At 73.9% G+C, this 53961-nt stretch carries 55 protein-coding genes and 3 pseudogenes (1 of these 58 only partly in view); 26 read left to right on the top strand and 32 right to left on the bottom strand.

The features are described from left to right. The 3 genes in view from ABZ807_RS13320 to ABZ807_RS13310 are tightly spaced (at most 22 nt apart) and all read right to left on the bottom strand, a layout consistent with a single transcriptional unit that may run on beyond the window. Positions 1-684: the 5' portion of a hypothetical protein gene (locus tag ABZ807_RS13320; RefSeq protein WP_357156286.1), read on the bottom strand. Its footprint begins 234 nt before the window's first position; the window shows 684 of its 918 coding nt (coding positions 1-684); it begins with the start codon at positions 682-684; its stop codon lies beyond the left edge, outside the window. Between the two features lie 22 nt (positions 685-706). After that, complete coding sequence (locus ABZ807_RS13315) at positions 707-1771, bottom strand: hypothetical protein (protein ID WP_357156285.1); 1065 nt, start codon at positions 1769-1771, stop codon at positions 707-709. Next, a complete protein-coding gene (locus ABZ807_RS13310) occupies positions 1768-2100 on the bottom strand; it encodes a hypothetical protein (protein ID WP_357156283.1) in 333 nt (110 codons plus the stop codon). The genes ABZ807_RS13315 and ABZ807_RS13310 overlap by 4 nt, the downstream gene beginning before the upstream one ends. Positions 2101-2199: 99 nt before the next feature. Here ABZ807_RS13310 and ABZ807_RS13305 point away from each other — a divergent pair, with 99 nt between their 5' ends. From ABZ807_RS13305 to ABZ807_RS13280, 6 genes are all read left to right on the top strand, one after another. Continuing rightward, the gene (locus ABZ807_RS13305) at positions 2200-2619 is read left to right on the top strand and encodes a YbaB/EbfC family nucleoid-associated protein (protein ID WP_357156281.1); all 420 of its coding nucleotides are present in this window, start codon (positions 2200-2202) and stop codon (positions 2617-2619) included. Continuing rightward, on the top strand, positions 2616-3797 hold the full coding sequence (locus ABZ807_RS13300; RefSeq protein ID WP_357156279.1) for an SseB family protein: 1182 nt from the start codon (positions 2616-2618) through the stop codon (positions 3795-3797). The genes ABZ807_RS13305 and ABZ807_RS13300 overlap by 4 nt, the downstream gene beginning before the upstream one ends. An 841-nt stretch (positions 3798-4638) precedes the next feature. Continuing rightward, positions 4639-5742 carry a ThiF family adenylyltransferase gene (locus ABZ807_RS13295; protein ID WP_357156277.1) on the top strand — a complete coding sequence of 368 codons (1104 nt, stop codon included), beginning with the start codon at positions 4639-4641 and terminating at the stop codon, positions 5740-5742. Next, on the top strand, positions 5739-6953 hold the full coding sequence (locus ABZ807_RS13290) for a PqqD family protein (RefSeq protein WP_357156275.1): 1215 nt from the start codon (positions 5739-5741) through the stop codon (positions 6951-6953). Before ABZ807_RS13295 ends, ABZ807_RS13290 begins: the two co-directional genes overlap by 4 nt. After that, complete coding sequence (locus ABZ807_RS13285; RefSeq protein ID WP_357156273.1) at positions 6950-7519, top strand: DUF3105 domain-containing protein; 570 nt, start codon at positions 6950-6952, stop codon at positions 7517-7519. The genes ABZ807_RS13290 and ABZ807_RS13285 overlap by 4 nt, the downstream gene beginning before the upstream one ends. A gap of 144 nt (positions 7520-7663) precedes the next feature. Continuing rightward, the gene (locus tag ABZ807_RS13280) at positions 7664-7855 is read left to right on the top strand and encodes a DUF5703 family protein (protein WP_053655860.1); all 192 of its coding nucleotides are present in this window, start codon (positions 7664-7666) and stop codon (positions 7853-7855) included. A gap of 88 nt (positions 7856-7943) precedes the next feature. Here ABZ807_RS13280 and ABZ807_RS13275 read toward each other — a convergent pair whose 3' ends face one another. Both ABZ807_RS13275 and ABZ807_RS13270 read right to left on the bottom strand, forming a co-directional pair. Then, positions 7944-8615: a hypothetical protein gene (locus tag ABZ807_RS13275; protein ID WP_357156271.1), complete on the bottom strand. Its 672-nt coding sequence runs from the start codon at positions 8613-8615 to the stop codon at positions 7944-7946. Positions 8616-8664: 49 nt separating this feature from the next. Continuing rightward, on the bottom strand, positions 8665-9993 hold the full coding sequence (locus tag ABZ807_RS13270) for a M20/M25/M40 family metallo-hydrolase (RefSeq protein ID WP_357156269.1): 1329 nt from the start codon (positions 9991-9993) through the stop codon (positions 8665-8667). 163 nt (positions 9994-10156) lie between these two features. On the opposite strand from ABZ807_RS13270, the gene ABZ807_RS13265 reads away from it, so the two are divergent. From ABZ807_RS13265 to ABZ807_RS13255, 3 genes and pseudogenes are all read left to right on the top strand, one after another. Next, on the top strand, positions 10157-10774 hold the full coding sequence (locus ABZ807_RS13265; RefSeq protein WP_357156267.1) for a hemerythrin domain-containing protein: 618 nt from the start codon (positions 10157-10159) through the stop codon (positions 10772-10774). A gap of 34 nt (positions 10775-10808) precedes the next feature. Next, positions 10809-11063, top strand: a pseudogene (locus tag ABZ807_RS13260) (LysR family transcriptional regulator); the annotation flags it as partial. Positions 11064-11082: 19 nt separating this feature from the next. Beyond that, positions 11083-11319 (top strand): hypothetical protein, encoded by a 237-nt coding sequence (locus ABZ807_RS13255; protein WP_357156265.1) that lies wholly within the window; start codon positions 11083-11085, stop codon positions 11317-11319. 55 nt (positions 11320-11374) lie between these two features. Here ABZ807_RS13255 and ABZ807_RS13250 read toward each other — a convergent pair whose 3' ends face one another. The 3 genes from ABZ807_RS13250 to ABZ807_RS13240 are packed head-to-tail and all read right to left on the bottom strand — an operon-like array spanning position 11375 to position 14456. Then, the gene (locus ABZ807_RS13250) at positions 11375-11725 is read right to left on the bottom strand and encodes a DUF3140 domain-containing protein (protein ID WP_357156263.1); all 351 of its coding nucleotides are present in this window, start codon (positions 11723-11725) and stop codon (positions 11375-11377) included. Then, positions 11725-11889, bottom strand: a complete 165-nt coding sequence (locus ABZ807_RS13245) for a hypothetical protein (RefSeq protein ID WP_357156261.1) — start codon at positions 11887-11889, stop codon at positions 11725-11727. The genes ABZ807_RS13250 and ABZ807_RS13245 overlap by 1 nt, the downstream gene beginning before the upstream one ends. 14 nt (positions 11890-11903) lie before the next feature. Next, positions 11904-14456 carry an ATP-dependent Clp protease ATP-binding subunit gene (locus ABZ807_RS13240; protein ID WP_357156258.1) on the bottom strand — a complete coding sequence of 851 codons (2553 nt, stop codon included), beginning with the start codon at positions 14454-14456 and terminating at the stop codon, positions 11904-11906. A 119-nt stretch (positions 14457-14575) separates the two neighbouring features. Here ABZ807_RS13240 and ABZ807_RS13235 point away from each other — a divergent pair, with 119 nt between their 5' ends. The 5 genes from ABZ807_RS13235 (at position 14576) to ABZ807_RS13215 (ending at position 19756) form a co-directional block, all read left to right on the top strand. Further along, complete coding sequence (locus ABZ807_RS13235) at positions 14576-14971, top strand: hypothetical protein (RefSeq protein WP_357156254.1); 396 nt, start codon at positions 14576-14578, stop codon at positions 14969-14971. Positions 14972-15231: 260 nt separating this feature from the next. Beyond that, positions 15232-15492, top strand: coding sequence for a hypothetical protein (locus ABZ807_RS13230; protein WP_357156251.1), 261 nt, complete (start codon positions 15232-15234; stop codon positions 15490-15492). Positions 15493-15502: 10 nt separating this feature from the next. Beyond that, positions 15503-16417 carry a hypothetical protein gene (locus ABZ807_RS13225; protein WP_357156248.1) on the top strand — a complete coding sequence of 305 codons (915 nt, stop codon included), beginning with the start codon at positions 15503-15505 and terminating at the stop codon, positions 16415-16417. Next, positions 16410-19094 carry an FtsK/SpoIIIE domain-containing protein gene (locus tag ABZ807_RS13220; RefSeq protein WP_357156245.1) on the top strand — a complete coding sequence of 895 codons (2685 nt, stop codon included), beginning with the start codon at positions 16410-16412 and terminating at the stop codon, positions 19092-19094. Before ABZ807_RS13225 ends, ABZ807_RS13220 begins: the two co-directional genes overlap by 8 nt. Then, positions 19091-19756 (top strand): hypothetical protein, encoded by a 666-nt coding sequence (locus ABZ807_RS13215; RefSeq protein WP_357156241.1) that lies wholly within the window; start codon positions 19091-19093, stop codon positions 19754-19756. The genes ABZ807_RS13220 and ABZ807_RS13215 overlap by 4 nt, the downstream gene beginning before the upstream one ends. A 73-nt stretch (positions 19757-19829) precedes the next feature. Here ABZ807_RS13215 and ABZ807_RS13210 read toward each other — a convergent pair whose 3' ends face one another. The 7 genes and pseudogenes from ABZ807_RS13210 to ABZ807_RS13180 form a co-directional block, all read right to left on the bottom strand. After that, entirely contained in the window at positions 19830-21098 is a 1269-nt protein-coding gene (locus ABZ807_RS13210; RefSeq protein ID WP_357156238.1) for a cupin domain-containing protein, read from the bottom strand. Positions 21099-21106: 8 nt separating this feature from the next. Further along, positions 21107-21433, bottom strand: a complete 327-nt coding sequence (locus ABZ807_RS13205; protein WP_357156236.1) for a hypothetical protein — start codon at positions 21431-21433, stop codon at positions 21107-21109. Between the two features lie 362 nt (positions 21434-21795). Beyond that, a complete protein-coding gene (locus tag ABZ807_RS13200) occupies positions 21796-22224 on the bottom strand; it encodes a DUF2267 domain-containing protein (protein ID WP_357156232.1) in 429 nt (142 codons plus the stop codon). 344 nt (positions 22225-22568) lie between these two features. Next, positions 22569-22766, bottom strand: a pseudogene (locus ABZ807_RS13195) (DUF72 domain-containing protein); the annotation flags it as partial. Between the two features lie 52 nt (positions 22767-22818). Then, complete coding sequence (locus ABZ807_RS13190) at positions 22819-23217, bottom strand: TraR/DksA C4-type zinc finger protein (protein WP_357156230.1); 399 nt, start codon at positions 23215-23217, stop codon at positions 22819-22821. A gap of 139 nt (positions 23218-23356) precedes the next feature. Continuing rightward, on the bottom strand, positions 23357-24031 hold the full coding sequence (locus ABZ807_RS13185; protein ID WP_357156227.1) for a uridine kinase: 675 nt from the start codon (positions 24029-24031) through the stop codon (positions 23357-23359). 22 nt (positions 24032-24053) lie between these two features. Then, positions 24054-24662: a winged helix-turn-helix domain-containing protein gene (locus ABZ807_RS13180; protein ID WP_357156223.1), complete on the bottom strand. Its 609-nt coding sequence runs from the start codon at positions 24660-24662 to the stop codon at positions 24054-24056. A gap of 400 nt (positions 24663-25062) precedes the next feature. Between ABZ807_RS13180 and ABZ807_RS13175 the strand changes: the two genes are divergently transcribed. After that, entirely contained in the window at positions 25063-25455 is a 393-nt protein-coding gene (locus tag ABZ807_RS13175) for an ankyrin repeat domain-containing protein (protein ID WP_357156219.1), read from the top strand. A gap of 9 nt (positions 25456-25464) precedes the next feature. Further along, positions 25465-26409, top strand: coding sequence for a DUF3500 domain-containing protein (locus ABZ807_RS13170; RefSeq protein WP_357156216.1), 945 nt, complete (start codon positions 25465-25467; stop codon positions 26407-26409). Between the two features lie 6 nt (positions 26410-26415). Here the strand turns inward: ABZ807_RS13170 and ABZ807_RS13165 are convergent, their stop codons facing one another. The 6 genes from ABZ807_RS13165 to ABZ807_RS13140 all read right to left on the bottom strand — a co-directional run bounded on the left by ABZ807_RS13165 (position 26416) and on the right by ABZ807_RS13140 (position 33312). Continuing rightward, positions 26416-27174 carry a class I SAM-dependent methyltransferase gene (locus tag ABZ807_RS13165; protein ID WP_357156213.1) on the bottom strand — a complete coding sequence of 253 codons (759 nt, stop codon included), beginning with the start codon at positions 27172-27174 and terminating at the stop codon, positions 26416-26418. Between the two features lie 155 nt (positions 27175-27329). Next, positions 27330-27668 carry a hypothetical protein gene (locus ABZ807_RS13160; protein ID WP_357156210.1) on the bottom strand — a complete coding sequence of 113 codons (339 nt, stop codon included), beginning with the start codon at positions 27666-27668 and terminating at the stop codon, positions 27330-27332. Positions 27669-27735: 67 nt separating this feature from the next. Then, positions 27736-28476, bottom strand: coding sequence for a GAF and ANTAR domain-containing protein (locus ABZ807_RS13155; protein ID WP_357156207.1), 741 nt, complete (start codon positions 28474-28476; stop codon positions 27736-27738). Between the two features lie 179 nt (positions 28477-28655). Next, positions 28656-30947: an accessory Sec system translocase SecA2 gene (gene secA2, locus ABZ807_RS13150; RefSeq protein ID WP_357156204.1), complete on the bottom strand. Its 2292-nt coding sequence runs from the start codon at positions 30945-30947 to the stop codon at positions 28656-28658. A gap of 270 nt (positions 30948-31217) precedes the next feature. Next, complete coding sequence (locus ABZ807_RS13145; protein WP_357156200.1) at positions 31218-32306, bottom strand: zinc-binding dehydrogenase; 1089 nt, start codon at positions 32304-32306, stop codon at positions 31218-31220. Beyond that, positions 32299-33312 carry a Gfo/Idh/MocA family oxidoreductase gene (locus ABZ807_RS13140; protein WP_357156197.1) on the bottom strand — a complete coding sequence of 338 codons (1014 nt, stop codon included), beginning with the start codon at positions 33310-33312 and terminating at the stop codon, positions 32299-32301. Before ABZ807_RS13140 ends, ABZ807_RS13145 begins: the two co-directional genes overlap by 8 nt. A 249-nt stretch (positions 33313-33561) precedes the next feature. Between ABZ807_RS13140 and ABZ807_RS13135 the strand changes: the two genes are divergently transcribed. From ABZ807_RS13135 to ctaD, 4 genes are all read left to right on the top strand, one after another. Continuing rightward, positions 33562-34542 carry a glucosyl-3-phosphoglycerate synthase gene (locus tag ABZ807_RS13135; protein ID WP_357156511.1) on the top strand — a complete coding sequence of 327 codons (981 nt, stop codon included), beginning with the start codon at positions 33562-33564 and terminating at the stop codon, positions 34540-34542. Between the two features lie 187 nt (positions 34543-34729). Next, positions 34730-35887, top strand: coding sequence for a glycosyltransferase (locus ABZ807_RS13130; RefSeq protein WP_357156194.1), 1158 nt, complete (start codon positions 34730-34732; stop codon positions 35885-35887). A gap of 108 nt (positions 35888-35995) precedes the next feature. After that, positions 35996-36448 (top strand): DUF4383 domain-containing protein, encoded by a 453-nt coding sequence (locus ABZ807_RS13125; protein WP_357156509.1) that lies wholly within the window; start codon positions 35996-35998, stop codon positions 36446-36448. A 177-nt stretch (positions 36449-36625) separates the two neighbouring features. Continuing rightward, entirely contained in the window at positions 36626-38620 is a 1995-nt protein-coding gene (ctaD, locus tag ABZ807_RS13120; protein ID WP_357156191.1) for a cytochrome c oxidase subunit I, read from the top strand. Between the two features lie 236 nt (positions 38621-38856). On the opposite strand, the gene ABZ807_RS13115 is transcribed toward ctaD, so the two are convergent. The 4 genes from ABZ807_RS13115 to ABZ807_RS13100 form a co-directional block, all read right to left on the bottom strand. Beyond that, positions 38857-39996, bottom strand: a complete 1140-nt coding sequence (locus tag ABZ807_RS13115) for a SigB/SigF/SigG family RNA polymerase sigma factor (RefSeq protein ID WP_357156189.1) — start codon at positions 39994-39996, stop codon at positions 38857-38859. Between the two features lie 280 nt (positions 39997-40276). After that, on the bottom strand, positions 40277-41680 hold the full coding sequence (locus tag ABZ807_RS13110) for a hypothetical protein (protein WP_357156507.1): 1404 nt from the start codon (positions 41678-41680) through the stop codon (positions 40277-40279). 331 nt (positions 41681-42011) lie between these two features. Continuing rightward, positions 42012-43772 (bottom strand): thiamine pyrophosphate-binding protein, encoded by a 1761-nt coding sequence (locus ABZ807_RS13105; RefSeq protein WP_357156186.1) that lies wholly within the window; start codon positions 43770-43772, stop codon positions 42012-42014. Continuing rightward, positions 43765-44883 carry a Vms1/Ankzf1 family peptidyl-tRNA hydrolase gene (locus ABZ807_RS13100; protein ID WP_357156182.1) on the bottom strand — a complete coding sequence of 373 codons (1119 nt, stop codon included), beginning with the start codon at positions 44881-44883 and terminating at the stop codon, positions 43765-43767. The genes ABZ807_RS13105 and ABZ807_RS13100 overlap by 8 nt, the downstream gene beginning before the upstream one ends. A gap of 144 nt (positions 44884-45027) precedes the next feature. On the opposite strand from ABZ807_RS13100, the gene ABZ807_RS13095 reads away from it, so the two are divergent. Further along, positions 45028-45582, top strand: a complete 555-nt coding sequence (locus tag ABZ807_RS13095) for a hypothetical protein (protein ID WP_357156179.1) — start codon at positions 45028-45030, stop codon at positions 45580-45582. 119 nt (positions 45583-45701) lie between these two features. On the opposite strand, the gene ABZ807_RS13090 is transcribed toward ABZ807_RS13095, so the two are convergent. Next, entirely contained in the window at positions 45702-46040 is a 339-nt protein-coding gene (locus ABZ807_RS13090; RefSeq protein ID WP_357104703.1) for a DUF3817 domain-containing protein, read from the bottom strand. A gap of 162 nt (positions 46041-46202) precedes the next feature. On the opposite strand from ABZ807_RS13090, the gene ABZ807_RS13085 reads away from it, so the two are divergent. After that, positions 46203-47681 carry a glutamate--cysteine ligase gene (locus ABZ807_RS13085; protein ID WP_357156176.1) on the top strand — a complete coding sequence of 493 codons (1479 nt, stop codon included), beginning with the start codon at positions 46203-46205 and terminating at the stop codon, positions 47679-47681. A gap of 29 nt (positions 47682-47710) precedes the next feature. On the opposite strand, the gene ABZ807_RS13080 is transcribed toward ABZ807_RS13085, so the two are convergent. Genes ABZ807_RS13080 through ABZ807_RS13060 form a run of 5 tightly spaced genes read right to left on the bottom strand, consistent with a single transcriptional unit; the run spans position 47711 to position 50545 of the window. Continuing rightward, a complete protein-coding gene (locus ABZ807_RS13080; RefSeq protein ID WP_357156173.1) occupies positions 47711-48304 on the bottom strand; it encodes a hypothetical protein in 594 nt (197 codons plus the stop codon). Positions 48305-48309: 5 nt separating this feature from the next. Continuing rightward, positions 48310-49062 carry an EndoU domain-containing protein gene (locus ABZ807_RS13075; RefSeq protein ID WP_357156170.1) on the bottom strand — a complete coding sequence of 251 codons (753 nt, stop codon included), beginning with the start codon at positions 49060-49062 and terminating at the stop codon, positions 48310-48312. 7 nt (positions 49063-49069) lie between these two features. After that, a complete protein-coding gene (locus ABZ807_RS13070) occupies positions 49070-49771 on the bottom strand; it encodes a hypothetical protein (RefSeq protein WP_357156167.1) in 702 nt (233 codons plus the stop codon). A gap of 10 nt (positions 49772-49781) precedes the next feature. Then, positions 49782-50102, bottom strand: coding sequence for a hypothetical protein (locus ABZ807_RS13065; protein ID WP_357156164.1), 321 nt, complete (start codon positions 50100-50102; stop codon positions 49782-49784). Between the two features lie 5 nt (positions 50103-50107). Continuing rightward, positions 50108-50545 carry a YbaB/EbfC family nucleoid-associated protein gene (locus tag ABZ807_RS13060; RefSeq protein ID WP_357156161.1) on the bottom strand — a complete coding sequence of 146 codons (438 nt, stop codon included), beginning with the start codon at positions 50543-50545 and terminating at the stop codon, positions 50108-50110. Positions 50546-50769: 224 nt separating this feature from the next. On the opposite strand from ABZ807_RS13060, the pseudogene ABZ807_RS13055 reads away from it, so the two are divergent. The 4 genes and pseudogenes from ABZ807_RS13055 to ABZ807_RS13040 form a co-directional block, all read left to right on the top strand. After that, positions 50770-50892, top strand: a pseudogene (locus ABZ807_RS13055) (DUF2975 domain-containing protein); the annotation flags it as partial. Then, positions 50892-51098 (top strand): helix-turn-helix transcriptional regulator, encoded by a 207-nt coding sequence (locus ABZ807_RS13050; protein WP_357156157.1) that lies wholly within the window; start codon positions 50892-50894, stop codon positions 51096-51098. The pseudogene ABZ807_RS13055 and the gene ABZ807_RS13050, both read left to right, overlap by 1 nt. Further along, entirely contained in the window at positions 51095-51754 is a 660-nt protein-coding gene (locus ABZ807_RS13045; RefSeq protein WP_357156154.1) for a hypothetical protein, read from the top strand. Before ABZ807_RS13050 ends, ABZ807_RS13045 begins: the two co-directional genes overlap by 4 nt. After that, positions 51715-52473, top strand: coding sequence for an alpha/beta hydrolase (locus ABZ807_RS13040; protein WP_357156152.1), 759 nt, complete (start codon positions 51715-51717; stop codon positions 52471-52473). Before ABZ807_RS13045 ends, ABZ807_RS13040 begins: the two co-directional genes overlap by 40 nt. Positions 52474-52754: 281 nt before the next feature. Here ABZ807_RS13040 and ABZ807_RS13035 read toward each other — a convergent pair whose 3' ends face one another. Further along, a complete protein-coding gene (locus ABZ807_RS13035; RefSeq protein WP_357156149.1) occupies positions 52755-53657 on the bottom strand; it encodes a hypothetical protein in 903 nt (300 codons plus the stop codon). Between the last annotated feature and the right edge of the window lie 304 nt (positions 53658-53961).

The raw sequence follows: 53961 nt of genomic DNA, 5'->3' as shown, positions 1-53961 counted from the left end.
CGGGCGGCGCCCCATCCGCAGCAGGTGCAGATGGGTGTCGGTGACCGCGAGCGGGGTGCCGGTGTAGCGCTCCAGGAACAGCAGCAGGCTGCCGGCGAGGGTGGCCAGGTCACCGCTGAAGACGTACCGCCGGCGGTAGGCGATCTCGGCGAGCTGGTCGGCGAGCGGGCGGTGGCGGCTGAGCCGGAACAGCGCCCGGAACGCCTCCTGCTCGGGGGTGAGCGGCAGCACCGGCCGGGGTGGCGGGGCCGCCCGGTCGGGCTCGACGTCCACCTCCCGCCCGGCCGCCTCGGGCAGGCCCGCCGCGAGCGCGGCCGCCCTGCCGGGCAGCAGCAGCACCCCGGCCACGATCCGGACCGGCGTCATCACGGCCTCGACCCAGACCACCGGGTTGACGATGTTCAGCAGCCCGAAGAGCGCCCGGGGGTCGAGCGCCTCGGCCACCTCCGCGCCGACGTGGTCGACGAACTGGCTGCCGGCACGGTGCGTCTCGTGCGCCCGCACCGGCGCCAGGCCGACGTAACGCAGCTCCTGCCCGGTCACCAGGGGGGCGACCAGGCCCCGCTCCGGCTCGTCGGAGGTGCGGAACTCGTCCCGCAGGGCGCGGGCCCGGTCGCGGGCCACCCGCGCGCCGTCGCGCACCGCGTCGCCGAGCCGCCCGAGCCGTCCCCACGCACCCGTCACGCCGTACCTCCTCAGTCGCCGATCAGCGGCCCGCCGGCTGCTGCTCGGCGGGCGGCTGCCCGAAGACATTCTGGTCGATCCAGTCGGCACCGCTCTGCACCGCGTCGCCGATCTCGTCCTGCACCAGGTCGGACCCGGGCACCGAGAGGCCGCTGACCAGGGCGGTGCCGCCCCACACCGCGCCGTGCACGACGGAGTTCGGCACATTCCAGGGCAGGTTGGTGGCCCAGTCCCGGGCGATCATCCGGCCGCCGTCGGCCAGGCCGTGCGCGCGCAGGGCGCCGGCCCGCTCCACCATCCCCATGTCGAACGGCGACCCGGACTTGCCGAGCTTGAAGGTGCCCTTCGCCGGGTCGGTGATCTTGTGGAACCACTTGTCGGCCTTGCCCGCGGCGCGCCGCTTGTCGATCGCCTTCTGCCCCATCCGCAGCGCCTTCTGCTTGTCCACCAGCTTGTCCAGGTGGTTGCGCAGCTTGCGCAGGTAGAGCATGACCCGCTGGAGCAGCCGGATGACCTTCTGCAGGTGGGTGGCGAGCGGGCGGATGATCTTCAGCGACCGGGTGAGCACGATCATGCCACGGGTCGCGGTGACCGCCATGCCGGCTGCCCAGGAGGCCCCGGCCGTGAACGGCGCCATGAGCAGGGCGGTCACCAGGGTGACCAGCATCCAGTTGACGAACTCGACGCAGAGGTCGACCAGCACCTCGTGGACGATCTGCAGGCCCTCGGCGACCCCGCGCAGGTACTCGGCCGTGGCGGTGAACTGCCCCGCCACGTCCAGCAGCTGCTGCTCGACCTCGGCGAGTCGCTTGCCGTACGCCTCCCCCGCCGGCGACCGCCAACCGGGCTGCTCGGCCTCGCGCACGCCGCGGTGGCTCAGCGCCAGCTCGCGCACCTGGGCGGCGAGGGCGTCCCAGTCGCCGGCCCGGGCGCGCAGCGCCTCCGGCTCGCCGTCGACCATGTCGACCAGCTGGATGAGCGGCCAGGCCAGGGTGCGGCACACGCTGTCGACCACGTCCTCCACACCGGACAGGGCGTTGTCGATGCCGTTCCAGAGCTGGACGGCGCTGCCGGCTGGCCCGCTCACCGGCCCATCCCCTCGCGCATCGCCCGGAAGCCGGAGTCGATGTCCTGCTCGTTGCGCTCGTACGCCTCGGCGGTGGACCCCAGCGCCGCGCCGACCCGGGTGAACGCGTCCTGACCGGCCCGGAACAGCGTCGTGCCGTCGGCGACCTGCTCGGCGTACTTGGCGCGCAGCATGTCGCTGGCGAACGGCAGGTGGCCGAAGGCGCCGTCGGGCAGGTCACCCGCGGCCACCACGCGGCTCTCCAGCCCTCCCAGCGCGTTGGCCACCCCGGTGGCGGCCGCCTCAAGCCGTTTCACGGCCGTCACGTCCACCTCGATGTCACCTGCCATCGTCGTTCCTCCCCCGCATCCGACGCGGGTCGAAGATACGATTCCCCGGCCTTCGGGCGCCACCCCGGCCCGAGGAGGAACGAAAGGGAGGAAGCCCGCATGACTGATCCGCTGTCCGGTCTGGACGCGCTCGCCGGCCGGCTCGCCGACATCGAACGCCGCTTCGCCGGGCTGCACGCAGACCTCGACGAACTGGGCGGCACGGCCACCGACGAGACCGGCCTGGTGTCGGCCACCGTGGATGCTGCCGGAGGGCTCACCGACCTGACGATCGAGCCGGCGGCGCTGCGGTCCGGCACCGCCGACCTCGCGGCCATGGTGCTGGCGGCGTACCGGCGGGCCCGGACGGCGGCGACCGCCCAGCTCGACGAGCGCGCCGACGGTCTCGACGCGACGCTCGGGGCGGGCCTGACCGAGCTGTTCGGGAAGCCCGGCGACTTCGCGGCGTTGGGCCGCCTGGAGGAGGCCGTCGCCCGACTCGGCGCCCTGGACGCCCGGCTGCCGAGGCCGCCGGCGTGACCGCCCCCGGCTGGCCGGAAATCGTGGCCCGACTGCACCGGACGCTGGTCGCCTGCGACCGGGACACCGACCTGGAGCTCGCCGCCGGGCCGCGCCGGCTCCGGCTGTCCGTGCGCCGCGACACCGTCGAGGGCCACTGCCCCGGCTACGACGGGCAGCAGTTGGCCGACCTGGGCTGGCGGCCCGACGGCGACGGCGGCTGGTGGCACGCCACGCCGCGTACCGCCGAGGGCCTGCACTGGTGGAGCGCCTTCGCCGCGCGCACCGCCGCCGCCGTGCTGACCGCCGACCCGACCGCGCTCGCCTGCCGGGTGCTCCCACCCGTCAGCGCGGCGGAGGCGCCGGGCGCGCCGGCCGTCGAGGTGACCGTTCCCATGGGGGCCGGCGTCGCGATGGGGGCCGACGCGGAGGCCACGCACGCGCCCGGCGCCGGGGCCACGGCCGCCGGTCTGCCCGGCGGGGACGTCACCGCACCGGTCGGGAACCCGCTGCCCCCACCGACCACTGGTCCCGGCGGGACGGGGCTGCCCGACTCCGGGCCGGCTGCCGCAGCGACCCCGACCGGCGTCGGGGACCCGGCCCGGGACCCCGGGACGGACACCGCCGGCACGGGAGGGACCGGCCCGACCAGCACCCCCGCTTCCCCGGGCGGGGCGGACCCGCACGAGCCGGAGCGGGTGTCGGGCCGGCACCGGGCGCAGGAGCGGGCCGAGCCGGCCCGGCCGCCCTCGCCCGAGCAGGAGCCGGAGCCCGCGGAGCTGCTCGCGCGGGCCGCGGCCCGGCATGACCTCCCCCACTACCTGGGGGTGCTGGCCGCCGGCCCGGTCTGCGTACCGCTGGCCGGCGAGCCGTCGCCCGACCGGGACTTCCCGTGGACGGTCGTCCTCGGGGCCGACCGGACGCTGCTGCTGCCGGTCTTCAGCTCGGCGAACGCGCTGACCGCCTTCGCCGGCGACGGGGTGCCGTTCGTGGCGCTGTCCGCCGCCGAACTGCTGGCGGACTGGCCGGACCCGGGCTGGGGTCTCGCCGTTGACCCGGGCGCCGCCCACGGCCTGACGCTGACCGCCCCGGCGCTGGCCGCGCTGCTGGCCGCGAACGACCTGACCGGCCCGGACGCACCGGCCGCCGGGCCCGCCGGCCCGGCGGCCGTCGAGGAACCCGACACCGCCGCGCACTAGCAAGGTCGTTCGCCGTCGTCGGCCCCGCCGGCCGGCGGCGGTCACGCCCTCGGACCCGCCGGCCGGCGGCGGTCACGGCCTCGGCCCCCTGCTGGCGGGGCCGTGTTGTCGGTTCGCCGGCCGGGTGGTCACGGTGGCCCGGCCCGATGATCCCGGTCGGATCCGACAACGCCACCGCCCGGTGGCCAGGCCGCGCTCGGGCCGCGACGACCACGACGGCGCGGCCCGACGCGCCACCGCGGGGCCCGGACGCGGGCCGACCGCGAGAGGCGGTCGCCACAGCGCGGCCCGACGCGCTGCGGCGCTACGGCGGGCCGCCATCGCCGCCAGCCCCCGACCTTCCCGCCGGACCGCCTCAAACAACCCCGCAGTGCGTTATTCCCGCCGATCATCCTTTACCAACTGTCGCGCACCCATAAATCGATCAAACCGGCGTGCATGATCTGTCCGGAAGCGCAGTTTTCTGCCCGACACCTGCAGTGCCGCGGCCTTTATCTGCCCATTTCCTGACCCCGTCCGACGGTCGGAATAGGGACACCGGAGCCGTCCACGTTTCGACAGAGCTAAATATTGTGAGAAGTATTTCCGGGTGCTCTAATGATGGCGACGCGAGCAAGCTCGCCGCGTCCGCCCCGCTCAGTTCGGAGGAAGCCATGGAGCGTAAGACCGAAATCAAGCGTAAGCCGGCCAAGGTCGTCGTGCGGAAGCTCGAGAAGCTCGAGACCACCGCAATCATCATCGACCCGGGCTGCCGCAACGACATCTGCGGCTGATCACGTTCCCGACCGGGGCGCGGCTCGCCGCGCCCCGGTCACCCATCGCGGAGGAGCTCGGAGCGGAGATGCGGCGACCACGGATCAAGGGCATTCACAAGCCGGTGCGGCTGAGCCCGACACTGATCAACATCGGCGGCCGGCAGCTGGGCATCGGCGCGGAGATCGACGACGAGGACGGCACCCTGTGGGCGTTGTTGGGCCTGATGGACGGCACCCGCAGCCGCGCCGAGATCGTCGCGGCCCTACGCGCCGACCGGCCCGGGATGGACGCGGACGAGGCGACCGACGCGATGCAGACGATCATCGACGCCGGCTACGTCGAGGACGCGGCCGCACCGCCCCCGCCCAGCCTGAGCCCCGCCGAGATCGACCGCTACGACCGGGCGTTCACCTACCACGCGTGGGTCGACCTCACCCCCCGCTCGTCCCGCTTCGAGGTGCAGGCCCGACTCAAGGGCAGCAGCGTCGCGGTGCTAGGGCTGGGCGGCACCGGCTCGGCGGTGGCCTCCTCCCTCGTCGCCGCCGGGGTGGGGGCCGTGCACTGCGTCGACTTCGACGTGATCGAGCCGGGAAACCTGACCCGGCAGCTGCTCTACACCGAGGACGACATCGGCGCGCCGAAGCTGCCCGTCGCGGTCGACCGGCTCCGCCGGATGAACTCCCACGTGACGGTCACCGGCGAGGAGACCCGGGTCGACTCCACCGGGTCGGTCGCCGCGCTGATGCGCGGCCGGGACCTCCTCGTGCTCTGCGCCGATCAGCCCCGGCACACCATCCGCGAGTGGACGAACCGGGCCGCGCTGGAGACCGGCACGCCGTGGATGATCGCCCAGTACGCCGGCCCGATGGCCGTCGTCGGCCTGTTCGTGCCGGGGCGTACCTGCTGCCAGGCCTGCCTGCCCAGCGTGGGCGACCGGCTCCGCGAGCACTACGGTGCCGAGCCGGAGGAGCTGTTCACCTTCACCGGGCACGCGGTGATCGCCCCGACCGCCAACCTCACCGGCCACCTCGCCGCCCTCGACGCGGTCTACCACCTGGGCGGCATCCCCACCACCACGCTCGGCCGGATGTTCCACCTGAGCCTGACCGACCTGACCTACCACTACGTGGTGACCCCGCGGGCCGAGCACAAGTGCGAGACCTGCGGCTGGGTCCAGGAGGAGACGTGAGCCGCCTCGGGCTCGACAGCCGGCCCGGCGTGGCCAACCTCGTCGTCCGCCGGGAGACCGAGGACGAGTTCGTCGTCGGCGACCCGGCCAGCGGGAACTTCGTCGTCGTACCCGAGGTCGGGGCCCGGCTGGTCCAACTCTTCGCCGCCGGCCGTACCGTCGCCGAGGCCGCCGACGAGATGGAACGCGAGACCAGCGAGCCGATCGACGCCCTCGACTTCGTCGAGGTGCTCGTCGACGCTGGCATCATCGACGGGCACGCCACCGAGGGGACGCCACCGGCCACCGCCCGACACTGGTCGGTGTCGCGGATCCCGGCCCGGCTGGTCCGGCCGCTGTTCGGCCGCACGGCCTGGACCTGCTACGTCGGTGCCCTCGTCGCGTCGGTGGCGATGTTCGTCGCCGAGCCGTCGCTCCTGCCCACCTACGAGGACACCTTCATCCTCCCCGACGTCGTGCTCAGCCTGCTGATCACCAACGTCGTCGTGGTGGTGCTGACGGTCGTGCACGAGGTGTGGCACGCCTTCGCCGGAGCGGCCGTGGGGGTGCCCTCCCGGCTGCGCGTCGAACGGCGGGGCATCTTCCCGGTGCTGGAGACCGACCTGTCCGGGCTGTGGGCGCTGCCGCCGGAACGCCGCTACGGCCCGTTCCTGGCCGGCATGGCCATCGACGGTGTGCTGCTGTTCGCCGCGGTGGCGCCCCGCTTCGCCTGGTCCCGCGGTTGGGTCGACCTGCCGCCGGACCTGATCCGGGTCCTCGCCATGGTCGTGTTCAGCCAGGCGGTGAAGCTGGCCTTCCAGACGTTGGCCTATCTGCGTACGGACATGTACCTGGTGATGGCCACGGCCACCGGCTGCCAGAACCTGCACCAGGTGACCCGGCTCTCCCTCAAACGGCTGTTCCGCCTGCTCAGTCCCGAGGAGGCCACGATCCTGCGTCACGCGCACGCCCGGGACCTGCGGGTGTCGCGGTGGTACCGCCTGCTCTACGTCGCCGGTCTGATCTGGCTGGCCTGGTTCGTTCTGCACTTTCTGTGGCCGAGCGCGAAAGTCACCTTCGGCTGGGCCGGTGGAGTGCTGATCGGCGCGCCATTGCTGAGCGCCTACTGGTGGGAGGGCATAGCGCTACTCGCATTCGCGTCACTCAACGTTCTGCTCCCCCTCGGGGTCATTGTGCGAAATCGTCACCGGGCCAGAAAGGCCGTCGCATGAGCCGCAACTGGTGGGGCGTGCTGGTGAGCGCCGTCGTCACCACGCTCAGTGTGGTGACCATGTCGAGCCTGGGGATCGGGGTGCTGGTCGGCCTGGCCGACGACAACGCCGCGCTCCCCTGCGACCAAATGCCCGGCACCGCCGAGCCGTTCGAGGGTGAGCGGCACATCCCGTACGAGGGCGCCCCGCACGAGCCGTACCGCACCATGCCGCCCACCTCGGGCCCGCACTCGCCCCGCGTCGTCGTGCCGGGCGTCTACCGCGACCCGGTGCCGGAGGAGTTGCAGGTGCACGTGCTGGAGCACGGGCACGTGCTGGTCCAGTACGCCCCCGACGTGTCCGCGGCCGACGTCGAGGCGTTGGAGCGGATCGGCCGGCGGCACCCGCGGGACGTGGTGGTGGCGCCCTACCCGGCGCTGGGCCACGGCATCGGGCTCAGCGGCTGGCAGCGGCAGCGCCGGCTCGACACGCTCGACGAGCGGGCCGTCGGGGACTTCGTCACCAGGGTGGCCGGCCGCTACGACCACGGCTGGCGGCACGGCGCGACGGACTGCGTGTCGGCCTGACGGCGGCGGGTGCGGTCGGCGGCCCGCGCCGTCCACGCCGACCGGCCCGGGGTGGCACGCCATCGCGGCCGGGGTGCCGGCCAGCGGGCGCGGGTCACGCGGGAGGGGGTGGCGGACGGCCTGCGGGCTGGGCAGCATAGGGCCATGGACTACGAATACGCGCCGCTGCGGCTGCCGCCGAACGTCGACCGGTTGACCGCCGCAGCGCAGCTGGCGATCCAGGCGGAGTTCTCCGGATGGGAGTTGGCCCGGGTGCGGCTGTTCCGGGACGGCACGCGGCAGGTCGTGCTGCGCCGTCGGCGGGTCAACCAGCCGCAGCCGGGCCTGTCCTACTGACGCCGGGTACGCCGCACGGCGTACCCGGCGCCGGAAGCCCACGCGCCCGGGGCCCGGACCGCACGGTCGGGCCCCGGGGTGTCGCGGCCTAGAGCGGGTGCCCGGCGTGGTCGTGCTCGTGGTCGTGCTCGTCCTCGTCGAGGAACGGGTGCTCGTCGAGGCGCCCGACGAGCCGGTCGTCGGGGGCCGGTTGGAACGGGCCCACCGGGTCGTCGTCGTCGAAGGACTCCAGGTCCACCGGGGTGCCGACCTCGCTGACCATCACCACGCCGTCGAGCGGTTCGAGCTCCGGCACGTCCAGTGCGCTCAGCGAGCCGTCGCCGCTCTGCAGCAGCTCCAGCACCGCCTCGCCGACACCCTCGACCGGCGCCGGCTCATCCTCCTCCGGCGTGCCCTCGCGGCGGGCCGCCTCGGCGACCCGGATCAGCGCGGAGACACTCGGCACCCGGTAGTCGCGGCGCTGCCGCACGGAGATGACCGCCGAGTACGGGTCGGTGGGCTCGGGGCCCTCCAGGCCGGCGAACCGCTCGTCGGCCTCGTCGGGGTCGATCGACTCGACGTCCCACGGAGTGACCTCGCCGTACGCGTCGAGCAACTGCTCGTCGTAGGCGTACGAGGCGTTGTTCAAAGCCACGTACGCCTGCCAGACGCCGTCGTCGTCGATCCGGCCCTGGGCGGCACGCACGGCCGTCAGGTGGGCGCGGGCGGCGTCGATCACGCGCTCCAGAGCAGCGTCCAGCTCACCGTGCTGGTCGATCATGAGGGAGTCCCTTCGCGATGGGGAGGATGCGGTCCGGTGCCGGACCCGGTCAGCAGGTACGGAGGAATCGGTCGAGGACCCGCACGCCGAACTGTAGTCCGTCCACCGGTACCCGCTCGTCGATGCCGTGGAACAGGGCGGAGAAGTTGAGATCGGCTGGCAGTCGCAACGGCGCGAAGCCGAAGCAACGGATGCCGAGCTGGGAGAACGCCTTGGCGTCGGTGCCGCCGGAGAGCATGTACGGCACCGGGCGGGCGCCCGGGTCCTCCGCGCGCAGCGCCGCCGACATCGCCTCGACCAGGTCGCCGTCGAAGGTGGTCTCCAGGGCCGGCTGGCGCTGGATGTACTCGATGTCGATGTCCGGGCCGACCAGTTCGCGCAGCTGGCGCTCCAGCATCTCCGACTGGCCGGGCAGGCTGCGACAGTCGATGGTGGCGGTGGCCCGGCCGGGAATGACGTTGTCCTTGTAGCCGGCGGCCAGCCGGGTGGGGTTGGCGGTGCTGCGGATGGTCGCCCCGATGATGTTGGCGATCGGGCCGAGCTTGGCGATCGCCGCCTCCGGGTCGTCCGGGTCCACCTCGATGCCGAGCACGTCGGAGACCTCCTCCAGGAAGGCCCGCACGGTCGGGGTGACGGTGACCGGGAAACGGTGCCGCCCGATCCGGGCGACCGCCTCGGCGAGCGCGGTGACCGCGTTGTCGTCGTGGATGAACGAACCGTGCCCGGGACGGCCCTTGGCGTGCAGCCGTAGCCAGTCCAGGCCCTTCTCCGCCGTCTCGATCAGGTAGAGCCGAGACGCGTCGTCGATGGAGTAGGAGAAGCCGCCGACCTCGCCGACCGCCTCGGTGCAGCCGTCGAAGAGGTCCCGGTGCCGCTGCACCAGGAAGTGCGCGCCGTAGTCGCCGCCCGCCTCCTCGTCGGCGGTGTAGGCGAGCACGATGTCGCGTGGCGGGCGGACGCCGGTGCGCTGCCAGTGCCGCACCACGGCCAGCACCATCGCGTCGAAGTCCTTCATGTCGATCGCGCCCCGGCCCCACAGGTAGCCGTCGCGGATCTCGCCGGAGAAGGGGTGCACCGACCACTCGTCGGCGTCGGCCGGCACCACGTCCAGGTGGCCGTGCACCAGCAGGGCGTCGCGGCCCGGGTCGGTGCCGGGAATCCGGGCGACCAGGTTGGCCCGGCCCGGGGCGGACTCGTGGATCTCGGACTCGACGCCGACCTCGGCCAGCTTCTCCGCGACGTACTCGGCCGCGAGGCGCTCCCCCGCGCTGGTGACGTTGTCACCGGTGTTGGTGGTGTCGATGCGCAGCAGGTCGCGGCAGAGTTCCACGACCTCGTCGGTGGGGTCGGGTCGGGCGGAGGCGGGGTCGCTCGTCATCGCCTCTTTCTACCAGTCGGGCCGCACCGGGCGGCGGCCCGGCCGGCCGTCGCGCGCGGCACCCCGTTTCACGATCTTGCGGTACGGGTACCGCGCTGGCGTCCCCGCACCGCCCGTCGCGCCGGCCGTCCCCACGCTCCGGCCGCCCGTCGAGGAGGGTCTCATGACCGTCCCGCTCCCGCCCCTGCCGCCCACCGCCGACGACGCCTACCGGCCCGGCGGGCGCAGCATGGCCGACATCGCCGACACCGAGCACCGGCAGCTGCTCGGCCTGGCCGATCAGGTCACCGACCCGCGGCTGACCCCCGAGCGGCGCCGGGAGGTGGCCGAGGTGCTGACCGCGGCGATCTCCCGGCACCTCTCCGCGGAGCAGCAGTACCTGCTGCCCGCCGCGCGGGCCGCGCTGCCCGAGGCGGCCGACCGGATCGACCGGGAGCTCGCCGCGGACGCGGCGCTGCTGGCCGCGCTCAAGGCGCTCAGCGGGCCGGACGACCTGGCGTTGGCGGACGTCGCCGCACGGGTCCGCCGGCATGTCGAGGCGGTGTCGGCGCTGATCACCCCGCTGCGCGAGGTGGCCACCGACGCGGAGCTGATCCGGCTGGGCAACCGGTGGGAGATCGCCGAGGAGGCGGCCCCGACCCGCCCGCACCCGGGCACGCCGGCCACCCCGCCGTGGAACCGGGTCGTCGAACCAGCGCTGGGCGTGGTGGACAAGGTCCGCGACGCGGTCACCGGGCGGCGGACGTACCTGGCCGACCTGAAGCGGGACGCGCGGGGCTGATCCACCGCCCGACGCCGATCCGCTCCGGCCCTTCCAGGCCACCTTCCGTCCGGTCGCCGGCCTGGTGACCCGGCGGCTGGCCGGCACGCCGCTGCGCTGGCGCCTGCTGCTGGGCTGGCACCCCGAGTCGCCCGCCACCCGGGTCGCCGAGCCGGTGCTGGAGGCGGCCGTCGCGGCGTACCCGGACTCCCTGGCGCCGCACCCCGACCACCTGGCCTGGCTGCTGCGGCATCCGGAGTTCGGGGCCCGACCGGCGCCGGTGCGTCCCGCCGGGGTGCGAACGGCCTGACGACGGGTATCTGGCCGGCATGACCGATCTCTACCCGGCAGCCGACGAGCGGGAACTGCTGCGCCAGGCCGCCGCCACGCACACCGCCGCCTCCCACGACCTGGAGAGCTTCCTGCGCCGCCTGCCCGAGGTGCCCGACCCCGCCGACATCACCGAGTACGCCACCCTGCTCAGCCAGGAGGAGCGCGCCCGCGTCGACCGCCAGGCCGCCGCCGACGCGGCCGGGCTGCAACTGCCCAGCATGGAGTCCGAGTAAGCCGGCGTGCCCGCGTGCGCAGGTCGCACGCGGGCACGGAACGGCACGGCAGGTGTCAGCGTTCGACCAGCACGTCGTGGCCCAGGTCGAGCAGGGAGTGCCGCCACTCGGCGTCGGCGTTGCCGCCGCGGGGCTTCTCGTCCATCAACGAACGGATGCGGTCGATCGCGTCCCGCATCACCTCGATGTCCTCCGGGGTGAGGTCCACCTTGCGTTTGGTGAGCACCCGCAGGATGTGGCGGCCCGGCTGGGGCAGGTCCAGGTCCGGGTTCGCGCCGAACGACTCCTCCCCCGAGCCCCGGGTCAACAGCCACTGCCGCAGCTGTTCGGAGGGGACGTTCACCTCGGCGTGGAAGTCATCCCAGATCACCTCGACCTCGGGGTCGAGTCGCTGCTCGCGTACCATCACGCCTCCTCTTCCGGTGACCCGGGCGGCGCCGGGTCCCCGTGGTCGGTCCGCTGCTTGAGGCCCTCCGGCGGCACCTGCACCCGGGCCGGGTTCGCCGTCGGCGGCGCGAGGATCGGTTCCGTGCGGTCGGTCTCCTCGTCGCTCTCCTCCGGTTCCGTCATGTCCGCCCTCCGGGTCATCGAGGGTGGGACGTCGAGGCCGCGGTGTAGCCGCGCTCCCCGGCGCCCACCTCGAAGGCCAACTGACCGTCGCGCGCGTCGACGGTGACCTTCTGCCCCGGCGCGAGCTGGTTCTCCAGCAACATCCGGGAGAGCCGGTTGTCCACCTCCCGCTGGATCACCCGGCGCAGCGGGCGGGCCCCGAACTCCGGCTGGTAGCCGTGCTCGGCGAGCCAGTCGACACCGGCGGTGGTGAAGTCCGCCTGGACGTCCTGGGCGTGCAGCCGGCGACGGGTCTCCTCCAGCAGCAGCTCGGTGATCTGCCGCAGCTGCTGGGCCTCCAGCCGCCGGAAGATGATGGTCTCGTCGATTCGGTTGAGGAACTCCGGGCGGAAATTCTCCTGGAGCCGGCGCATCAGTCGCTCGCGCAGCTCGTCGCTCTCCTGGGTGCTGCCCGGCTCGCCAGCGCCGAAGCCCACCGCGCGCTGGGTGCCGGTGATCAGCTCCGAGCCCAGGTTGCTCGTCATGATCAGTACGGTGTTCTTGAAGTTCACCGTCCGGCCCTGGCTGTCGGTGAGCCGGCCGTCGTCGAGCACCTGGAGCAGGATGTTGAACACGTCCGGGTGCGCCTTCTCGATCTCGTCGAGCAGCACCACCGCGTACGGGCGGCGGCGCACGGCCTCGGTGAGCTGGCCGGCCTCCTCGTAACCGACGTAGCCGGGGGGCGCCCCGACCAGCCGGGCGACGGTGTGCCGCTCCTGGAACTCGCTCATGTCGACCCGCACCATCCGGTCGGCCTCGCCGAAGAGCGCCTCGGCGAGGGCCCGGGCCAGCTCCGTCTTGCCGACGCCGGTCGGGCCGAGGAAGAGGAAGCTGCCCATCGGCCGGTTCGGATCGGCCAGCCCGGTACGCGAGCGGCGCACCGCCTCGGCCACCGCGCTGACCGCGTCGTCCTGGCCGACGACCTTCTCGTGCAGCTGGCCCTCCAGCCGCAGCAGCCGGTCCCGCTCCTCCTCGGTGAGCTGGCTGACCGGGATGCCGGTGGCCCGGGAGACCACCTCGGCGATCTCCTGCGGGCCGACCGAGGGGACCTGGCTGGTGCCGTCGTCGCCCTGGGCGCGGCGGACCTGCTCCTCGAGCTCGGCGAGCCGGTCGCGCAGCGTGGAGGCCCGCTCGTACTGCTCGTCGGCGACCGCCTGCTCCTTGTCCCGGCGCACCTCGTCGAGCTGCTGCTCCAGCTCCCGCACGTCGGCGGCGGGGGTACGGGTGCGCAGCCGGACCCGCGCGCCGGCCTGGTCGATCAGGTCGATCGCCTTGTCAGGCAGGAAGCGGTCGGTGACATACCGGTCGGAGAGTTCGGCGGCGGCGACCAGCGCCTCGTCGGTGAAGCGGACCTGGTGGTGCGCCTCGTACCGGTCGCGCAGGCCGCGCAGGATGGCGACGGTGTCCTCGACGCTGGGCTCGGGCACCAGGACCGGCTGGAACCGGCGGGCCAGCGCGGCATCCTTCTCGATGCTCTTGCGGTACTCGTCCAGCGTGGTCGCGCCGATCACCCGCAGCTCGCCGCGGGCGAGGGCCGGCTTGAGCATGTTGGACGCATCCATGCCGCCCTCGCTGCCGGCGCCGCCCGCGCCGACCAGGGTGTGGATCTCGTCCAGGAAGATGATCAGCTCGTCCCGGTGGGCCCGGATCTCGTCGATGACCTTCTTCAGCCGTTCCTCGAAGTCGCCCCGGTAGCGGGTGCCGGCGACCAGGCCGGCGAGGTCGAGCTGCACCACCCGCTTGCCGAGCAGGGTCTGCGGCACGTCGCCGTCGCAGATCCGCTCGGCCAGCCCCTCCACGATCGCGGTCTTGCCGACGCCGGCCTCGCCGATCAGCACCGGGTTGTTCTTGGTACGCCGGGACAGGATCTCCACCGCCTGCTCGATCTCGTCGGCCCGCCCGATCACCGGGTCGATCTGGTCGTTGCGGGCCAGGTCGGTGAGGTCCTGGCCGTACTGGTCGAGGGTGGGAGTGCCCCGGTCGGGCTTCGGCCCGCCCATCGGTCCGCGTTCCGCGCTGGCCGCCTGCAACGACTCCGGCTGGATCCGGCCGGCGGCGAGCATCCGGCCGGCCGGAGACTCCGGGTTGAGCGGGAGCGCCATCAGGATGTGCTCGGGCCCGATGTAGTTCGCCCCCATCGCCCGGGACAGCTGGTGGGCGTCGAGCAGCGCCCGCTTCGCGGCGGGGGTGAGCGACAGGTTCGGCGGCACCTCGCCCCGGGGCGCGCCGTCGCCGCGCCCGCCGAGGGCGTTGACCAGGGCGTCCGGGTCGGCGCCGGCCCGGCGTACCAGGTCCCGCAGCGGCTCGCGTTGCAGTGCCGCCCAGAGCAGGTGGTCGGTGTCCAGGTCGTTGCTGTGTCGCTGGGCGGCCCGCCGGGCCGCGTCGGCCAGCATCTCCCGCGCGTCGGCGGTCATCAGCCGGGTGATGTCGACCCGGTGGGCCGGTCGGCGTCCGCCCTCACCCCGGCCGAAGTACCGGGCCAGGAACTCGTCCCAGGGGTCGGAGCCGAAGTCGCCGGGTCCCATCATCTCTGTCCTCCGCAGTCGGGGCGCGGCACGGTCGCCGGGGCGACACCGCGGGCGGCACGGTCGCCGGTGGCTACCCGGCGACCGTCGCGACAAACGCCACCTGATGGCAGGCTGGGGGCATGGACTCCCGACCGCTGCTGATCGTCGACGGCGCCAACGTGGTCGGTGCCCGGCCGGACGGCTGGTGGCGGGACCGGGCCGGCGCCGCGGCCCGGTTGCGCGACGCCCTCTCGCCGCTGGCCGACCGGGGGCTGCCGCCCGAGCTGCCACCACCGGTGGAGGTGGTGCTGGTGGTGGAGGGCGCGGCCCGGGAGGTGCCCGGGGTGGCCGGGGTGCACATGGTGCCGGCACCCGGTTCGGGTGACGACGCCATCGTGGCGCTGGTGCGCGACGCGCCGGGCCGGCGCCGGCTGGTGGTGACCTCCGACCGGGAGCTGCGCGACCGGGTGGCGGCCCTCGGCGCCGAGTTGCACGGCCCCCGCTGGCTGCGCGGGCACACCCACCCCGCCACCTGACCCGCCGCCGGCTCGCCCCGTGACCACCGGGTCCCCGTCCCCGGAAACCCGCCCGTGCGCAGGTGAGGCGGGGCTGGCGGACGGTCCCGTGAGTGGGACCTGGGGATCCCCTGGTGGGACCGGATGGTCCGGTGGCGGACGCTTTCCCGCACGTCACGGGGGTAAACCGGACACCAGGGCCGGAACACCGCCTGGGCGGATGTTCTCTACCCGACGGGTATGCGTTGTAATGGACGTCTCCCCGCCCCCAGGAGGTCACCGTGGCGAGCGTCGCCGAGCTGAAGGCAGCCATCGAGGTCGCCCTCCAACAGATCGGTGACGGGCAGAGCGCCGTGCAGGCCGCCGGCGAGAAGCTCTCCGAGGCGCAGCAGACCCTGGCCGGGGCGCTGGAGGGCAGCGGGCACGAGACGGTGGAGGGCGCACAGGCCTCGCTGACCCAGGCCGGCCAGGAGCTGGAGGAGTGTCTCGCCGCGACCCTCGTCGCGGTGGAGCAGGCGCAGCTCTACGTCTCGACGCTCTGAGCCGGCGGCCGTGTCCATCATCGAGGACGTCGGGGCGCAGGTGCGCGCCGCCGCCGAGGAGCTGCCGCTGGCGCCGCTGGCCCAGGCGCTGGAGAAGTTCGGCCAGGCCACCGAGCGGCTGCGCTGGGTCCGGCAGGAGTCAGCGAACCCGATGGGGGTGCCGGAGCTCTCCGCGGCCACCGAGCACGCGGAGGCCGCCGGGCACGCGTTGCGGGTGGCGCAGGAGCAGCTGTCCGCGTACCTGGCCGCGATCGGGCTGGCCCCCGACGGCGCGCCGCCGGCGGCACCGGTCCGCCGCGGGTCCCGGCACGACGCGCCCCGCGCCGACACCGTACCGCCGGCCGGTCCGCCACCGCCGCCGCAGGCCGACCCGACGGTCAAGCGCTGGTGGTCGGTGCGGGTGGCGGAGCTGACCGGGGACCGGGCGGGTCCGCCGGACGAGCCGGACGAGCGGATCGCCGACTCCCGGGAGCTGCTGCGCCGGGTGGTCACCGGGGTCCGCTCCGGCGACCGGGACCGACTGCACCGGGAGCTGCGCACGGCGCACGCCGACGTCGGCCTGGGGCTGGCGGCGGTGGCGCCGCCGCTGCTGCGCGACCTGGCCGGGGAGCTGCTCGGGCACCCGCCCCGCGCCGACGACCTGAGCCGGCTGCGGCGCGAGCTGGACGGCCGGGTCCGCGACCTGCTCCCCGGGTTGCCGCCGCCGGTGCTGGACACCCTGCTCACCCGGGTCTGCCGGATGCCCCCGCCACGCTCCGGCGAGCAGCCGCACGCCGCCGACCCGGCGGTCACCGCCGGCGTGCTGACCGGGGTGCTGCTGGCCCGGCTCGGTCGGGACCTGCCCCGCGACGAGCCCGACCCCCGTCGGGCGCCGGCCGCCGCGCCGGTCTCCGGCCGCCGGCCCGCCGGTGAACACCGTGGCTGACCTGCGCAACCAACTGGTGACGCGGGTGCGGGGGATGCTCTCCGAGGCCCTCGGCGCGACGCGTACCCGGGTGGCCGGCGCCGAGACGGAGCTGACCGCTGCCCGGGAGCGGCTGGCCCGGGTGCGGCGGGCCGCCGCGGCGGTGCCGCAGCGGGTCGGCGCGGAACGCGACCGCCGGCTGGCCGAGATCGACGACCGGCACGCGGCGCGGATCGCCGAGCTGGCCCGGCGGGCCGCCGCCGCCGCGCTGCGGGAGGCGCCGGGCGCCGCGTCCGCGCCGTGGGCGGCCTGGCGGGCGGCGCCGGCCGGACGCGGCGAGCCGGTCGGTCCGGTACGCGTCGGCACGCTGCGCATCGCCGGCGCGGAACCGGTCCCGGCGCTGGTGCCGCTGCTGGACGCCGGTCACGTGCACCTGTCCGGCGGCGACCGGGACGGCGCCGACGCGGTGGTGAGCGCGCTGCTGCTGCGCGGCGTCGGCCAGGCCGACCCGGGCGCGGTGCGGCTGCACGGCTACGACCCGGAGCACCTGGGTGGCGGGCTGGCCGGCTTCGCCCCGCTGGGCACCGCCGGGCTGCTCACCTTCGTCGGCCCCGGCGGGCTGGGCCGGCTGCTGGACGACCTGGTGGAGCAGATCCGCCGGATCAACGAGACGGTGCTGGCCGGCGAGTACGCCTCGCTGCGCGAGCTGGCCGCGGCGACCGGCCGCCGGCCGGAGCCGTGGCGGGTGGTGGTGCTGCTCGGCGGGGACGAGCCGTCCCGGCACGAACGCGGCCAACTGGACCGGGTGGTCCGCACCGGCGCGGCCTGCGGGGTGCACATGGTGGTGCGGGGCATCCCGCTGCCGGACGACGCGACGGTCACCCGGATCGTCGCCGAGCCGGGCGATGCCCGCGTCGGCGTCCCGTCCGGCCTGCCGGTACGCCTCGACCCGCCGCCGCCCGCCGCGCTGGTCACCGAGACCTGCCGGGAGATCGCCTCCCGGGTCAACGCCGGCCCGCCGCCGACGCCCTTCACCGACCTGCTCCCCCCGCCGGAGCAGATGTGGAAGGAGGACTCGGCGCACGGGCTGACCGCCCCGATCGGCGAGGGCCCGCACGGCCGGCCGGTGCTGCTCACCCTGGGCGACTATCCGCCGCACGCGTTGATCGGCGGCCCCTCCGGCACCGGCAAGACCAACCTGATCTTCGCCTGGATCGGCGCGCTCGCCGCCCGGTACTCCCCCGCCGAGCTGGAGTTCTACCTGCTCGACTTCAAGGAGGGGGTGTCCTTCGCCCGGTTCGCCCAGGGCCGGCGCGACCCGAGCTGGCTGCCGCACATGCGGCTGGTCGGGATCAACGTCAACACCGACCGCGAGTTCGGGCTGGCGCTGCTACGGTTCCTCGCCGAGGAGCTGCGCCGCCGGGCCGACGCCGCCAAGAAGCACGAGGTCACCAAGCTCGCCGAGCTGCGGGCGGTGGACCCGACCGGGCACTGGCCGCGGATCGTGGCGGTGGTCGACGAGTTCCAGGCGCTGCTGGCCGGCCGGGACGTGCTGGCCCGGGAGGCCGCCGACCTGCTGGAGGACCTGGCCCGGCGGGGCCGGTCGCAGGGCATCCACCTGGTGCTCGCCTCGCAGGACGTGCGGGGCATCGAGGCGCTGTGGGGGCGCCCGGCGCTGGTCGCCCAGTTCACCCTGCGGATCGCCCTGCCCAAGGCGCTGCGCATCCTGGCCGAGCGCAACGACGCCGCGCAGGCGCTGCCCCGCCACCACGCGGTGGTCAACGCCGAGTCCGGGATGACCGAGGGCAACCAGGTGGCCCGGATCCCGTCGGCCAGCGACTGGGAGACCTGGAGCGAGTTGCAGCACCGGCTGTGGCGGATGCGGCCGCAGGACGCCGCCCCGGCGCGGCTCTTCGACGGCGACGCGGTCCCCCGGCTCGCCGACGCGCCGGACCATCGGGCGCTGGCCCCGCAGGGCGACACCCCGCCGACCCGGGGCCCGGTCGCCCTGCTCGGGGAGATCATCGACGTGCAGGCCCGCTCGGCGGCGCTGCGGCTGCCCCGGGCCCCCGGGCGCAACCTGGCGGTGCTGGGCACCCGGGTGGACGAGGCCTGCGCGGTGCTCGACGCCGCCGCGCGGTCGCTGGCCCGCCAGCACCGGCCGGGCACCGCCCGGTTCTCCATCGCCTGCCTCGACCCGGACGCCGACCCGGCCGCCCGCGCCCTCTACGAGGACCTGGCCGACGACGCGGCCTGGTACGACGAGGAGACGGTGCCGGAGCTGATGGCCGAGACGGCCGAGGCACTGGGCCGGCCGGGTACCCCGAGCACCCCGCACTACCTGCTGTTGTTCGCCGTGGACGCGGCGGCCGGACGGCTGGCGGCACCGGCCGGCGGGCGCAGCGGGCTGGAGCAGCTGCGCCGGATCCTGCACGACGGGCCGGAACGGCGTACCCACGTGCTGGCCTGGTGGCGCGGGGTGGCCCGGATGCGGGTGGACCTCGGCGGGCCGGCCGCCCGCACCGACCAGATCGGGGCCTGGGTGGCCCTCGACGTGCAGGGCACGGAGCTGGGCTCCTCGCTCTATCCGGGCACCGGCGGCCCGGACTGGTACCCCCGCCCGTGGCGCGGGCTCTTCTTCGACCGGGCGGTGCACCGCACCGGACAGGTGATCATCCCTTATGGTCCGTCCCGATGAACGAACCGGTCGCCACTGACACCTACGCCGCCCACGTCCGCCGGCTGGCCGAGCTGGCCGGCCGGGTACGGGCGCAGCGCGCCGAGGCGCAGGCCTGGCACGACCAGCAGTGTGCCGCCGCCGAACGGGCGGTGGCCGAGGCGGCCGCGCAGCTGCGCGGGGCCGAGGCGGAGGTGGCGGAGGCCCGGTCCATGGTGGAGCGGGTCGACACCGAGGTGGGGCACCTCTGGGCGGAGCTGCGGGGCCAACTCGGGCTGGGCGGGCGGCGGCTCGGCTCAGCGCCGGGGCCGGCCCGGGACGCCGCCGGTGACCCGGTGTCGTCGCTGCGCGGGGTGCGGGAGCTGCTGGACCGGGCGGGGCAGCCGGGTGAGCTGCCCGCGTCGGTGAACCCGCTGCTGGGGCTCTGCGGGGTGGCGGGCGCGCTGGTGGCGTACGCGCTCGGGGCCGGCGCCCGCGCGCTCGGCCACCGCTACGGCGGTGACCTCGCGGTGGGGTTGCCGGTGCTGGCCCTGGTGGTGACGCTGCTCGGCCCGCTGGCCGGCCTGGCGCCGGCGAAGCGGCTGGCGGACCGGCGGCACGCCCTGCTCGGGCCCCGTCCGGCGGCGATCGTGCTGATCGCCGGGGTGACGACCACGGTGGCGCTGCTGGTGCTGACCCGCTGAGCGCGGCGGCCCCGCTCGCCAGGCGGGCGGGATCGCGCCGTGGCGGTGCGCCGGGCGGGGGCCACCGATCGGCTCAGGCGGGGACGGCGACGGCCTCGCGCAGCAGCCGGCGGGCGAGGACCAGCCGGTCGGTGTCGTCGTCGAGGCCGGGCAGGTCGCCCACCCGGGTGACGGTGCCGGTGAGCAGGGTGCGCAGCGCGGGCTCGCAGGTGCCGGGCAGGGTGATCGTGCGGTCGGACAGCCGCAGCGCCACCCGGTGGTCATCGGTGGCGGCGAGCTGCCAGCGCAGCCCGGCGCGGGGGGCGATCCGGCTGTCGGCGGCGAGCGCGGCGAGCGCGGCGGCCTGGGCGAGGGGCCTGATCGGGGCCGGCCGAGCTGCGGGCCAGGCCCGATGGCGTAGCCGGGCGGCGATCGTCGCCGGCTCGGCGCGCAGCAGCCAGTCCCGCAGCGCCTCGATGGTCTCGGTCAGCTCGGGCTCGATGGCCTCGGGGTCGGCGACATCGGTGCCGAAGGGCAGCCCGGCCCGCAGCCGGGGATCCTCGGCGGCCAGGGCGAGCAGCTCCTCGACCATGGCATACCGGGTCAGCGCGCGGATGCCGACGGTCAGGTGCAGTGAGCTGGACTCCTGTGCCTGCGCGCTGTGCAGCCAGCCGCGCGGCAGGTAGAGCGCGTCGCCGGAGGCGAGCACCACGTCCAGGGCGGCGGGACCGTCGGCAATGGCGGCGACCTCGTCGGCCCGCCCGCCCCAGGGCTGCTTCTCCAGCGGGTCGGGCAGCACCGGCGGGTGGATGCGCCAGTGCTTGCGGCCGTCGACCTGGAGCACGAAGACGTCATGGGTGTCGTAGTGGGTGGCGAAGCCCTGACTGCCGGCCGGGGTCAGGTAGGCGTTGATCTGCAACGGCTGGGCGAGGGCGGTGCCGAGGTCGCGGGCGAAGTCGACCAGGGCGGGCCAGGTGCGGTGCAGCCCCTGCAGCACCAGGGTGGCACCGGAGGCGTACAGCTCCAGCACCTTCTCGTCGAGGACCTGATCGGCGATCTCGGCGCCGGCGCCGCCGCCGCCGGTGTAGCGCGCCGCTGGGACGAGCTCGCCGTCCCTGGCCACCCGCAGGAACGGGGTACGCAACCCACGCCGGCTGAGCAGTTCGTCGGCGTCGGCGGGGCTGAGCAGGTCGGTGAAGCCGTCGGCGTTGGGCAGCTCGTCGGCGCGGGAGAGCAGCGGGGCCCGCCCCCAGTGGGCGGCGGCGAACTTCGCCGGCTCGACGCTGGCGCAGCGCGCGAGGGCGTCGGCGGCGGACGAGACCGCCGGGCGGCGGTGACCGCCCGGCGGGTCGATGGTCGTCACGACGGTCGTCAGCGGGCGCCGCCGTCGGCGCCGCCGTCCTGCTGGCCCGGGGTCGCGCCACCGTCGGCCGGACCCTCGGCACCACCGTCGGCGCCGCCGTCCTGCTTGCCCGGGGTCGCGCCACCGTCGGCCGGGCCCTCGGCACCACGGTCGGCGCCACGGTCCGCGCCACGGTCCGCGCCACGGTCCGCACCACGGTCAGCGCCCTGGTCCGCACCACGGTCCGCACCGCCGTCGGCACCACCGTCCTGCTGGCCCGGGGTCGCACCACCGTCGGCCGGGCCCTCGGCGCCGCCGCCGCTGGTGGTCTGCATGTCGTCGTCGTTGAGTGCCATGGCTGCTCCCTCGTGTGCCGCCCCCGCCGTAGGTCGGGGCCTGTCGTGCAGCGGGTGGTACCCCACGCGCGATCTTCTCTAACCACACCGTAGACGGCGGGACCCGGCGACAGGGACGGTTCGCCGGGCCCCGCCGGAGCTCACCCGTTACGGGAGGTCGCGCCGTTGAGGGTGACGGCGGTGGGCGACAGGTTGGCGTCGTCGTGGGTGCCCTGGAAGCGCGCTGGACACCACCCTGCGGCGCTTCCCGGCCGAGACGCGCGTCGCCGTGGCGCCCCGGCACGCGTCAGCCGGACGGCGGTGACCCCGCCGCACGCGGCGCCCGCCCCGCCGCTGGGGCGGGACGGGCCGGGGATCACCCGTCAGGGGATCATCCGCTGCAGGTCGCGCGGCATGTTGGACTTGACGTCCTGCCATGTGCCCTGGGTGACGTGCTGGCGCAGGGTGTCGAGCACCACCTGCACCACCCGCTCCGTACCGCCCTCCACGTCGTACGGGAAGCCCTGGCGGACCTCGTAGAGGAAGTCGTCGCGGTTGAGCTTGATCGGCACGTTCTCGGGCTGCCACCCGTCGAAGTAGATCCCGCGCAGCAGCACCGGCAGCTGGGCGGCGAACTCCGCGCTCTCCGGCACGGACATCCGGTCCCGCAGCAGGTGCAGGACGGTTCGCAACGCCGCGTAGGACTGGTTGCGCTGCGCCTTCGGCCACCCGTACGCCTGCTCGATGTCCTTGAGGATCAGGTTCGTCTTGTCCAGCGAGGACTCGAACGCGGAAATCAACTGCTCAGCCATCTGCCCACCCCCGTGCGTCGCTCTCCCACCGTCGGTCGTCGTCGCGGCGTGGCGGCCCGCTCGGCCCCCGCCTCAGCCGGGTCGGCCTCCACCGACCGGGCCGCTCGCGGGCGCTGCCGTCGGCCGTCCCGACCACGTGCAGCACCCCGCCGCGTCGCCTGTCCGTCACGACCCGAACCGCCATGGGCCACCTCCGTCGCTGTCGGCCTCGCGGTCGGCGTCGGTCGACGGACCGCAGACACCGACCATGCTGCGCGGCGATCAGGTGAGCTCGCGTCACCCCGACCGGGTGAACCGGGCGGCCGGCTCAGCCGGCGTCGAGCAGCCCGGCCAGGATGCTCGCCCGGGGTGCGCTCGGCCCACAGCCGCGCGGTCCGTTCCACCGGCGGCGAGTAGTAGGTGGCGTCCACCTCGACCAGTGGGAAGCGCCGGGCGTAGTACGCCAGGCGCTTCTCCGGGGTGTCCGCGGTCTGCGGGTACCACCCCGAGTCCAGCAGGGTCCGGTCGGTCCAGGACGCGGTGCCCACCTTGATCTCACCCATGGGAAGAGTCCACCGCGCCCGGACCTGACCGGCAACCGCGACGCCCGCCCGCTCAGGCGGCCCGCCGCTCCCGCGTCTGCTTGCAGGCCACGCAGGAGGTGGCCGACGGGAAGATCTCTAGGCGCTCGACCGGGATCGGCGCGGAGCAGCCCTCGCAGAAGCCGTAGGTGCCCTGGTCGAGGCGGGTGAGGGCGTGTTCGAACTGGGCCCGGCGGTCGAGGATCGTCCGCAGCAGGGACTGCGCGGTGTCCCGCTCGGCGGTCTTGGTGCCGCTGTCGGCCTGGTCGTCGCCGGCCGTGTCGCCGACCTCCACCAGCCGCAGCACCTGGCTCTGCGCGACCGCCTGCTCGTACTCCGCGGACAGCTCGTCGTGGCGGGCCTGCAGGGAGAGTCGGATCTGGTCGATCTCCGCCTGGGATCGGCCCGTACCGACCGTGTCGTGGACGAGCATCGCTGCCTGCCTTTCGTCGGGCCCCGACCCGGTCGGGCCGGTCACCCGGATACGGTCCGCACGGGTGAGCTCACCCGTGCTCGGTGAGCCGGGCGAATACCCGTCCGTGGAGTGGATCAAACCGATGAATTTTGCGGCCTCAGTCGACCGGTTCGTCCGGCTCCACGAGGGCCGGGTGCCGGGGGTCGTCGGCGCGGACCACCACGTCGGCGAAGGAGGCCGGGGCGACCTCGTCGGCGTACCGGGCGAAGGCCGGCAGGGTCCACCGCAGCTCCGGGTCGGTACGCCGGGCCAGGGCGGCCGGCGAGAGCGCCAGGTGCACCGCGACGTCGAAGGGCAGCCCACCGCCGAGCAGCAGCGCCCCGCTGATCAGCAGTACCCCGCCGGGCGGCAGTGCGACGTACGCCGCCCGGCTGGCCCGGTCGGTCCCGGCGTCCCAGAGCGAGGGCAGCACCCGCCCCGAGCCGCCCGGGCCGGCGGGGTCCAGCGCCTCCCGGCGCAGCCCGGCCTCGTCGGTCCAGCTCTCGTAGTACGCGTCCGGGTTGGTCCGGCCCTGTTCGAAGCGGATCGAGGCGGGCCGCAGGAAGTCCTCGGCGCGCACGTGCAGTACTGGGCGGCCGAGTGCGCGCAGCGGGTCGACCAGGGACTCGGCGAGGCGCTGCGGCGCGGCGGCCGGCGGGCCGTCCACGGCGACCCGCAGCCGGCCGGGCTGGTCGGCCGGGGCGACGGCGGGGCTCGGCTCGGTCGCGGCGGAGAGGAGCCGCTCGGTCAGCTCGGCGACGAGCCGCTCGGGCGAGATGGGTCGGACACGCATCCGACCATGGTGCCCCGGCCGGTCAGCCGGTGTGGTCGATGGTGACCCGGGCGTCGTCGGCGAGCCGGTAGCCCACCCCGTAGACGGTGGTGACAAGAGGGACGTCCACGCCGACCTTGCCGCGCAGCCGGCGTACGTGCACGTCGACGGTGCGGACCCCGGCGTGCTCGTAGCCCCAGACCGCGTTGAGCAGTTGCAACCGGGTGAAGACCCGGCGCGGGTGGGCCACCAGGTGCAGCAGCAGGTCGAACTCCAGCCGGGTCAACGGCAGCGACTCGCCGTCGCGCAGCACCGAGCGGGAGGAGGCCAGGATGTGCAGGGCCGTGATGGTCGGCGCGAGCGACCGGGCCGGGGACCGGCCGCCGGGCAGCGGCTCGACCCGCCGTTCGGCGGGGACGCCGTTGGTGGTGATGGTGCCCTCGCCGCGCTCCAGCATCTCCCGGGCGGCCTCCAGCAGCCGGCGGGCCGGCGGGGTCAACGACTCCTCACACGCCAACGGGATGGACAGGGTCACGGTGAGCACGGGTGTGGCCGTGTTCGCCGGGCGGCGCTGGCCGCCGGGGGGACGACCGGGAACCGCGGGTTGGGACGTATGCCATCCGGCGCGCGACGAGGCGGGGCTGACCGACATGGTCCTCCTTGGCTGGTCCGGGTGTAATCCCACGGCCCGGGACGCCGCTTCATCGATGCTTCCCGGCCCCTGAGCGAGGGTCAAGGGGCGGCCACGTTGCATGAATGTGACAATTGACGAACACATCGCAGCCGAACGCTCGCTCTGCGTACGAGCCAGATGATTACAGCAGAGTCGCCGGGGCGGCCGGCTACGGGGGTACCCGCGCCGGTTCACTTTGGTCGGTCATCCCGGCCGACCCACCAGGGCGGAGGGCCCCCCGGCACGCCGCACCCTCCTCAGCGGGACCGGTCGACCCGGACCCTGGCCTCGTCGGCGAGGCGGTAGCCGACGTGACCCTCCCGTGGTGGGCAGGCAAGCTACCAGTCCGCCGGGCGCGTCCGCCGACTAGCCTGGACGGGTGACCGACGACCTGGACGCCGAGACGCTGGCCTTCGCCCACCGGATGTTCGACCTGGCGCGCGACGGCCGGGCCGAGGAGCTGAGCGGCTACGTCGACGCCGGCCTGCCGGTGAACATGACCAACGACAAGGGCGACACGCTGCTCATCCTGGCCGCGTACCACGCCCACCCGGACACGGTGACGGCTCTGCTCGCCCGGGGGGCCGACCACTCCCGCACCAACGACCGGGGGCAGACCGCGCTGGCGGCGGCCGTGTTCCGCAAGAACGCCGAGGCGGTCCGGGCGCTGCTCGACGCCGGCGCGGATCCGGCGCACGGCGGCCCGTCGGCGGTGGAGACCGCCCGCTTCTTCGACCTGCCGGAAATGCTCACCCTGCTCACCTCCCGCTGAGACGACACCATGGACGATCCCGTACCGGAGCGGATGCGCACAGCGGCCACCGCGCTGCTGGCCGCGCTCGACGAGCCGGCCCGCGCCGCCGCCGGCCACACCTTTGACGACGAAGGCCGGCGTCGGCTGGAGTACCGGCCCCGGCCGCGACCCGGGGTCTGCCTGGCCGACCTGGACCGCGCCGGGCGCAAGGCCGCGCACCGGCTGCTGGCCACCGCGCTGAGCCCACCTGCGTACGCCCAGGCGATGGCGGTGGTGGCGCTGGAGGAGGTGCTGGACCGGGCCGAGGAGTGGCAGCGTGGCCGGCACAGCGGCGACTACTGGGTGGCCCTGTACGGCGACCCGGCCCGCGACGACCGCTGGGCCTGGCGATTCGAGGGGCACCACCTGTCGGTGAGCATGACGGTGGTCGACGACGAGGTCTCCCCCGCCCCGGTGTTCCTCGGCGCCAACCCCGCCACCGTCCGGCACGCCGGACGGCCCGTCTCCCGCCCGCTGGGCGTCGAGGAGGACCTCGCCTGCGAGCTGCTGGAGGCGATCGGGCCGGCCGGGCGGGCCGCCGCGATCGTCGCCGACGAGGCGCCGGCGGACATCGTCAGCGCCACCCGCCCGTCAGTCGACGCGCCGATCACCCCGCTGGGCGTGCCCGGCGACCGGCTCGGCGTCACCGGCCGGGCGCTGCTCGACCAGCTCGTGGCGCTCTATCTGGACCGGCTCCCCGCCGAGCTGGCCGTCCGCGAGGCGGACCGGCTCGCCGGGGGCGAGCTGCACTTCGCCTGGGCCGGGTCGACCCGGCCGGGCGCACGGCACTACTACCGGGTGCAGGGCGACGACCTGCTGATCGAGTACGACAACACCACCGACGACGGCAACCACGCGCACACCGTGCTGCGCCGCCCGGCCAGCGACTTCGGCGCCGACGTGCTCGCCGCCCACCACGCCCGCGCCCACTGACGCCGGTCAGGCCGGCCGGACCGCCTCGATCAGGAAGCGGCGGGCGTGCGCGACGAGGGTCCCCTCCGTGCGGATCCGCCGGTCCAGCGCGGCGAGCTGCGGCCGGTGCCGGTCCACGTCGAAGTCCGGCACCGTCCAGACCACCTTGCGCAGGAACCAGACCACCGCGCCGACGTCGTGGAAGACCGCCCGCAGGGTGGCCTGTTCGAGGCGGGCCACGGTCAGGCCGGCGGCCTCGGCGGCGGCGACGGCCTGCTCGGGGTGGCGGGTGTCGGGCGGCGGCAGCGGGCCGAGGACCGCCTCGCTCAGCTCGCGCATCGTGCCCGGACCGATCTGCTGGGACAGGTACGCCCCACCCGGCCGCAGCACCCGGGCAATCTCGGCCCACCCGGTGGCGACCGGGTGCCGGCTGGTGACCAGGTCGAAGGAGCCGTCGCGGAACGGCAGCCCCGACGCCGGGCCCACCTGGACGACGCTGGCGCCAACCCGGCGCAGCGTACGCCGGGCGACCGCGACGTTGGGCGGCCAGGCCTCCGTGGCGACCAGCAGCGGCGGCGGGGCCGGCACCCCGGCGAGCACCTCTCCCCCGCCGGTGTCGACGTCCAGCGCGGTGCGGGCCGCCGCCATCCGGGCCGCCACCAGCCGGGTGTAGCCCCAGGGCGGGCGCTCCTCGGTGGCCCGGCCGTCCAGCCAGGAGAAGTCCCAACCGTCGACGGGCGCGGCGGCCGCCTCGGCGACCAGCTCGGCGAAGGTGCGCTCTGCCATCCGGCCACCCTGCCCCGCCCGATGGGCGGCCGGCAACCGGATTTGACCGGCGTCGATCGACTCCAGATCGGGGACGGGGCGGCATCCGCGCCAAGCGCAACCCGCCAGTTGACCGAGATGGCGCGCGGCGCGGGTACCGCGCGCCCGGCGCAGGATCAGGCGCGCGGGCGGATGATCTCCACGGTGGAGCCGGCGGCGGGCACGCCGTCCAACGCCTCGAAGCCGCTGGGCTCGCGGCGGGCGGTGTCGAACTCACGCATCAGGCGCGCGCCGAGCCGGACCCCGACCGCGCCGACCGCCAGGGCGACCAGCTCGGTGACGACCAGGACCCCGGTGGCGCCGCGCTGCGGGGCGTCGGCCCGGATCAGGCAGGCCAGCAGGAACAGCGCGGCCATGCCCGCGTTGAAGACGGCGGCGCTGACGAAGAGCCCGAACGGGAACGTCACCAGCATCGGTTGGATCGGATGTCCCTGCACCCGCAGCCGGCTCTCCATCGGTTCCTCCCGGGATCGGATCAGCTCACGAATCCAGGGTGCTACGCCAGTGCGGCGAACAACGCGCTCAACCCTCCCGGGGACGGGACACCGTGGCGACCAGCCGCTCGGCGACCTCGCGCAGCGGGATGTCCAGCGAGGAGGCGGCGTTGCGCAGCACGTCGAGTGCCTCCGGCGCCGGGCACCCGCGCTGGATCATGATCACCCCGATCGCCTGGCCGACGACGCCCTCGGCGAGCAGCGACTCGTCCAGCTCACCGGCCCGCTCGGCCTGCTTGGCCCGGTCGCGGACCGCCGCCAGCAGCAGGCCGGCGTGCTCGGCGAGCAGCATCGCGGTGAGCTGGTGCCGGGCGCTGAAGGTGCCGCCGGAGTCGGTGTAGAGGTTGATCACTCCGATGGCCTGCTCGTCGACGTCGACCGGCGCGGAGATCACCCCACGCACCCCGAGGCCACGCGCCCGGGCCGTCCAGCCCGGCCAGCGCTCCTCGGCGGCGAGGTCCTGGGCGACGGTCATCTCACGGCGCCGGACGGCGCTCATCGCCGGCGACTCCGGGCCGTGCCGCAGGTCGTCCAGCTCCGCCAGGCGCGGGTCGGAGGCCGCCACCCCGGCCGGCTCCCCGGCGCGCAGCGCGGTGAAACCGCACCAGGTCACCTCCGGTACGGCGTCCCGGGCGATGCGCACCAGCCGGGCCAGCGCCTCGTCGAAGTCGTCGGCCGCGATAAGACCGGCGGTCAACTCGCGCAGCAGGGCGGCGGTCTCCAGCACGCCGAGGGTGTCTATCGTCGGCTCCCGCGTGTCCAGGTTCACCGGCGCACGGCCCCCGCGCACCGACCCGCCCCGACGACCGGCCCCATTGCCTGTCTCATCGTGTGATCTCCCCTGACTCATGAGCCCCGGGCTACTACCCTCGCAAACCCGGGTCGAAACCGCGTAAAGGGGTCCCTTCCGGCGTGTTGCCGCGCCGGAAGGGACCCCTCGGTTCGCGCTCAGCGCGCGGCGGAGAGCCGCCGGCCGACCGAGGCGATCAGCCGGTCCAGCTCCGAGCCGAACGGGTTGTCGTGGACCAGGTACGTCCAGGTGGCACTCGGCCGGACCAGCTTGGCGGCATCCGGCTCCCAGTCCTCGGCGAACTCGGTCTCCTCGAAGGTCGCGATGGTCCGCGTCTCGATCTCGGGGACGAGGTTGTTGAACGCCGGCACCGCCGACCGGTGGAACTCGTCCAGCGGGTCGAGGCGGCCCAGCGCCCGCAGGTGCACGCCCTCGCGGACCTCCGACAGCTCGGCCAGGTGCTCGGCCCAGAGCCGGTCGAGGTGATAGAGGGCGATCGACCGGGCGACCCGGGCGAGCAGGTCCTCGTCCATCTCGCCGGCCTTCTCCGGCACCCGGTCCAGCAGCATCAGCGCGGCCACGTCGCTGGTGAGCAGCCGCTCCCGGCGCTCGGCGAGGGCCTTGCGCTGCTGCTCGATCACCACGCTGTACCGCCAGGTGTTGCGGTGGATCTCGTGGTTGACGCCCTCGGCCACCCGCTGGGCGTGCTCCACGGCGTAGTCGACCTGCTCGTCGGTGACCAGGCCGTCGGCGTTCATCCGCGGCGAGGCCGGGACGGTGTCGCCGGCGTGCCGGACCACCAGGTCGTCCTCCAGGCTGACGAGGAAGACCGACCCGCCCGGGTCGCCCTGCCGGCCGGCCCGGCCACGGAGCTGGTCGTCGACCCGGCGGCTGTCGTGCCGGCCGCTGCCGATCACGTACAGGCCGCCCAGCTCGGCCACCCGCTCCCCGTCGGACTGGTCGCTGCCGCCGAGCCGGATGTCCACGCCCCGGCCGGCCATCTGGGTGGAGACGGTCACCGCGCCGTACGCGCCGGCCTCGGCGATGATCGCCGCCTCCTCGTCGTCGTTCTTGGCGTTGAGCACCACGCAGGGCACCCCGGCGGCGTGCAGGCCGGCGGCCAGCCCCTCGGACTCCTTGACGTCCAGGGTGCCGACCAGCACCGGCCGGCCTGCGGAGTGGCAGCGCTTGATCTCGTCGATCAGCGCCTCCTCCTTCTCCGCCCGGGTCGCGTAGATCCGGTCCGGCTCGTCCTGGCGGACGCAGGGGGTGTTCGGCGGGATCACCGCCACCTCGAGGCCGAAGAACTCGCGCAGCTGGTCGCCGACCAGCACCGCCGTGGCGGTCATCCCGCAGACCGTCGGGTAGAGCGCGATGTACGCCTGCACGGCGATGGTGCCCAGCACCTCGCCCTCGGCGGTGGCGTCGAGGCCCTCCTTCGCCTCGACCGCAGCCTGCAGGCCGTCCGGCCAGCGGCGACGCTGGGCCACCCGGCCGCGCATCTCGTCGATCAGCTCGACCGAGCCGTCCCGGACGATGTAGTCGACGTCGCGGTGCAGCAGGGAGTGCGCGTGCAGCGCCACGTTGACGGCGGAGAGCTGCCCGACGTGCTCGGTGTCGTACAGGTCGATGCCGCCCAGCTTCGCCTCGACGGTGGCCAGGCCAGCGGCGGTGAACGCGACGCTGCGGCCGTCCTCGGCGACGGTGTAGTGCTTGCCCTTGCGCAGGCCGCGCACCAGCGCCGCGGCGGCGTGCGCCGGGTCCTGCTCGCCGGCGACCGCGCCGGCGAGCACCATCGGCACCCGGGCCTCGTCGATCAGGATCGAGTCGGCCTCGTCGACGATCGCGGTCTTCAGCGGCGGCTGGACCCGGTCGGCGAGGTCGGTGACGAGCTGATCGCGCAGGAAGTCGAAGCCGGCCTCGCTGACCGAGACGTAGGTGACGTCGCAGGCGTAGGCGGCGCGCCGCTCCCCGGGGGTGGAGGCCTCGTTGACCCAGCCGACGGTGAGCCCGAGCAGCCCGTAGACCGGCGCCATCCACTCGGCGTCGCGGCGGGCCAGGTAGTCGTTGACGGTGAGCACGTGCACGGGCCCGTTGCCCAGCCGGACGTGCCCGTACGCGGCGACGGTGGCGGTGAGCGTCTTGCCCTCACCGGTGGCCATCTCGGCGACCTTGCCCGAGAGCAGCGCCATCGCGCCGAGCAGCTGCACGTCGTACGGCCGCTGGTCCAGCCCGCGGCGGGCGGCCTCCCGGCCGATCGCGCAGATCTCCACGTACTCCGTGGCGGCACCGGCGGCCTCGGTGAGCGCGGCGTCGTCGAGGGCGGACAGCTCCTCCTCGCGCGCGGCGATCTGCGGCAGCAACTTCTCCAGCGGGGCCAGGTCGACCGTCGTCCCCGGGCGCTGGAGGAACCGCCGGAACCTGCTCTTCAACCGTTGCGACACACCCATGAGCGGCAACGGTACGCGAACCGGCCGGGTCGTCGCTGCCCGGCTCGTCCGGGGCGTCCCGGGCGTCCCCGTCTGCGCCCGTCCGGGCAGGTCAGAGACGGCGGACCGGGTCAGCTCGCCAGCAACTGGTGGGCGGCCGGCTCGCGGCAGAGCGGACCGGTGACGGTCAATTCGTCGTGGGTGCCGACCGCGACCGCCCGGCCGCCCGTCGAGCACCACGATCTGGTCGGCGTCGACGACCGTGGCCAGCCGGGGCACCGGTGCCCGGGGTCAGCAGGTCAGCACCACCTGGAGTTCCTGCCGGCGCCGCTCGGCCAGGTCGGTCAGCAGGGCGGGCGCTTCCTCGAGCGGCACCACCGCCGAGACGAGGTGCTTGCGGATCACGTCGCCGTACTGCCGCAGCAGCTCGATGGTCTCGGCGGAGAACCGTTCCCGGTCCCAGGTCGGCGCGAGCCCGCGCGGCACCCGCCCGATCTGGGCGCAGCGCAGCGAGAGCCCGTTGTGGTGGAACTCCTCGCCGAACCGGACGGCGTCCGCGCCGTCCTGGTAGAAGGCCAGGTCGATCACCGTGCCCTGCGGGCGCAGCAGGCGCAGCGCCAGCTGCAGCGCCCACGCCTGGCCACGGCACTGGAACACCACGTCGGCGCCCCGGTCCCCGGCGGCGTGGCTCCAGCGGGTCTTGAGCACCACGGCCGGGTCGTGGGCCTCCGGGTCGAGGGTCTCCAGGCCGAGCGCCTCGGCGACCTGCCGCCGCTGCGGCGTCCGGTCCAGCACCACCACCGACGCGGCGCCGTGACGCCGGGCGAACAGGGCGGTGAGCAGGGCGACGACGCCGCTGCCGACCACCGCGACCCGCCGGCCGCGCACCCCGTCGCCGAGCGAGCGCACGTCGGTGCCGCAGAGGTCGGCGGCGGCGTGCAGCAGGCCGTTGGCGCAGATCGGGCCCATGTGAGCGACGTAGACGCCGAGCAGCGGGTCGAGGTCGTCGGGGAGCGGGACGAACCGCTCGGCGACCGGGTCGGCCACGTGGCCGCTGCGGTGGCCGTAGGTCATCGCCCCGACCGTGCCGACCGCGACGGCCGGGGTACGGCTCTCCACCACCCGACCGACCTGCATGTAACCGAGCCGGGTGACCGGGTACGGGGTGCTCGCCCCGCCGGGCTGGAACAGGCCCAGGTCCGGGTTCCAGGTGACGTTGAGATAGGGGTTGGTGCCCTTGACGAAGCTCAGCTCGGTACCGGCGGAGACGCCGCTGTAGAGCGTCTCCACCCGGAAGGTGCCCTCGCGCAGCTCGGCGGCGTCCTGCTCGACCAGCTCGACCGCGCCGGGTCCGCTGACCACCACGACCTTGTCACGCATCGACGCTCACCGCCACGCCGGCCAGCGGCGCGGCCGCCGGGCCGGTCGGCAGGGTCACGGCCCGGCCGGTGCGGGCCGACTCGGCGAGCGCCAGGGCCAGCCGCTGGGTACGCAGTGCCTCCGCGTACGGCACCCGGACGTCGTCGCCGACGCCGGTCACCGCGTCGACGAAGGCCCGGTCGACGGCGATCCGGGCGCCGTCCGGGTCGGAGGAGATCCGGCGCTCACCGTCGGCGTCGCGGATCACCAGGCCGCCCTCGGCGAGCGACAGCGCCAGCCCGTCGGCGAGGATCTCCAGCCCCGCCCGGTGCTTCCAGGTCAGCACGCAGCCGGCGGCGAGGGTGCCCACCGCCCCGTTGGCGAAGCGCAGGGTGGCCGCGGTCACCGAGTCGATGTCGGCGCCCTCGACGGGCGGCGGGGTGCCGTTGCCGTACGCGGTCACCTCGACCGCCTCGCCGACCAGCGCCCGGACCAGGTCCAGCACGTGCGCGGCCTGCTCGACGACGGGACCGCCGGAGCGGTCCCGCACCGCCCACCAGGCCACCGGCGGGACCTTGTCCAGCCAGGCGCCGTTGACCATCCGCACCGGCCGGTCGGCCAGCAGCTGGCGGGCCTGCTCCACCACGTGCAGGTACCGCCAGTGGTGGCCGACGGCGGTGAGCAGCCGCTTCCGCTCGACCAGCGCGGCGATCCGCTCGGCGGTGTCCAGGTCGACCGCGACGGGCTTCTCCACGAACATCGGGACGCCGGCCGCGATGACCGCCTCCTCCACCGGCCCGTGCGCGAACGGCGGCACGCAGACGTACACCGCGTCCGGCCCGGCGGCGAGCAGCTCGTCCACGTCGGCGAAGGCCCGACCGCCGTGCGCGCCGGCCAACTCCGCCGCCGCGTCCCGGGCCACGTCGGTCACCCCGAGCAGTTCCACGCCCTCGAAACCGCCCAACACGCGGGCGTGGCGTTGCGCCACCCCGCCGGCCCCTACCAGTCCCACCCGGCACCTGCGCATCCCACCGACCCTCTCGACGCGTTTCACGACCAGCCGGAACAGCTCTCCCCGCCGCACCGGAACGCGAAACCCGACGGGTCCGGCAATGAACCGTTCAGCTGGCGAAAACCGGGCGGTGCACGGTCCGTGATCAAGCTGGTAGGCATGATCCGGTTAGCGCGCGAGCGGAGATGGGAAAACACCTCCGCGTTTCCGCCACAATCTGGGGGTGTGCCAGTGCGGGATACAGATTCGATCGTCTCACCTGTGGTGGAGGCATGGGCCACGTACCGAACGACCTCGGCCGACGACTGGCCGGCCCGCCGGCTGATCTGCGCCAAGGGTGACAGCCGGGTCAGTGTGGTGCTGCCGGCGCGAAACGAGGAGGCCACCGTCGGCGCGATCGTGTCGACGATCCGCGAACACCTGATCGACCGGATCCCCCTGGTCGACGAGCTGATCGTGGTGGACTCCCGGTCGACCGACCGGACCGCCCAGGTGGCCCGCGCCGCGGGCGCGGAGGTGGTCAGCCAGGACGCGATGACCCGGGGGCTGCCCCGGCTGACCGGCAAGGGCGACGCGCTCTGGGCCGGCCTGGCCGCCGCCGAGGGCGACGTGGTCGCCTTCCTCGACGCAGACCTGCGCGAGTTCCGTCCGCACTTCGTGACCGGCCTGATCGGACCGCTGCTGACCGACCCGTCGGTGGACTTCGTAAAGGGCTTCTACCACCGGCCCCTGGTCGGCGCCGCCAGCGTGGAGGCCGACGGCGGCGGGCGGGTGACCGAACTGATGGCCCGCCCGCTGCTCAACCTCTTCTGGCCGGAGCTGGCCGGCTTCGTGCAGCCCCTCGCCGGCGAGTACGCCGGCCGCCGGGAGGTGCTGGAGCAGGTGCCGTTCGTCTCCGGCTACGGGGTGGAGACGGCGATGCTGATCGACCTGCTGGAGCTGGTCGGCCTGGACGCCCTCGCCCAGGTGGACCTCGGCGAGCGCAAGCACCGCCACCAGGACACCGCGGCGCTGGGCCGGATGTCCGCGCAGATCATGCACACCGCCTGGTCGCGGTTGCAGCGTCGCGGCTGGGCCAGCCCCGGCACCACGCCGGCCACGACGCTCACCCAGTTCCGCCGGGGCGGCACGGACGCGCTGCCCAATCTGGACCGGGAGATCGTGGTCAGCGACGTCTCGGTGCAGGAGCGCCCGCCGCTGGCGCAGCTGCGGCACCGGGTGCCGCGCCGGCGGGTGGCGGCGTGAGCGGGCGCGGCGGGCGAACCGTCGCGCTCCGCGTCGTGGCGCCGCCCGGCGACACCGACGGCAGGGCGGTGGCGGCGTGCGGCTCCGGTCGCCGCGACCGGTACCCGACGGCGGGCCGCGCGGCCCGGCCGGTGGCGGAGAGCGGACGGCCGACGGGGGCCCCGCCGAGGGAAAGGACAACAGCGCGATGAGTCTCACCGTCCTGATGAACGCCGGCCCCTGGTTGTCCGTGCCGCCCCCCGGCTACGGCGGGATCGAGAACGTCATCGCCACCCTGGTGCCGGAGCTGCGGCGCCTCGGCGTACGGGTGGTGCTGGCCTCGGTCGACACCAGCACCCTGCCGGCGGACGAGAAGTTCTCCGTCTTCCCCGACGGGCAGTTCCACGCCCTGCAGCGGCCCTACAACCAGGTCTGCGGGATCTCCCAGGCCCACCTCAACGGGGTGGTCCGCCAGCTGCACCGCCGCGACGACATCGACCTGGTGCACGACCACGTGGAGGCGGTCGGGCTGGCCACGCTGGCCGCGATGGGGCCGGACGCCCCGCCGGTGCTGCACACCCTGCACTGGGACCTGGCCAAACACCCCGAGCTCTACGGCAACCTCGACGCCGGTGACCGGGTCCGGGTCAACGGTGTCTCCGCCTCCCAGCTGGCCCGCGCCCCCCGGGCACTGCGGGAACACTCGGTGGGGCACGTGCACCTGTCCACCCCGCTGGCCGTCGGGGCGGACCGCGCGGCGCGCCCCGACAAGGGCGACCACACGATCATCCTGGGCCGGATCAACCCGGGCAAGGGGCAGGACGTGGGCGCCCGGCTGGCCCAGCGGGTCGGGGTGCCGCTGGTGCTCGCCGGGCCGGTCGGGCCGTACCACCGCCCGGAGGACCTGGCCGCGGCCGGGGACGAGGCCCGACAGAACCCGGACGTGCGCTTCTTCTACGACGAGGTGGCCCCGCACGTCGACGGTGACCTGGTCCGCTGGGTCGGCACGGTGGCCGGGCAGGAGCGTGACGACCTGCTGGCCGGGTCGAAGGCCTCGCTGTTCCCGCTGCGGTGGGAGGAACCGGGCGGCACCGCCGTGGTGGAGTCCCTCGCGCTGGGCACGCCGGTGGTGGCGACCGCCCGCGGCTGCCTGCCGGAGCTGATCGAGCACGGGCGCACCGGCCTGCTCACCACCGACGAGGACGAGCTGGGCGACCTGCTGCTGGCGGCCAGCGTGCTCGACGCGGACGACTGCCGGCGCGAGGCCGCGACCCGGTTCACCCCGGCGGTGATGGCGCAGCGCTACGTCGACCTGTACGAGCGGGTCCGCCAGGGCGTCCCGTCCCGGCAGTTGCAGGTCGCCTGAGGCGTACCCCGGCTCCTGTGGCCCGGGCCGGCGTGGTCCGCCCGTTTGTCGTGCCGACGGGAGGGAACGCCACGACGCGACGGAGGGAGCCCCGCGATGGCCGGTCCGATGGCGCACTCCCGGGCCCGGCGCAACCCGGCGGACGGCCGCGCGCCGGTACGCCGGGCCGCCGCCACCGTCGGGACGGTGTTCCTGCTGGTCGGGGCCCTCGGCTTCCTGCCCGGGATCACCAGCGACTACGGCGACCTGCGGCTGGCCGGGCACCAGTCCGGCGCCGAACTGTTCGGGGTGTTCCAGGTGTCGGTGCTGCACAACCTGCTGCACCTGGGCTTCGGGGTGGCCGGCCTGGCGCTGTCGCGGACGGTCGGGCTGGCACGCGCGTACCTGGTCGGCGGCGGGGCGGTCTACCTCGTGCTCTGGCTCTACGGGCTGGCCGTCGACCACCCCAGCGCGGCGAACGTCATCCCGGTCAACGCCGCCGACGACGCGCTGCACCTCGGGCTCGGGCTCGGGATGCTCGCGCTCGGCCTGCTCGCCGGGCGGGACGGGGATCGCCGCTGACCGGGCGCCGGCATCCGATCGTCCGGTTTCACCCCGCCGGATCCCCGGGTACCTGGCTGGACCTGAGCACGCGAGCGTCGTACCGGCGAATTGACCCGAAATTACCTCTCTCGCCTGGTTACATGGGCAGGGGTGGGTATCGCGCCCGTCCTTTCTGTCGTGACGGGGTGAGAGCCAATGCCCAGACGGGTGACCACGGAGCCGGCACGGGACCGGGGGCCGGCGATTCTGGCACCGGCGCGGTTCGGCGGCTATCCCGGCCCGGTCCGGCCGGCCCTGCCGGGAAACAAACTGGTCAAGCTGCTCGGCACGACCGACGCCAAGCAGATCGGCCTGCTGTACCTGATCACCTCGTTCGGGTTCTTCATCATCGGCGGCGTGCTGGCCCTGCTGCTCCGGATCGAACTGGCCCGGCCGGGCCTGCAGATCCTCTCCCCCGAGCAGTACAACCAGATGTTCACCATGCACGGCACGATCATGCTGCTGCTCTTCGCGACGCCGCTGGTGTTCGCGTTCGGCAACTACATCGTGCCGTTGCAGATCGGCGCGCCGGACGTCGCGTTCCCCCGCCTCAACGCCTTGGCGTACTGGCTCTACCTGTTCGGCGGGACCATCGTGGTCGCCGCATTCGCCACTCCAGCCGGGGCGGCCGACTTCGGCTGGACCGCGTACAACCCGCTGAGCAACGTGGAGAACTCCCCGGGCGTCGGCGCCAACATGTGGGTGATGGGGCTGGTCCTCTCCGGCCTGGGCACCATCCTCGGCGCGGTCAACATGATCACCACCACGCTCACCCTGCGGGCACCGGGAATGACCATGTTCCGGATGCCGATCTTCACCTGGAACATGCTGCTGACCAGCGTCCTGGTGATCCTGGTCTTCCCCCTGCTGGCCGCCGCGCTGTTGGCGCTGGCCGCGGACCGGTTGCTCAACGCGCACGTGTTCGACGCGGCCACCGGCGGGCCGATGCTGTGGCAGCACCTGTTCTGGTTCTTCGGCCATCCCGAGGTCTACATCGTCGCGCTGCCGTTCTTCGGCATCGTCACCGAGGTCATCCCGGTCTTCGCCCGCAAGCCGATCTTCGGATACACCGGTCTGGTGCTCGCCACCATCGCGATCACCGTGCTGTCGATGACCGTCTGGGCGCACCACATGTTCGCCACCGGCCAGGTGCTGCTGCCCTTCTTCAGCATCCTCAGCTATCTGATCGCCGTACCGACCGGCGTGAAGTTCTTCAACTGGATCGGCACCATGTGGAAGGGACAGCTCACCTTCGAGACGCCGATGCTCTTCGCCGTCGGCTTCCTGGTCACCTTCCTGCTCGGCGGCCTCACCGGGGTGCTGCTGGCCAGCCCGCCGGCCGACTTCCACGTCACCGACACCTACTTCGCGGTCGCCCACTTCCACTACGTGCTCTTCGGCACCATCGTGTTCGCCGCCTTCGCCGGGGTCTACTTCTGGTTCCCCAAGATGACCGGACGGCTGCTCGACGAACGGCTCGGCAAGATTCACTTCTGGACGATGTTCGTCGGCTTCCACGGCACGTTCCTGGTGCAGCACTGGCTGGGCAATGAGGGCATGCCCCGGCGGTACGCCGACTACCTGCCGAGCGACGGCTTCACCGTGCTCAACACGATCTCCAGCATCGGCTCGTTCGTGCTCGGCGCGTCCACGTTGTTCTTCATCTACAACGTCTGGAAAACCTGGCGGTACGGTGCGCTGGTGACCGTGGACGATCCGTGGGGCTTCGGCAACTCGCTGGAGTGGGCGACCACCTGCCCGCCCCCGCTGCGCAACTTCGACCGGATGCCCCGGATCCGCTCCGAGCGCCCGGCGTTCGACGCCAAGTACGGCTCGCTCGTCGCCGACCTGGGCCGCGACCTGCCGCAGCGCACCACCCGCCCGCCCCAGCAGTTCCACGAGGAGCTGCGGCACGAGCGGCACGTCCCGGAGTCGCCGGCGGTCGAGGGCGCGCACGGCGCCCGGGAGGCGGTGGACTTCCATCCCGCCCCGCAGTTCGGCGCCCGGCCGGTGGAGGTGCCGGAGCCGGAGGAGGTGCGCCGGCCCAGCTTCGAGCAGACCGACGCGCCGGAGCCCGCCGCGGAACGGGCGCCGCAGGAGAACGAGCGGTGGCGACACCCGCACCGCAAGGACGACACCGAGGAGCACTGACCGGGGCAACCGGGAGGGGCCGGCACCGCGACGGTGCCGGCCCCTGCCGGTGGACACCGCCGGCATCGGGTTGCCCGCCACCACCCCTTGGCGACCAGGAACGCGGGACCTCCACCGGTCGCCGGCGGTGCGGCGTCGACCGAGGGACCCACCACGTCACCCGGCCCCACCACGCACGGCACGGCCACGCTGGCGACCCCGGGACGGCGGGCGTACCGGGGTCGGGCGGGCGGGACTCAGGCGTCGGCGGTGGCGGGCAGGCCGGCGGCGGTGAGCGAACGGCGTACCGCCGGTTGGACCCGGGTCAGCCGCAGCGGGACGCCAGTGCGGGCCGCCGCGTCCCGGCCAGCCATCAGGGCGGCGATCCCCCCGGCGTCGACGCCGCCGGCGCCGTCCAGGTCGACCACCACCTCGCGGGGCTGGCCGGTGACCGCCTCCAGCATCACCCGACGCAGCTGGTCGGCGCCGTCCCGGTCGATCTCGCCGCCCACCTCGACCACCACCCGGTCACCGGTGCGTTTCAGCGCGATCCGGTTCCGGCCGGTGTCGGACTCGGCGGCGCCGTTCTGCCAGGGCGGCGGCGCGTCGGCGAGCATCGCCTGGCGCAGCCAGGTCAGCGCGCGGGACAGCAGCCGGGAGACGTGCATCTGGGAGATGCCGAACCGGGCGGCGATCTCCGCCTGGGTCTGGTTGCCGTAGAACCGCATGGCCAGGATGCGCCGCTCCCGCCAGGGCAGCCGGTGCAGCAGCCCGCTGACCGTCACCCGGTCGTCGACGGATTCGAGCGCGTTGTCCGACTCGCCGACAAGGTCGCCGAACTCCGCCGAGCTCTCCCCGCCGACGGGCGCGTTGAGCGAGGCCGGGCTGTAGCCGGCGGCGGACTCCAGCGCGGCGAGGATCTCCTCCTCCGGGGTCTCCAGCCGCTCGGCCAACTCCGCCACGGTCGGCGCCCGGGACAGCTCGCCGGTCAGCGCCGCGGTGGCCTGCCCGACCTCCAGAATCAGGTCGCGCAGGCGGCGGGGCACGTGCACCCCCCAGGTGCGGTCCCGGAAGTGCCGCTTGATCTCGCCGACGATGGTGATCGCCGCGTAAGCGGTGAACGAACCACGCTCGGGGTCGTACCGGTCGACGGCGTTGACCAGGCCGAGACGGGCCACCTGCTCCAGGTCCTCCAGCGGCTCACCACGCCCCCGGTAGCGCCTGGCGAGCCGGCCGGCGAAGGGCAGGGCGAACCGGACGAGGTCGTCCCGCGCCTCCTGCCGCCGCTCGGGTGGCAGGCCCGCGATCCGCGCCGCGTAGGCCAGGGCGGCCGCGTCCAGGTCCTCCAGACCGCGGTCCGTCGGCGGTGGTGTGGTCGTGGTGGTCTGTCCGAACATCCGCGCCTCCCTCAGGAAGGTCCCCCGCCCGGGATCGGAGCCGGTCGTGCGCGTGGTCGGGCCACGCACCGGGCCGGAAGTTGGGTCACGTGACGCGCCGGTGTCACCGGGCGCGCGGGAGCGACGGCAGCGCGCTGCGCGCCGTGGTCCGGCCGTCGCAGCGAGCGGTGTTCCCGCTCCGTAGGTACTCAATCACGCGACCCCGGGTTCGCGAGGATGTTTCGGCAGCTCCGCCCGGCGGGTCGGCGGGAAACGGCCGGGCCGGCGAGTCCCGGCAGGCTCAGGACACGGCCAGGCCCAGCGCGGCACCGTCCGCCCGCAGGGCGGCGACCGCCTCGCCGATGCCGAGCGGAGGCGGCACCGGCAGGTCGTACGGCTGGTTGCGGAGCACCTCGGTGGCCCGGCGGGTGGGCACCGAGGCGACCGGATAGCCGCGGGCGGCGGTGCGGTCGAGCGCGCGGCGGCGGCGGCCGAACGCGGCCACGGCGAGCCACTGGGGCAGTCCGGCCAGGGCGGGCGAGCGCATCCCGGGTGATTCCGGCAGCACGTCCACCGAGCTGAACGGCTCGCTGCCGGCCAGCCACCACTCCACCCCGTCGACGCTGCGCCGGGTGGCGTTCTCGCACCAGTAGGGCACCAGGCCCGCCCGTACCACCTGCCACGGGTCGAGCAGCCGGCCGCACTCGACCACCAGCCGGTCGCCGGTCTTGCCGGCCCGCCGCAGCCAGCGCCGGTACAGGTCGGCGACGGCCGCGCTCAGCGCGGTGGGCTGCGGGAAGAACACCTCGTGCAGCCCGTGGCCGTGGCGCCGGCCCCAGTGCCGCACCCCGTCGACGAAGCCGGGCTCCACCCCGTGCTCGGCGTGCTCCCCGGCGGCGGCGACCTCCGGCGGCTCCCAGTGCGCGCCGTCGCCGCCGGCCGACCGGAGCACCTGGCGCAACGCGTGCGACTCGGGATGGAAGTCCACCGGCTCCAGGCCGCTGCCCGGGCAGCCGAGCTGGAAGCTGTGCCCCTGCCCGTCGTCGCTCACCGGCCAGGTGCGGGCGTCGCGGACCACCAGCAGCCGGGCGCCGGCCTCGAGGCGGTCGGCCAGGAAGCGCGCGTACGCCCGGGGCAGGGACTGCCAGCGGGCCACCAGCGACACGGTCGCCCCGGCCAGCGCGCCCCGGCTGGCGGGGCAGTGCACCTGCCGCACGTGCAGGTCCGGGTTGCCGGCCAGCACCCGGGCGGCGAGGGCCGCGCCGTGGTCCAGCGCCGCACGCGGCCGGTCCACCGCGCCCCGAGTCCAGTGCGCGGTCATCTCGAAGGCGGCGGGCAGCCACGGTACGCCGAGGGCGACCGCCAGGTGCACCGCGGCGGCGTGCGGGGAGCCCAGCACCACCCCGGGGTACCGGCGGCGGGGGTACTGGTCGACGAACCAGCGGGCCACCCGCTCGGCGTCGACCTCGGCGGTCTGGTCCGGGGTGAGCGCGACCCGTCCGGCGGCCCGCGCGGCGGCGGCGCGGCGGACCGCCTCGGGCGCGGCGGTGAACCGGGACAGCGGGGTCGGCTGGCCGAGGTCGGCGCAGTCGGCACCGCGCAGCGCCCGGGCCGTGGCCGCCACCAGCACCCGGGCCGTGCTGCCCGTGGCGACCACCCGGTCGCCGGCCAGGCCGGCCCCGTCGGCGGTCAGCCCCTCCTGCACCTTGGGCACCGGCCCCACCTTGCCTCGTTCGCTCACCACGCGGCCCGGCTTCCCGTCCCGATGGGGTCTAAACGGGGCATTGGGGGCAATGCTCGGGTGGGTGGCGGTACGCCGGTCCGGGGCGCTCCGGTGCGTCGCCGCCCACCGGTCTCCGGCCGCCGCTGCGGGTTTCGGCCCGGCCGGCACGCGCAGTAGACGTCCACCACGGGGCTGAGCCCGGACACATCCGGACCCATGAGCGCCGCGCACGGCTCAGGCGGCCACGGCCACCCGGGACAGTACCCGGTGTCCAGGCCGAGCCGCTCGAGCGTGGTGCCCGGGCCGGGTCCGCCTAAACGAGGTCCTCCGCCTCCACGGTCATCCGGGTGTCGAGCATCCGGTCGCGCACCCGGCGGGCGGCGTCGCCGTCGGCGAAGACCCCCCGCAGGTCCGCCAGCGCCGGTTCGGGCGGGCGCAGCGGCACGTCCGGGTCCACCACCGCCTCCAGCACGCACGGCCGGTCCGCGGCAAGCGCCTCGTCCCAGGCCGCCCCGACCAGGTCGGGCCGGTCGACCCGGACGCCGTGCAGCCCCAGCAGCCGGGCCCAGCCCGCGTACGGCACGTCGGGCCGGCGGGGGCCGGCCCGGCCGCCGACCTGCCGGCCGCCCATGCCGGACTGGTCGCGGTTGTTGAGCACCAGCACCACCAGCCGCGGGTCGGCCCACTCGTGCCAGTGGTGCGCCACGGTGATCAGTTCGGCGAGGCCGTTGAGCTGCATCGCCCCGTCCCCGAGCAGCGCGAGCACCGGCTGGTCGGGGTGGGCGAGCTTGGCGGCGACCGCGTACGGCAGCGCACACCCCATCGAGCCGAGGGTGCCGCAGAGCTGTGCGTTCACTCCGGGCGGCAGCTCCAGGTGGCGGGCGTACCAGTAGAGCACCGAGCCCACGTCGACGGCGACCGCGCCGTGGCGGGGCAGCCGGGTGGAGAGCTCGTGCAACACCAGCTGCGGGTTCAACGGTTCGGCGGGCGCCTCGGCCCGGGCCCGGGCCTCGGCGTGCCAGCGGTCCACCGAGGCCTCGACGGTGGCGCGCCACTGCCGGTTGGGCTGGTCGGCCACCCGGGTGAGCAGCGCGCGCAGTGTCTCGCCGGCGTCGCCGACCAGCGGCACGTCCACCGGGTAGCGGGTGCCGATCCGCCGCCCGTCGATGTCGATCTGCACGGTGCGGGTCTGCCCCGGCATCGGGAAGTAGTCGGTCCACGGATCGTTCGTGCCGACCAGCAGCAGCGTGTCGGCGCCGCCCATCAGCTGCGCGGCCGCCGTGGTGCCGGCCTCGCCGAGCACGCCGGTGTGGAAGGGCAGCCCCTCGTCCAGCACCGGCTTGCCCAGCAGCGAGGTGGCCACCCCGGCGCCGAGCCGGTCGGCCAGCGCCACGATCTCGTCCTCCGCGCCCCGGGCGCCCTGGCCGACCAGGATCGCCACCCGCTGCCCGATGGTGAGCAGCGACGCCGCAGCGTCCAGGTCCGCCTCGTGCGGCAGCACCCGGGCCAGCGGCTCCCCCGGCGTCGCGGTCAGCACCCCCGCCACCTGCGGTTGGAGATCGGGTACGGCGGCCACCTGCAACTCCCGGGGCAGCACCACGCAGGTGGGGCTGCGGGTCGCCGCAGCGGTCCGGAACGCCTGGTCCAGCAGCGCCGCCACCTGCTCGGGGGACCGGCCGTAACGGACGAACTGGTTGCACACGTCGCCGAAGAGGCGGCTCAGCCCGATCTCCTCGTGCGCGCCGCCCAGCGGGCCGGTGATGTCCTCCCCGACGATCGCCACCACCGGCTTGCTGTCCAGCTTGGCGTCGTACAGGCCGTTGAGCAGGTGCACCGCGCCGGGGCCCTGGGTGGCCAGGCAGACGCCGATCTCGCCGGTGAACTTGGCGTGCCCGGTCGCCATGAAGGCGGCGGTCTCCTCGTGGCGGGCCGGGACGAACTCCGGGTCACCCCCGGCGGCGTCCAGCGCCTCGACCACCGGGGCGATGGCCTCGCCCGGGTAGCCGAAGGCGCGGGGCACCCGCCAGGCCCGCAGCCGGTCCACCACCAGGTTCGCGACCGTCCGGTCAGCCATTGCCCCGCCCGGGTGTGGCGGCGTCGACGTAGCGCAGCACGGCGCCGATGCCGTCGGTCAGGTCGGGCACCTCGTCCGGGCCGAGGACGGTCAGCTCGGCGTCTGTGCCGACCAGGGCGCGGACCAGGGCCGCGTCGGCGCGGACCCGCTGCGGGTCGCGCACGGCGGCGAGCTGCCCCGGGTCGGTGGCGATGTCGGTCGGCGCCGGGCCGATCCAGAGCTGCCCGGTCGCCGACGGGTCGTCGACGATGAGCATCGTGTCGACCTGGTTGCGCTGCAGGGCGGCGACCACGGCGGCCAACCCGGCGCCGACGTCCTCCTGCATGCCGAAGCGGTCCAGGGCGGCGGTGACGTGCTGGTCGGCGACCTCGGCGATGGTCTGCACGGTGAGGTCGTCCATCGCCTGCGGGTCGGCGCCGCCGGCCCGCTTTCCGGCGTCCGTGCGGACCAGCACGTCCTGCCAGCGTTCCGGCAGCTGCGCGGCGATCATGCCGGTGGCCCGGACGTCCCCGGCCACCACGACCACGTCGGCGCCGACCCGCTCGGCCAGGTCCGCGGTGGCCGCCGCGGCGTCGCCGGCGTTGTGATGCCACGCCTCCATGGCGGCCCGCTGGTAGCGCGACTGCGACCAGCCGCCGGGCCGCACCCGGCGCAGCTGGTAGCTCTCCCGCCCGCTGACCTGGGCGCGGCGGGGCACCCCGCCGGCACTGACCGCCACCGCGTCGGCGCCGGTCCGGTCGGCGAGCACTCGCACCCAGGCGACCTGTTCGCCGCGCTGGGCCAGCATCGGCATCACGTGCGGCAGCGGGCTCCAGGCGGCCAGGTCGCGCAGCGGCGGGGCGGCGAGGTACTCGGAGAGCACCACCCGGCCCCGGGTGGCGAAGGCGGCGAAGCCGTAGTCGCCCGCCATTGGGGCGTGGCCCCGGACCACCCGGTCCAGCGCCGCGATGGTCGGCTCGTCCGCGCCGTCGGCGGCGAGCTGTTCGGACAGGGCCCGCCAGCGCAGGTCGAGCGCCGGACGCGCGTCGTGGGTGTCCCTGGAGGCGTCCAGGTAGACCGAGCACCACGGCCCGGGACGGGCGTAGAGCGGGCGCAGGAAGGACAGCTGCATGCTCGAGACCCCTTTCCAGCTCGGCCGCACGCTTACCCGCGCCGTCGGGGATGTCACCTCGCCGGCAGGAGCGCGTGACCGGGGTTCATTCACGCCGTTCGACCGGACGGGCCGCTACCATCAGTGCACTTATCCGGACTCTCGGTGGTGACCATGGATAGCGATCTCCGGCTCCGCGTCGGACACCCGACGCAGCGGATCCTCACCGGGCGGGTGGTCCGGTTGCTGGAGGGGTATCCCCGCGAGGTGCGGGTCGGCCAGCCGGTGCTGGTGGCGGTGCTGACCGGGGCGAGCGTGGTGGGGCTGCTGATGCTGCTGGTGCGCAGCCTCCTGTCGACCGGCGGTGGGGGCGGCGGCGCCCGGCGCGGCTGGAAGGACCTGAAGAAGGGCCCCGAGTTCCTGGTCACCCCGCTGCGGGTACGCGACACCGCCGGCCTGCTCCACGAGGTGGAGCTGCACGGCCACCTGCCGCAGAGCGCGCTGCACCCGGACGACCACGTGCAGCTGACGCTGCGCCGGCAGCCCGACGCGGACCTGCCGCCCCGGGTAGAGCGGATCGTCAACGTCACCACCGGGCAGCTGCTCACCCCGCGCACCGCGACCGTCTGGTCGCACCTGGGCCCGCCCCTGCTGCTCCAGGCGCTGCTCGGCGCGCTGCTGCTCGCCGGCGTCGCAGCCTGCTCGGTGGTCACCGGCTGAGGTTTCCCCGCCCGCCAGGCCGGGCACCGCAAAGGTCACGTTCCCCGGATTCGCCCTGGCGGAGATCGACGTGGGCCCGGTGCGGCTGCGCGTGCGGGCGCTGGATCACCAGGGCCGGCTCAGCCGACCGGGGTGAGCGGGCGGGCCGGCTCGGGCGCGGTGCGCAGCATGCCCCGCCGCCGGGCCCAGCGCTCGAAGAACAGGGTGGCGAACGGCGGCACGGCGCTGACCAGCGCGACGGCGGTGGCGGGCAGGCTCCACCGATGGGTACGCGCCATCACCAGCACCAGCAGCCCGTAGGCCACGAAGAGCCCGCCGTGGATCGGCCCGAAGATCTTCACCCCGATCTCGTTGCCGGGCGGGCCGTACTTGACCGCCATGCCGACCAGCAGGGCCAGCCAGGAGCACGCCTCGGCGATCGCCGCCGCCACGAACAGCCGGGTCGTCTTCTCACGCATCGCGCCATGTTAGCCAGCGGGTGGCGCCGATCCGACGCTTTCGCACCGGAGGCGACGGGGATCACGGAGGCCGCGAATGGGTAGGTAAGAGTCCTTCGGGTCTTCCCCACCCGTGCCGGGACGTGCGAGGTTGGAGGAACCAACGGTGACAGGGTGGTGACCATGGGCGCAGACGTCGGCGTGCGGACCTTCAGTCGAGAGGACCGGGCCCGCTACCGCGAGAAGGTACGCCGCTGCCTGGACGTCTTCGCCGAGATGCTGCGCGAGTCGCGGTTCGACGTCGAGCGGCCGATGACCGGGCTGGAGATCGAGCTGAATCTGGTCGACGACCACTCCATGCCGGCGATGCGCAACGCCGACGTGCTGGCCGCCGTCGCCGACCCCAGCTTCCAGACCGAGCTGGGACAGTTCAACGTGGAGATCAACGTGGCGCCCCGCCGGCTCGTCGGCACCGGCACCGCCGAGTTCGAGGAGCACGTCCGGGCCAGCCTGAACGCGGCGGAGCAGAAGGCCCGCACGGTCGGCGCGCACATGGTGATGATCGGCATCCTGCCCACCCTGCGCCCGGAGCACCTCACCGCCGCGACGCTGTCGGCCAGCCCGCGCTACGAGCTGCTCAACGAGCAGATCTTCGCCGCCCGCGGCGAGGACCTGCGGATCTCGATCAACGGGGTGGAGCGGTTGGCCACCACCGCCGACACCATCACCCCGGAGGCGGCCTGCACCAGCACCCAGTTCCACCTCCAGGTCAGCCCGGCGCAGTTCGCCGACTACTGGAACGCCGCCCAGGCGGTCGCCGGGATCCAGGTGGCGCTCGGCGCGAACTCGCCGCTGTTCTTCGGCCGGGAGCTGTGGCGGGAAACCCGCATCCCGCTGTTCCAGCAGGCCACCGACACCCGCGCGGAGGAGATCAAGGCCCAGGGGGTACGCCCCCGCGTCTGGTTCGGCGAACGCTGGATCACCAGCGTATTCGACCTGTTCGAGGAGAACGTCCGCTACTTCCCGGCGCTGCTGCCGGTCTGCGACGCGGAGGACCCCGCCGAGGCGCTCGCCGGCGGCGGGGTGCCGAAGCTGGCCGAGCTGCGGCTGCACAACGGCACCGTCTACCGGTGGAACCGGCCGGTCTACGACGTGCTCAGGGGCCGCCCGCACCTGCGGGTGGAGAACCGGGTCCTGCCGGCCGGGCCGACGGTGCTGGACACCGTCGCCAACGGGGCGTTCTACTTCGGGCTGGTCCGGGCGCTGGCCGAGTCCGACCGGCCGCTGTGGTCGCAGATGTCGTTCAGCGCCGCGGAGGAGAACTTCACCAACTGCGCCCGGCACGGGATCGACGCGCAGGTCTACTGGCCGGGCCTGGGCTACCTGTCGGTGACCGAGCTGGTGCTGCGGCGGCTGCTGCCGCTGGCGTACCACGGGCTGGACCGGTGGGGGCTGGACCCGGGCGAGCGCGACCGGCTGCTCGGCATCATCGAGCAGCGCTGCCTGACCGGGCGCAACGGGGCGACCTGGCAGGTGGAGACCCTGCACCGGCTGGAGTCCGCCGACCACCTGGACCGGCCGGAGGCGCTGCGCGAGGTCGTCCGCCACTACGTGGACCTGATGCACAGCAACCGCCCGGTGCACGAGTGGCCGATCCCCTGACGGCCGGCCGGGCTCCCCGGCATCGCGCCTCAGGCCATCCGGACCGGCCGCGCGGCGGCTAGTGCCGCGGCCTGGTACGCCGTCAGCGATTCCCCGTCGGCCACGACCTCCAGTGGCCACTTCTCCCTCAGGTCGGTCCACAGCCGGGCAGTCAGGCCGGAGTACGCCTTGAGCTCGTCCGCGCCCTCGGCCACCCGCAGCACGTACACCCATGTCGCCCCGTCGGGCGCCCCGTCGAAGGGGTCCCGCCAGGCGCGATACAGGCTGTGACCGCCGCGACGTGGTGCTTCGGTGGACAGGAGGATGTCCGCCCGGGTCGGGTCGGGGGCGTTCGCGGGACCGGTCGGGCTGAACCGGTACGGCGGCGGCGGTACCTCGGCGATGACCGGCACGTTGAGCAGGTCGGGGTTGTCGGGGTCGCCGAGGAAGGAACGGATCAGGTCCCGTTCATTCGGAGTGATGCTGACCACCTCGTACGCCAGGTTGAGCAGGAGCGTGTCGTCGGCCAGGTCCCACTCACCCGCGGCGTAGTGCTCGCGCACGGTGCTAAGCGTGTCGTCGGACAGGCGGCCCGCGAGTCGGGCGCACACTTCGGTGACCGCCGCGTAGGTCTTCTCATCCATGGCGCTCACTTCTTCTTGTAGTCGCCGAGCTCAGTTGTGGTGACGCTCCCCTGGGCGTCCTGAACCACTCTAATGATCTTGTTGCCCTTGGGGCCTTCCCACGTCCAACTACCGTCACCACCCACGTCGGGGTGACTGTAACGGGGCGGATTGCTCATCGGTACGCCCTTCGGCGCGGGGTTCGGCGCCGGCGGGTTGGTGATGACGCCCGGGTCGTTGCTGTTCGGCGGGTAGGCGGTGCGGATCTCGCCGTTGGCGAGAACAGTCGTCTTGACCTCGACACCGTCGACCGTGCCCGTGTAGTCGTAGGCCCACGCTGGGTTACCGTCGGCATCCTTGGTCAGGTACGGCCCCTTCGCCGGCGGACCCTGCTGCGTCACCTGGTGCGCGGCGTCGAGGATCTTCGGCTCGTCCCAGTCCTTGGGGAACTCCGTCTTCTTCGAGAAGCCGGTGCCCGGGAAATGGCCGCCCTGCCGGCCGCCGTCGCCGTGGAGGATGTGCTTCCTCGACGTCTCACTGTGGTGGACGTCGTCCACGGCAGGCGGCGTGGTGGGTTTGGTGGGTTGGCTGGGCTTCGCCGGCGTGGTGGGATTGGTGGATCCCTGGCCGGAACCTCCTGGGCGGCCCTTCTGCGCGGCCTGGGCGGTGGCCTGTTGCGCGCTGGAGATGCCCTTGCTCGCGTTGATGCCGCCCTTCGGGGGCTTCCCGGTGGTGCCGCCTCCACCGTCCCCGCCGCCGGGCTGCTTCGGTTTCGCCATGGACGCCCTATCCGTTGAGGAGCCGGGAGAGGTTGGTCAGGCTGGTGACCAGTGCGGTGACGTAGATGAGGATGCGTCCGGCCCACTTCGCGACGGCCGCCGCGATCTGAGCGGCGATCACCGGGATCGTGACGACGAAGATGGCCTCGACCGCCCAGACGATCACGTGCGCCACGAGGTCGGCGATGAGGTCGCGCACGATGTCGCGGGTGAAGGACACCAGGTTTCCGGCAGCCTGGGTGGCCACCGCCATCGCGGCGGAAACCGCGCCGAGCCCGCCGACGGCCTCGACGTTGTGGCCCATCAACCCCTGGTACGCCTCCGCGGCCCGCCCCTGCCAGTCGGGCAGGTCCCCGTCGAGACGCGACCGCAGGTCGATGGCCATGCTCTGCAGTTCGGCGGCCATGTTGTCCCAGCTGGCAGCATGCGAGGCCACCACGTCGGGCATGCCGGTGAGGTCGTCGAGGATCTGCCGCAGCGGCTCGAAATACTCCATCGCCCAACCGAGCCCGTTGGCCAGCAGCGCGCTGAAGGGGTCCAGCACGGTCGCCGCGACGTCGAGCCCGAACGCGGCGCCCGCGAGCAGGTCGTCGACCCAACCCTCACTCCTGATCGCGTCGACCAGGCCCTCGAAGCCGTCGGCGAGGGAGGCGCCGGTCCAGACCTCGCGGGTCGACGCGACGTCGGCGACGAGTGACGTGTCGGTCATCGCGCCGCCCTCACCGGTCCAACTGGCTTTCCACCCTGCTGATCAGGATGGCGGCGGCGTCGTCGACCGCGTCGTAACCCTCGGCGGTCCGGCGCAGTCCCGCGACGGCCAGCGAAAGGTTCTCCTCGACGTATGCGATCAGCTCGTCCTGCCGGCCGTGCTTGCTCTCGAGGATCCCGGAGATCCAGCCACACAGCAGCCCGTACGCCGCGTCGTCCTGCGCGATGTGCGTGCTGGCGGCCTTCACCGCCTCGAAGCGCGCCTTCAGCGCCTCGACGTGGTGCGCGTGCGTGCGGATCTGCTCCGCATCGACTGCGAATCCGTCGCCCATCAGACTCACCACCAGTTTCGGCGGTCGTCGCCGCTCTCCGGAGCCGGATCCGGGCCGCGCAACTGCTGCCCGACCCGCTCGGCGATTGCGCGCGCCGCCGCCGACTCGGTCCCCACGGTCTCCGCGATGATCTCCTGCGAGCGGTCGGCCAGCTTCTCCCTGGCCTCGCGGATCGTATTCATGATCGTCCGGGCCACGACGTCCGGCGCAACCCGCTGGATCTGCCGACCCAGCTGCAGATCCACCAACGCGCCGACGGAATCGATCCTGACCTCGACCATCCCATTGCCGTCGGCCGCGGTCACCCGGAGTTGCTGAAGACGGTTGCTCATGGACTTGGTGTCTGCCGCCACCTTGTCGATTCGACCCTTCCATGCCGAGAGCCGCTCCATCGCGCTGTCCGGGTCCAGCACACCGCCACTGCCCGGGAGGTCGGCGTCCACTTCCCCTCCCCATGATGATCACGAAAGGGCGGAGTCTAACAAGGACGGATCATCGAGGGGTGCCGCAGCTTCTCTCGCGACCACGCCGAGGTCCATCTCTGACCGGGCGACACGGCCGCATCGGCGCCACCCCGCTGGCGCGGGCCGCGCGGCGAGGACGACATCGATGAGATCCTCACCGTCCACGGTGACCGACAGCCGGGCCAGGGCCGGACGACCCCGCACTACCGCTCCTACTGTTCCTGATGTCGATAGTCGTCGCTGTGCTGGGGCTCCTGATGGTGGTGATGCGTGCACTGCTGCGGCAAGCCACCACACTGCGGACCGACATGGAAGCGGTGATCTGATGCCCATCGTCGTGCGCATCGACGTCGAGCTGGCCAAACGCAAGATGAGCGTCGGTGAGTTCGCCGAGCGGGTCGGGCTCACGCCGGCGAACGTGGCGGTGCTGAAGAACGGTCGCGCCAAGGCCGTTCGCCTCAGCACCCTGGAAGCCATGTGCCGGGTGCTCGACTGCCAGCCCGGTGACCTGCTCGAATGGGTCGAGGAATGAACGACCACGGCACAGCACTCGGCCCCACCCATGCCGGGCGCAGCATCACGCTCTGGGCCGACACCAGCATCATCCACCTGCTGCTGGACGGCGTCCGCCTCAGGACCGTTCCGTCCCGGCTCACCCTCAACCACCTGCGGCAGCTGCTGGCTGACGGCGGTCAACCTGCCGGACCATCGCCCATCGCCACCGGCCCGGCCAAGCCCGGTGGCCCGATCGAAGTCGACCGGCTCGTCACCGCCAACGGCTTCATAGCCCTCGCCGGCCGGCAACATCCGGTCGGCTATCACCTCGCCGGGCGTCGGATCACCGCCCGCCTTGACCACCGCGTCCTGCACATCCTCGACGCCGACCGGACGCTGCTGCGCAGCCTGCCTGTCGGCGCACAGGTCCACGTACACAGCCAGGTGCGCCCTGACATACAAAGATCAACGTCGGCCGCCTTGAGGGCTGCCATCGCTACCAGGGCGGATGATTCGTCCGACTACGTTCGGTCACCGCAGGGCGGACGGATGCGCGCGGATCGCGGCAGATGCGGATGCCGTTGGGTGCTGAGCGATCCAGGATGGACGGTGGCTGGTGTACGAGATTGCACCCTGCGTGACAGACTGCGATCATGGAAGAGACGCCAAGCTTTCTTCGCCCTTTCGTGCTGACCCCACCCGACCGCCACGCGGAGCGGGAGGTGAACCTCGACTGGTACCTGCCGGATGGAGACGTGCCACGCCCCGCGGTGATCCTCGTCCATGGCGGCCCGATGCCGCCCGGCACGAGCCCGACCCCACGTGACTGGCCGGTCTACCGCGGCTACGGCTCGCTCCTCGCCTCCCTCGGCCCCGTCGCGGTGACCGTCGAGCATCGGCTCCAGGTGGTTGTCGGCCCGGACGGCCCCTTCGCGGACTACCCCACCGCGGCCCAGGACGTCGCCGCGGCGGTAGAGCGGGTACGTGCCGACCCGCGCGTCGACCCGGAGCGGATCGCGCTCTGGTTCTTCTCCGGCGGAGGGCTGCTGAGCACCGACTGGCTCCGCGAGCGGCCGGAGTGGCTGCGCGCAGTCGCCCTGACGTACCCGCTGCTGGCGCCGTTGCCAGAGTGGGGCATCGATCCGCGGTTCGCGCCCGCCGCGGCGATCGGCGAGGCGGGGCGGCCCGTACCGCCGCTTCTGCTCACCCGGGTGGGCCTGGAGCGCGACTTGTTGGCCGAGCCGGTCGCTGTGTTCCTGAAGGCGGCGGGTGACACGGGTGTACCGGTCGACGTGCTCGACGTGCCGAACGGGCAGCACGGGTTCGACATGCTCGACCACACCGACGAGTCCCGGCAGGCGGTCGAGAAGGCGGCAACCTGGATCACCGAGCGGCTCAGGGGGCAGCGGTAACCGATCCCGGCGGGTGCCCCGCCGGTCCTGGCGCCGCCGCCCATCGGCCGTTCGATCACTTCGACGCCGGGCTTCCGCCATGATCCAGTGCACTGATCTCGGCATTATGCGGGTGATCTTCGATCACCTTCGCCCTGGCGGGCCGCATAACGCCTGATATGCAGAGTGATCGAGGCGCTGCGCGCCCAGAATTTGGAGCCTCACGATCACCTGCATATCAAACAGATCCGGATGTGGCGTGCCCGCCGGGATCGCAACCTGAGCGCCGCGGAGGGCCGCGGCTACGGCCGGTCGCCGGCCTCGGGGTAGGTCGTCGGGCTGCGCTGGCCAGCGAGGACGGCGCGGGTGAACGCGGCTAGGCCGGTCGGCAGGCTCGTGGGGCACCGATGCGCCGCAGCGGCGCTGACGTCGTCAAGAACCGATGCGCTGGCCACCATGGCCGAACGCAGCTCAGCGAGGTCGAGACCCGCCACGGTCGCTTCGATACCGTCTGGCAGCGAGGACGGGTCATGGTCGAGGACTTGCGACAGACCGTGCCATGGGTAGCTCGTGCCCAGTGCGGCGGCCCATAGCGCCCAGATGTGCTGCCGGGCCTCCCCAAGCCGCTGGTGCGCCTCCCATGGCGAGCCTCGTCGCACGTACTTGTCCGCGTCGAGCAGCGCCCGCCAGCCCTGGAAAGCCCACGTGCGGACCTGTTCAGCGGCAACGTCGTACGCCGAGGGCATCACTACTTCTTCGCCGAAGCCGCCCGCGGGATACAGCGAGACGAAGTCCGGCGCGGCTTCGCCGCGACGAACCTCCGCCTCCGCAATGACGGCCAGATCAAGCTGAACGCCGTTGGAGAGCTGGGCGAAGACCCGTCGGATGAAGAAGTCACCAGTCGATGACTCCTCGCGCAACACGTCGATCAGCTGCTCGCCGCGGAGATGCTCGACCAGAGACTTCTCCACGTCACGTATCCGGCCCGCGCCGGCCGCACCTCTCGCCGCGCCGACGCCCATCGCAGCGTCCACGTCGGACAGTTCGTCGGCGGCACCCCGCCCCAGCGAGCACCCCACCGACAGCGAGGTCACCGCCGGTGATATCTCACAGAACTCGAGCAGTCTGGCGAGCGCCCGTCGGTGACGCTCGAGCCGCGGTGGAAGTGCCGATATCCAGTCGCGCCCGTCCGCCATGGCTGCCATCTTGCCGGACTCTGAGCAGAGGTTTCGAGCGGGTTGCTGGTCTGCGCGCCGCAGCACAGATCGGCCTCTCACCGTCCAGGAGGTGTCGCCGAGCCAGTGGCGCCGTCCCGGACTGCAGGTCTATGGAGGCGAGGTCGCCAGCTGCGGGACTGTCCGCTCATCGGCATGTCCGAGCGTCGACCGCGCGGTTTCACGGTGACGCTGGGTAGCGCGCGGATCGCGGCATGAGCGGATGTTCAGACGTGCCGCTGCGGACGCCTCGGCGATACTCGCACTCATGGAGATGCCGCCTGCAACACGGTCC

Origin of the sequence: Micromonospora sp. NPDC047548, assembly GCF_040642975.1 — a bacterium.
In the GTDB taxonomy this organism is placed as follows: domain Bacteria; phylum Actinomycetota; class Actinomycetes; order Mycobacteriales; family Micromonosporaceae; genus Micromonospora.
This window is presented reverse-complemented; position numbering and strand designations above follow the sequence as displayed.

What these genes read in the sequence shown, in the direction of transcription:
- ABZ807_RS13310 (WP_357156283.1), bottom strand. Translation starts at nt 2,100, where the DNA reads ATGGCAGGTGACATCGAGGTGGACGTGACGGCCGTGAAACGGCTTGAG.
- ABZ807_RS13305 (WP_357156281.1), top strand. Translation starts at nt 2,200, where the DNA reads ATGACTGATCCGCTGTCCGGTCTGGACGCGCTCGCCGGCCGGCTCGCC.
- ABZ807_RS13295 (WP_357156277.1), top strand. Translation starts at nt 4,639, where the DNA reads ATGCGGCGACCACGGATCAAGGGCATTCACAAGCCGGTGCGGCTGAGC.
- ABZ807_RS13285 (WP_357156273.1), top strand. Translation starts at nt 6,950, where the DNA reads ATGAGCCGCAACTGGTGGGGCGTGCTGGTGAGCGCCGTCGTCACCACG.
- ABZ807_RS13280 (WP_053655860.1), top strand. Translation starts at nt 7,664, where the DNA reads ATGGACTACGAATACGCGCCGCTGCGGCTGCCGCCGAACGTCGACCGG.
- ABZ807_RS13275 (WP_357156271.1), bottom strand. Translation starts at nt 8,615, where the DNA reads ATGATCGACCAGCACGGTGAGCTGGACGCTGCTCTGGAGCGCGTGATC.
- ABZ807_RS13270 (WP_357156269.1), bottom strand. Translation starts at nt 9,993, where the DNA reads ATGACGAGCGACCCCGCCTCCGCCCGACCCGACCCCACCGACGAGGTC.
- ABZ807_RS13265 (WP_357156267.1), top strand. Translation starts at nt 10,157, where the DNA reads ATGACCGTCCCGCTCCCGCCCCTGCCGCCCACCGCCGACGACGCCTAC.
- ABZ807_RS13255 (WP_357156265.1), top strand. Translation starts at nt 11,083, where the DNA reads ATGACCGATCTCTACCCGGCAGCCGACGAGCGGGAACTGCTGCGCCAG.
- ABZ807_RS13250 (WP_357156263.1), bottom strand. Translation starts at nt 11,725, where the DNA reads ATGGTACGCGAGCAGCGACTCGACCCCGAGGTCGAGGTGATCTGGGAT.
- ABZ807_RS13245 (WP_357156261.1), bottom strand. Translation starts at nt 11,889, where the DNA reads ATGACGGAACCGGAGGAGAGCGACGAGGAGACCGACCGCACGGAACCG.
- ABZ807_RS13240 (WP_357156258.1), bottom strand. Translation starts at nt 14,456, where the DNA reads ATGATGGGACCCGGCGACTTCGGCTCCGACCCCTGGGACGAGTTCCTG.
- ABZ807_RS13235 (WP_357156254.1), top strand. Translation starts at nt 14,576, where the DNA reads ATGGACTCCCGACCGCTGCTGATCGTCGACGGCGCCAACGTGGTCGGT.
- ABZ807_RS13215 (WP_357156241.1), top strand. Translation starts at nt 19,091, where the DNA reads ATGAACGAACCGGTCGCCACTGACACCTACGCCGCCCACGTCCGCCGG.
- ABZ807_RS13205 (WP_357156236.1), bottom strand. Translation starts at nt 21,433, where the DNA reads ATGGCACTCAACGACGACGACATGCAGACCACCAGCGGCGGCGGCGCC.
- ABZ807_RS13200 (WP_357156232.1), bottom strand. Translation starts at nt 22,224, where the DNA reads ATGGCTGAGCAGTTGATTTCCGCGTTCGAGTCCTCGCTGGACAAGACG.
- ABZ807_RS13190 (WP_357156230.1), bottom strand. Translation starts at nt 23,217, where the DNA reads ATGCTCGTCCACGACACGGTCGGTACGGGCCGATCCCAGGCGGAGATC.
- ABZ807_RS13185 (WP_357156227.1), bottom strand. Translation starts at nt 24,031, where the DNA reads ATGCGTGTCCGACCCATCTCGCCCGAGCGGCTCGTCGCCGAGCTGACC.
- ABZ807_RS13180 (WP_357156223.1), bottom strand. Translation starts at nt 24,662, where the DNA reads ATGTCGGTCAGCCCCGCCTCGTCGCGCGCCGGATGGCATACGTCCCAA.
- ABZ807_RS13170 (WP_357156216.1), top strand. Translation starts at nt 25,465, where the DNA reads ATGGACGATCCCGTACCGGAGCGGATGCGCACAGCGGCCACCGCGCTG.
- ABZ807_RS13165 (WP_357156213.1), bottom strand. Translation starts at nt 27,174, where the DNA reads ATGGCAGAGCGCACCTTCGCCGAGCTGGTCGCCGAGGCGGCCGCCGCG.
- ABZ807_RS13160 (WP_357156210.1), bottom strand. Translation starts at nt 27,668, where the DNA reads ATGGAGAGCCGGCTGCGGGTGCAGGGACATCCGATCCAACCGATGCTG.
- secA2 (WP_357156204.1), bottom strand. Translation starts at nt 30,947, where the DNA reads ATGGGTGTGTCGCAACGGTTGAAGAGCAGGTTCCGGCGGTTCCTCCAG.
- ABZ807_RS13145 (WP_357156200.1), bottom strand. Translation starts at nt 32,306, where the DNA reads ATGCGTGACAAGGTCGTGGTGGTCAGCGGACCCGGCGCGGTCGAGCTG.
- ABZ807_RS13140 (WP_357156197.1), bottom strand. Translation starts at nt 33,312, where the DNA reads ATGCGCAGGTGCCGGGTGGGACTGGTAGGGGCCGGCGGGGTGGCGCAA.
- ABZ807_RS13130 (WP_357156194.1), top strand. Translation starts at nt 34,730, where the DNA reads ATGAGTCTCACCGTCCTGATGAACGCCGGCCCCTGGTTGTCCGTGCCG.
- ABZ807_RS13125 (WP_357156509.1), top strand. Translation starts at nt 35,996, where the DNA reads ATGGCGCACTCCCGGGCCCGGCGCAACCCGGCGGACGGCCGCGCGCCG.
- ctaD (WP_357156191.1), top strand. Translation starts at nt 36,626, where the DNA reads ATGCCCAGACGGGTGACCACGGAGCCGGCACGGGACCGGGGGCCGGCG.
- ABZ807_RS13115 (WP_357156189.1), bottom strand. Translation starts at nt 39,996, where the DNA reads ATGTTCGGACAGACCACCACGACCACACCACCGCCGACGGACCGCGGT.
- ABZ807_RS13105 (WP_357156186.1), bottom strand. Translation starts at nt 43,772, where the DNA reads ATGGCTGACCGGACGGTCGCGAACCTGGTGGTGGACCGGCTGCGGGCC.
- ABZ807_RS13100 (WP_357156182.1), bottom strand. Translation starts at nt 44,883, where the DNA reads ATGCAGCTGTCCTTCCTGCGCCCGCTCTACGCCCGTCCCGGGCCGTGG.
- ABZ807_RS13090 (WP_357104703.1), bottom strand. Translation starts at nt 46,040, where the DNA reads ATGCGTGAGAAGACGACCCGGCTGTTCGTGGCGGCGGCGATCGCCGAG.
- ABZ807_RS13085 (WP_357156176.1), top strand. Translation starts at nt 46,203, where the DNA reads ATGGGCGCAGACGTCGGCGTGCGGACCTTCAGTCGAGAGGACCGGGCC.
- ABZ807_RS13080 (WP_357156173.1), bottom strand. Translation starts at nt 48,304, where the DNA reads ATGGATGAGAAGACCTACGCGGCGGTCACCGAAGTGTGCGCCCGACTC.
- ABZ807_RS13075 (WP_357156170.1), bottom strand. Translation starts at nt 49,062, where the DNA reads ATGGCGAAACCGAAGCAGCCCGGCGGCGGGGACGGTGGAGGCGGCACC.
- ABZ807_RS13070 (WP_357156167.1), bottom strand. Translation starts at nt 49,771, where the DNA reads ATGACCGACACGTCACTCGTCGCCGACGTCGCGTCGACCCGCGAGGTC.
- ABZ807_RS13065 (WP_357156164.1), bottom strand. Translation starts at nt 50,102, where the DNA reads ATGGGCGACGGATTCGCAGTCGATGCGGAGCAGATCCGCACGCACGCG.
- ABZ807_RS13050 (WP_357156157.1), top strand. Translation starts at nt 50,892, where the DNA reads ATGCCCATCGTCGTGCGCATCGACGTCGAGCTGGCCAAACGCAAGATG.
- ABZ807_RS13045 (WP_357156154.1), top strand. Translation starts at nt 51,095, where the DNA reads ATGAACGACCACGGCACAGCACTCGGCCCCACCCATGCCGGGCGCAGC.
- ABZ807_RS13040 (WP_357156152.1), top strand. Translation starts at nt 51,715, where the DNA reads ATGGAAGAGACGCCAAGCTTTCTTCGCCCTTTCGTGCTGACCCCACCC.
- ABZ807_RS13035 (WP_357156149.1), bottom strand. Translation starts at nt 53,657, where the DNA reads ATGGCAGCCATGGCGGACGGGCGCGACTGGATATCGGCACTTCCACCG.